Source organism: Bradyrhizobium sp. HKCCYLRH1034 (assembly GCF_051168375.1).
GTDB lineage: Bacteria > Pseudomonadota > Alphaproteobacteria > Rhizobiales > Xanthobacteraceae > Bradyrhizobium.
In genome coordinates this window covers 288,044-341,588 of the sequence record NZ_JBNPUW010000008.1, presented here as the reverse complement: position 1 = coordinate 341,588, position 53,545 = coordinate 288,044, and the positions used below count along the sequence as shown (strand labels likewise).

The 53,545-nt window shown below is 64.4% G+C and carries 60 protein-coding genes (2 of these 60 cut by a window edge); 37 read left to right on the top strand and 23 right to left on the bottom strand.

Going from position 1 to position 53,545, the window contains the following annotated elements:
* On the bottom strand, positions 1–460 hold the 5' portion of the coding sequence (locus tag ACQR0W_RS21395) for a DapH/DapD/GlmU-related protein (protein WP_315713050.1). 203 nt of this gene lie to the left of the window's left edge; the window shows 460 of its 663 coding nt (coding positions 1–460); the start codon lies at positions 458–460; its stop codon lies off the left edge, out of view.
* A 174-nt stretch (positions 461–634) separates the two neighbouring features.
* Here ACQR0W_RS21395 and phnC point away from each other — a divergent pair, with 174 nt between their 5' ends.
* From phnC to ACQR0W_RS21350, 9 genes are all read left to right on the top strand, one after another.
* The gene (gene phnC / locus ACQR0W_RS21390; RefSeq protein WP_315713048.1) at positions 635–1,444 is read left to right on the top strand and encodes a phosphonate ABC transporter ATP-binding protein; all 810 of its coding nucleotides are present in this window, start codon (positions 635–637) and stop codon (positions 1,442–1,444) included.
* A gap of 79 nt (positions 1,445–1,523) precedes the next feature.
* A complete protein-coding gene (gene phnD, locus ACQR0W_RS21385; protein WP_315713046.1) occupies positions 1,524–2,456 on the top strand; it encodes a phosphonate ABC transporter substrate-binding protein in 933 nt (310 codons plus the stop codon).
* 95 nt (positions 2,457–2,551) lie between these two features.
* Positions 2,552–3,436: a phosphonate ABC transporter, permease protein PhnE gene (gene phnE, locus ACQR0W_RS21380; protein WP_316166097.1), complete on the top strand. Its 885-nt coding sequence runs from the start codon at positions 2,552–2,554 to the stop codon at positions 3,434–3,436.
* Entirely contained in the window at positions 3,433–4,281 is an 849-nt protein-coding gene (gene phnE, locus ACQR0W_RS21375) for a phosphonate ABC transporter, permease protein PhnE (protein WP_315713042.1), read from the top strand. The genes phnE (ACQR0W_RS21380) and phnE (ACQR0W_RS21375) overlap by 4 nt, the downstream gene beginning before the upstream one ends.
* Positions 4,282–4,440: 159 nt before the next feature.
* Positions 4,441–5,448 (top strand): ABC transporter substrate-binding protein, encoded by a 1,008-nt coding sequence (locus ACQR0W_RS21370; RefSeq protein ID WP_315752875.1) that lies wholly within the window; start codon positions 4,441–4,443, stop codon positions 5,446–5,448.
* A 52-nt stretch (positions 5,449–5,500) separates the two neighbouring features.
* A complete protein-coding gene (locus ACQR0W_RS21365; protein ID WP_316166098.1) occupies positions 5,501–6,316 on the top strand; it encodes an ABC transporter permease in 816 nt (271 codons plus the stop codon).
* A 4-nt stretch (positions 6,317–6,320) separates the two neighbouring features.
* Positions 6,321–7,106, top strand: a complete 786-nt coding sequence (locus ACQR0W_RS21360) for an ABC transporter permease (RefSeq protein WP_315810534.1) — start codon at positions 6,321–6,323, stop codon at positions 7,104–7,106.
* Between the two features lie 5 nt (positions 7,107–7,111).
* Positions 7,112–8,164 carry an ABC transporter ATP-binding protein gene (locus ACQR0W_RS21355; RefSeq protein WP_316166100.1) on the top strand — a complete coding sequence of 351 codons (1,053 nt, stop codon included), beginning with the start codon at positions 7,112–7,114 and terminating at the stop codon, positions 8,162–8,164.
* Between the two features lie 7 nt (positions 8,165–8,171).
* Positions 8,172–9,014, top strand: a complete 843-nt coding sequence (locus ACQR0W_RS21350) for a phosphodiesterase (RefSeq protein WP_316166101.1) — start codon at positions 8,172–8,174, stop codon at positions 9,012–9,014.
* Between the two features lie 35 nt (positions 9,015–9,049).
* Here ACQR0W_RS21350 and phnF read toward each other — a convergent pair whose 3' ends face one another.
* Positions 9,050–9,775, bottom strand: coding sequence for a phosphonate metabolism transcriptional regulator PhnF (gene phnF, locus ACQR0W_RS21345; RefSeq protein ID WP_315752880.1), 726 nt, complete (start codon positions 9,773–9,775; stop codon positions 9,050–9,052).
* 119 nt (positions 9,776–9,894) lie between these two features.
* On the opposite strand from phnF, the gene phnG reads away from it, so the two are divergent.
* From phnG to ACQR0W_RS21300, 9 genes are read left to right on the top strand one after another with little or no spacing between them, the layout of a single operon-like run.
* Positions 9,895–10,350: a phosphonate C-P lyase system protein PhnG gene (gene phnG, locus ACQR0W_RS21340; protein WP_316166194.1), complete on the top strand. Its 456-nt coding sequence runs from the start codon at positions 9,895–9,897 to the stop codon at positions 10,348–10,350.
* A complete protein-coding gene (gene phnH / locus ACQR0W_RS21335) occupies positions 10,350–10,961 on the top strand; it encodes a phosphonate C-P lyase system protein PhnH (RefSeq protein WP_316166103.1) in 612 nt (203 codons plus the stop codon). The genes phnG and phnH overlap by 1 nt, the downstream gene beginning before the upstream one ends.
* 3 nt (positions 10,962–10,964) lie before the next feature.
* Entirely contained in the window at positions 10,965–12,068 is a 1,104-nt protein-coding gene (locus tag ACQR0W_RS21330; protein ID WP_316166104.1) for a carbon-phosphorus lyase complex subunit PhnI, read from the top strand.
* Entirely contained in the window at positions 12,065–12,949 is an 885-nt protein-coding gene (locus ACQR0W_RS21325; RefSeq protein ID WP_316166105.1) for an alpha-D-ribose 1-methylphosphonate 5-phosphate C-P-lyase PhnJ, read from the top strand. Before ACQR0W_RS21330 ends, ACQR0W_RS21325 begins: the two co-directional genes overlap by 4 nt.
* The gene (gene phnK / locus ACQR0W_RS21320) at positions 12,942–13,736 is read left to right on the top strand and encodes a phosphonate C-P lyase system protein PhnK (protein WP_315810527.1); all 795 of its coding nucleotides are present in this window, start codon (positions 12,942–12,944) and stop codon (positions 13,734–13,736) included. The genes ACQR0W_RS21325 and phnK overlap by 8 nt, the downstream gene beginning before the upstream one ends.
* Positions 13,737–13,755: 19 nt before the next feature.
* Positions 13,756–14,454 (top strand): phosphonate C-P lyase system protein PhnL, encoded by a 699-nt coding sequence (gene phnL / locus ACQR0W_RS21315; RefSeq protein ID WP_316166106.1) that lies wholly within the window; start codon positions 13,756–13,758, stop codon positions 14,452–14,454.
* 15 nt (positions 14,455–14,469) lie between these two features.
* Positions 14,470–15,627: an alpha-D-ribose 1-methylphosphonate 5-triphosphate diphosphatase gene (locus tag ACQR0W_RS21310; protein ID WP_316166107.1), complete on the top strand. Its 1,158-nt coding sequence runs from the start codon at positions 14,470–14,472 to the stop codon at positions 15,625–15,627.
* Positions 15,624–16,265, top strand: a complete 642-nt coding sequence (gene phnN, locus ACQR0W_RS21305) for a phosphonate metabolism protein/1,5-bisphosphokinase (PRPP-forming) PhnN (protein ID WP_315825147.1) — start codon at positions 15,624–15,626, stop codon at positions 16,263–16,265. The genes ACQR0W_RS21310 and phnN overlap by 4 nt, the downstream gene beginning before the upstream one ends.
* Entirely contained in the window at positions 16,243–16,854 is a 612-nt protein-coding gene (locus ACQR0W_RS21300) for a pyridoxamine 5'-phosphate oxidase family protein (RefSeq protein WP_315713014.1), read from the top strand. Before phnN ends, ACQR0W_RS21300 begins: the two co-directional genes overlap by 23 nt.
* A gap of 47 nt (positions 16,855–16,901) precedes the next feature.
* Here ACQR0W_RS21300 and ACQR0W_RS21295 read toward each other — a convergent pair whose 3' ends face one another.
* From ACQR0W_RS21295 to ACQR0W_RS21285, 3 genes are all read right to left on the bottom strand, one after another.
* Positions 16,902–17,123, bottom strand: coding sequence for a hypothetical protein (locus tag ACQR0W_RS21295; protein WP_315713638.1), 222 nt, complete (start codon positions 17,121–17,123; stop codon positions 16,902–16,904).
* Between the two features lie 1,291 nt (positions 17,124–18,414).
* Complete coding sequence (locus ACQR0W_RS21290) at positions 18,415–18,738, bottom strand: DMT family transporter (protein WP_315713012.1); 324 nt, start codon at positions 18,736–18,738, stop codon at positions 18,415–18,417.
* Between the two features lie 177 nt (positions 18,739–18,915).
* The gene (locus tag ACQR0W_RS21285; RefSeq protein WP_315825146.1) at positions 18,916–19,176 is read right to left on the bottom strand and encodes a hypothetical protein; all 261 of its coding nucleotides are present in this window, start codon (positions 19,174–19,176) and stop codon (positions 18,916–18,918) included.
* A gap of 211 nt (positions 19,177–19,387) precedes the next feature.
* Between ACQR0W_RS21285 and ACQR0W_RS21280 the strand changes: the two genes are divergently transcribed.
* The gene (locus tag ACQR0W_RS21280) at positions 19,388–20,362 is read left to right on the top strand and encodes a quinone oxidoreductase family protein (RefSeq protein ID WP_315752890.1); all 975 of its coding nucleotides are present in this window, start codon (positions 19,388–19,390) and stop codon (positions 20,360–20,362) included.
* 50 nt (positions 20,363–20,412) lie between these two features.
* On the opposite strand, the gene ACQR0W_RS21275 is transcribed toward ACQR0W_RS21280, so the two are convergent.
* From ACQR0W_RS21275 to ACQR0W_RS21265, 3 genes are all read right to left on the bottom strand, one after another.
* Positions 20,413–20,688 (bottom strand): hypothetical protein, encoded by a 276-nt coding sequence (locus tag ACQR0W_RS21275; protein WP_315713008.1) that lies wholly within the window; start codon positions 20,686–20,688, stop codon positions 20,413–20,415.
* 218 nt (positions 20,689–20,906) lie between these two features.
* On the bottom strand, positions 20,907–21,896 hold the full coding sequence (locus ACQR0W_RS21270) for a hypothetical protein (protein ID WP_316166108.1): 990 nt from the start codon (positions 21,894–21,896) through the stop codon (positions 20,907–20,909).
* Between the two features lie 945 nt (positions 21,897–22,841).
* Complete coding sequence (locus ACQR0W_RS21265) at positions 22,842–23,459, bottom strand: LexA family transcriptional regulator (RefSeq protein ID WP_315713004.1); 618 nt, start codon at positions 23,457–23,459, stop codon at positions 22,842–22,844.
* Positions 23,460–23,609: 150 nt separating this feature from the next.
* Between ACQR0W_RS21265 and ACQR0W_RS21260 the strand changes: the two genes are divergently transcribed.
* Together ACQR0W_RS21260 and ACQR0W_RS21255 are read left to right on the top strand one after the other, a co-directional pair.
* Positions 23,610–24,140, top strand: coding sequence for a GcrA family cell cycle regulator (locus tag ACQR0W_RS21260; RefSeq protein WP_315825144.1), 531 nt, complete (start codon positions 23,610–23,612; stop codon positions 24,138–24,140).
* 52 nt (positions 24,141–24,192) lie between these two features.
* Positions 24,193–24,792, top strand: a complete 600-nt coding sequence (locus tag ACQR0W_RS21255) for a DUF6456 domain-containing protein (protein ID WP_316166110.1) — start codon at positions 24,193–24,195, stop codon at positions 24,790–24,792.
* Positions 24,793–24,860: 68 nt separating this feature from the next.
* Here the strand turns inward: ACQR0W_RS21255 and ACQR0W_RS21250 are convergent, their stop codons facing one another.
* Positions 24,861–25,217 (bottom strand): hypothetical protein, encoded by a 357-nt coding sequence (locus tag ACQR0W_RS21250; protein WP_316166111.1) that lies wholly within the window; start codon positions 25,215–25,217, stop codon positions 24,861–24,863.
* Between the two features lie 250 nt (positions 25,218–25,467).
* On the opposite strand from ACQR0W_RS21250, the gene ACQR0W_RS21245 reads away from it, so the two are divergent.
* Entirely contained in the window at positions 25,468–25,884 is a 417-nt protein-coding gene (locus ACQR0W_RS21245) for a hypothetical protein (protein ID WP_316166112.1), read from the top strand.
* Positions 25,885–25,920: 36 nt separating this feature from the next.
* Here the strand turns inward: ACQR0W_RS21245 and bamA are convergent, their stop codons facing one another.
* Positions 25,921–28,242, bottom strand: a complete 2,322-nt coding sequence (bamA, locus tag ACQR0W_RS21240; RefSeq protein WP_316166113.1) for an outer membrane protein assembly factor BamA — start codon at positions 28,240–28,242, stop codon at positions 25,921–25,923.
* 231 nt (positions 28,243–28,473) lie between these two features.
* Here bamA and ACQR0W_RS21235 point away from each other — a divergent pair, with 231 nt between their 5' ends.
* Positions 28,474–29,529: a hypothetical protein gene (locus ACQR0W_RS21235; RefSeq protein WP_315825140.1), complete on the top strand. Its 1,056-nt coding sequence runs from the start codon at positions 28,474–28,476 to the stop codon at positions 29,527–29,529.
* 223 nt (positions 29,530–29,752) lie between these two features.
* Here ACQR0W_RS21235 and ACQR0W_RS21230 read toward each other — a convergent pair whose 3' ends face one another.
* Both ACQR0W_RS21230 and ACQR0W_RS21225 read right to left on the bottom strand, forming a co-directional pair.
* Complete coding sequence (locus tag ACQR0W_RS21230; protein ID WP_315712992.1) at positions 29,753–29,986, bottom strand: DUF6894 family protein; 234 nt, start codon at positions 29,984–29,986, stop codon at positions 29,753–29,755.
* A gap of 224 nt (positions 29,987–30,210) precedes the next feature.
* Positions 30,211–30,441 carry a hypothetical protein gene (locus ACQR0W_RS21225; RefSeq protein ID WP_315712990.1) on the bottom strand — a complete coding sequence of 77 codons (231 nt, stop codon included), beginning with the start codon at positions 30,439–30,441 and terminating at the stop codon, positions 30,211–30,213.
* Between ACQR0W_RS21225 and ACQR0W_RS21220 the strand changes: the two genes are divergently transcribed.
* Positions 30,422–30,610, top strand: coding sequence for a hypothetical protein (locus ACQR0W_RS21220; protein ID WP_315753481.1), 189 nt, complete (start codon positions 30,422–30,424; stop codon positions 30,608–30,610). The two genes, ACQR0W_RS21225 and ACQR0W_RS21220, sit on opposite strands and share 20 nt — an antisense overlap.
* Positions 30,611–30,612: 2 nt before the next feature.
* On the opposite strand, the gene ACQR0W_RS21215 is transcribed toward ACQR0W_RS21220, so the two are convergent.
* From ACQR0W_RS21215 to ACQR0W_RS21200, 4 genes are all read right to left on the bottom strand, one after another.
* Positions 30,613–30,939, bottom strand: a complete 327-nt coding sequence (locus tag ACQR0W_RS21215; protein ID WP_315753483.1) for a cupin domain-containing protein — start codon at positions 30,937–30,939, stop codon at positions 30,613–30,615.
* Positions 30,936–31,598 carry a YqcI/YcgG family protein gene (locus ACQR0W_RS21210; protein WP_409977957.1) on the bottom strand — a complete coding sequence of 221 codons (663 nt, stop codon included), beginning with the start codon at positions 31,596–31,598 and terminating at the stop codon, positions 30,936–30,938. The genes ACQR0W_RS21215 and ACQR0W_RS21210 overlap by 4 nt, the downstream gene beginning before the upstream one ends.
* A gap of 116 nt (positions 31,599–31,714) precedes the next feature.
* A complete protein-coding gene (locus tag ACQR0W_RS21205; protein ID WP_316169737.1) occupies positions 31,715–33,007 on the bottom strand; it encodes an MFS transporter in 1,293 nt (430 codons plus the stop codon).
* Positions 33,007–33,594 (bottom strand): hypothetical protein, encoded by a 588-nt coding sequence (locus ACQR0W_RS21200; RefSeq protein WP_316205712.1) that lies wholly within the window; start codon positions 33,592–33,594, stop codon positions 33,007–33,009. Before ACQR0W_RS21200 ends, ACQR0W_RS21205 begins: the two co-directional genes overlap by 1 nt.
* A gap of 188 nt (positions 33,595–33,782) precedes the next feature.
* On the opposite strand from ACQR0W_RS21200, the gene ACQR0W_RS21195 reads away from it, so the two are divergent.
* From ACQR0W_RS21195 to ACQR0W_RS21185, 3 genes are all read left to right on the top strand, one after another.
* Positions 33,783–34,802: a GlxA family transcriptional regulator gene (locus tag ACQR0W_RS21195; RefSeq protein ID WP_315753489.1), complete on the top strand. Its 1,020-nt coding sequence runs from the start codon at positions 33,783–33,785 to the stop codon at positions 34,800–34,802.
* A 197-nt stretch (positions 34,803–34,999) separates the two neighbouring features.
* Positions 35,000–35,290, top strand: coding sequence for a hypothetical protein (locus ACQR0W_RS21190; protein WP_315712976.1), 291 nt, complete (start codon positions 35,000–35,002; stop codon positions 35,288–35,290).
* 100 nt (positions 35,291–35,390) lie between these two features.
* Positions 35,391–35,744 carry a phasin gene (locus tag ACQR0W_RS21185; RefSeq protein ID WP_315713636.1) on the top strand — a complete coding sequence of 118 codons (354 nt, stop codon included), beginning with the start codon at positions 35,391–35,393 and terminating at the stop codon, positions 35,742–35,744.
* Between the two features lie 110 nt (positions 35,745–35,854).
* On the opposite strand, the gene ACQR0W_RS21180 is transcribed toward ACQR0W_RS21185, so the two are convergent.
* Together ACQR0W_RS21180 and ACQR0W_RS21175 are read right to left on the bottom strand one after the other, a co-directional pair.
* Positions 35,855–36,169, bottom strand: a complete 315-nt coding sequence (locus ACQR0W_RS21180; RefSeq protein ID WP_316169735.1) for a c-type cytochrome — start codon at positions 36,167–36,169, stop codon at positions 35,855–35,857.
* Between the two features lie 150 nt (positions 36,170–36,319).
* Positions 36,320–36,472, bottom strand: a complete 153-nt coding sequence (locus ACQR0W_RS21175) for a hypothetical protein (protein ID WP_315712972.1) — start codon at positions 36,470–36,472, stop codon at positions 36,320–36,322.
* Positions 36,473–37,337: 865 nt separating this feature from the next.
* Between ACQR0W_RS21175 and ACQR0W_RS21170 the strand changes: the two genes are divergently transcribed.
* Complete coding sequence (locus ACQR0W_RS21170; RefSeq protein WP_410051240.1) at positions 37,338–38,528, top strand: OpgC domain-containing protein; 1,191 nt, start codon at positions 37,338–37,340, stop codon at positions 38,526–38,528.
* A gap of 10 nt (positions 38,529–38,538) precedes the next feature.
* Here ACQR0W_RS21170 and ACQR0W_RS21165 read toward each other — a convergent pair whose 3' ends face one another.
* Complete coding sequence (locus ACQR0W_RS21165) at positions 38,539–38,799, bottom strand: hypothetical protein (RefSeq protein ID WP_315712969.1); 261 nt, start codon at positions 38,797–38,799, stop codon at positions 38,539–38,541.
* A gap of 194 nt (positions 38,800–38,993) precedes the next feature.
* On the opposite strand from ACQR0W_RS21165, the gene rocF reads away from it, so the two are divergent.
* Entirely contained in the window at positions 38,994–39,968 is a 975-nt protein-coding gene (gene rocF / locus ACQR0W_RS21160) for an arginase (RefSeq protein WP_315825134.1), read from the top strand.
* 55 nt (positions 39,969–40,023) lie between these two features.
* On the opposite strand, the gene ACQR0W_RS21155 is transcribed toward rocF, so the two are convergent.
* Both ACQR0W_RS21155 and ACQR0W_RS21150 read right to left on the bottom strand, forming a co-directional pair.
* Positions 40,024–41,655, bottom strand: a complete 1,632-nt coding sequence (locus ACQR0W_RS21155; RefSeq protein WP_315713635.1) for an NAD-dependent malic enzyme — start codon at positions 41,653–41,655, stop codon at positions 40,024–40,026.
* A 196-nt stretch (positions 41,656–41,851) separates the two neighbouring features.
* On the bottom strand, positions 41,852–43,156 hold the full coding sequence (locus tag ACQR0W_RS21150) for an NRAMP family divalent metal transporter (RefSeq protein ID WP_316174106.1): 1,305 nt from the start codon (positions 43,154–43,156) through the stop codon (positions 41,852–41,854).
* Positions 43,157–43,321: 165 nt separating this feature from the next.
* Between ACQR0W_RS21150 and ACQR0W_RS21145 the strand changes: the two genes are divergently transcribed.
* Both ACQR0W_RS21145 and ACQR0W_RS21140 read left to right on the top strand, forming a co-directional pair.
* Entirely contained in the window at positions 43,322–47,179 is a 3,858-nt protein-coding gene (locus tag ACQR0W_RS21145; protein ID WP_316186993.1) for an ATP-binding protein, read from the top strand.
* A 100-nt stretch (positions 47,180–47,279) separates the two neighbouring features.
* Positions 47,280–48,218, top strand: coding sequence for a hypothetical protein (locus ACQR0W_RS21140; RefSeq protein ID WP_316186992.1), 939 nt, complete (start codon positions 47,280–47,282; stop codon positions 48,216–48,218).
* A gap of 31 nt (positions 48,219–48,249) precedes the next feature.
* Here ACQR0W_RS21140 and ACQR0W_RS21135 read toward each other — a convergent pair whose 3' ends face one another.
* The gene (locus ACQR0W_RS21135) at positions 48,250–48,435 is read right to left on the bottom strand and encodes a hypothetical protein (protein ID WP_315753501.1); all 186 of its coding nucleotides are present in this window, start codon (positions 48,433–48,435) and stop codon (positions 48,250–48,252) included.
* A gap of 71 nt (positions 48,436–48,506) precedes the next feature.
* Between ACQR0W_RS21135 and ACQR0W_RS21130 the strand changes: the two genes are divergently transcribed.
* The 4 genes from ACQR0W_RS21130 to ACQR0W_RS21115 all read left to right on the top strand — a co-directional run bounded on the left by ACQR0W_RS21130 (position 48,507) and on the right by ACQR0W_RS21115 (position 51,205).
* Entirely contained in the window at positions 48,507–49,070 is a 564-nt protein-coding gene (locus ACQR0W_RS21130; protein WP_316186991.1) for a hypothetical protein, read from the top strand.
* 45 nt (positions 49,071–49,115) lie between these two features.
* Positions 49,116–49,283: a hypothetical protein gene (locus ACQR0W_RS21125; protein WP_315753630.1), complete on the top strand. Its 168-nt coding sequence runs from the start codon at positions 49,116–49,118 to the stop codon at positions 49,281–49,283.
* Positions 49,284–49,287: 4 nt separating this feature from the next.
* Positions 49,288–49,749, top strand: a complete 462-nt coding sequence (locus ACQR0W_RS21120; protein WP_315712959.1) for a GNAT family N-acetyltransferase — start codon at positions 49,288–49,290, stop codon at positions 49,747–49,749.
* A 193-nt stretch (positions 49,750–49,942) separates the two neighbouring features.
* Positions 49,943–51,205, top strand: a complete 1,263-nt coding sequence (locus tag ACQR0W_RS21115; protein ID WP_315712958.1) for a CaiB/BaiF CoA transferase family protein — start codon at positions 49,943–49,945, stop codon at positions 51,203–51,205.
* 55 nt (positions 51,206–51,260) lie between these two features.
* On the opposite strand, the gene ACQR0W_RS21110 is transcribed toward ACQR0W_RS21115, so the two are convergent.
* Positions 51,261–51,989: a CBS domain-containing protein gene (locus ACQR0W_RS21110; protein WP_315753506.1), complete on the bottom strand. Its 729-nt coding sequence runs from the start codon at positions 51,987–51,989 to the stop codon at positions 51,261–51,263.
* 162 nt (positions 51,990–52,151) lie between these two features.
* On the opposite strand from ACQR0W_RS21110, the gene ACQR0W_RS21105 reads away from it, so the two are divergent.
* Positions 52,152–52,514 carry a hypothetical protein gene (locus ACQR0W_RS21105; RefSeq protein WP_315712955.1) on the top strand — a complete coding sequence of 121 codons (363 nt, stop codon included), beginning with the start codon at positions 52,152–52,154 and terminating at the stop codon, positions 52,512–52,514.
* Between the two features lie 209 nt (positions 52,515–52,723).
* A protein-coding gene (locus ACQR0W_RS21100; RefSeq protein WP_409998682.1) for a PHA/PHB synthase family protein crosses the window boundary here: on the top strand, positions 52,724–53,545 show its 5' end (the start). 852 nt of this gene lie beyond the right edge of the window; only the first 822 of its 1,674 coding nucleotides appear in the window; its start codon is at positions 52,724–52,726; its stop codon lies beyond the right edge, outside the window.

The window sequence follows — 53,545 nt, the reverse complement described above, 5'->3', positions numbered from 1 at the left end:
CGGCGACGATGGTATAGGCCGCAACGTCCTTGGTGACGATGGCGCCGGCCGCCACGACCGCGCCGGTGCCGATGTTGCGGCCCGGCAGCACGATCGCGCCATGGCCGATCCAGACATCGTGTCCGATCTGGACATGATGCTCTCTCCGCCAGGCGAAGAACTCCGCATCGTCCGGCTCTCCTGGGAAATAGGCGCTGGCGCGATAGGTGAAATGGGCCTGCGTCGCCCGCTGCATCGGGTGGTTGCCCGGATTGATCCGGGTCATCGCCGCGATCGAGCAGAACTTCCCGATCCTCGTGTAGGTGATCTGGGAATCGTTGACCACATAGGAGTAGTCGCCCATCGTCACCTCCTGCAGGATGGTGCGGGCGCCTATCTCGCAATAGGCGCCGAGCGTCACGTCCTGGAGCTTGGCCGAAGGGTCAACGGTAGGTTCAATCGAAAGCGACTTGCCGGCCATCTCGCGTCCTGTCTCTACGCCTGTGAGGGTGTTGGATCTCCCTTATGACAGAGGCGTGACATCTGCATGACTGCGGCCAGCGTGTGGACGGATGTGGCGCCGCAGTGTCGCTGTCACATAACTGTAGAATCCAGACGTTAGCGATAGGCCAAAGCGAGGCGTCTGGAGAATTCAATGCTGGTGGTGGATGGCCTGACGTGCCGTTTTGGCATGAAAGCCGCAGTCGACAATGCATCCTTCTCTGTTGCACCGGGCAGCTTCGTCGGCGTGATCGGGCGTTCCGGCGCCGGCAAGTCGACCCTGCTGCGGTCCATCAATCGCCTGAGCCCGGTGAGCGGCGGCCGCATCCTCTTCAAGGATCTCGACGTGACGGCGCTGCGCGGCCGTGACCTGCGGCAGTGGCGCGCGCGCTCGGCGATGATCTTCCAGCAGTTCAATCTGGTCGGCCGATTGGACGTGCTGACGAACGTGCTGATGGGGCGACTGGCCGAAATCCCGTCGTGGCGCTCGCTGGCGCAGCTCTGGCCAGCGGAGGATGTCGCCATGGCGCTGTCGGCGCTCGAGCAGTTCGACATGGCCTCCCTCGCCGCGCAGCGCGCCGATCAGCTCTCGGGCGGGCAGCAGCAGCGCGTCGCGATCGCGCGCGCGATGGTGCAGAACCCCGAGATCATTCTCGCAGACGAGCCGATCGCCTCGCTCGATCCCCGTAACACCAAGATCGTGATGGACGCGTTGCTGCGCATCAACAAGCATTTCGGCATCACCGTCGTCTGCAATCTGCATTCGCTCGATCTGGCGCGCAGCTATTGCGATCGCCTGATCGGCATGGCGACCGGACGGATCGTGTTCGACGACGTGCCGTCGGCGCTGACGGCGCAGATCGCACGTGAACTCTACGATCTCGAGGCGGACGAGGTGATGGGTTCGATCCATCCGGCACCGGCGGCAACGGTGCCGGTACTCGGCGAAGCGGCCGTGGCCTGAGACGCGGATTTCTGCAAGCTCGAGCTTCCGCATGGCGCGGGGGCGAGACCTGTTACTTACTGCAACAAGAGGGCATGTTATGATCAATCGTCGCATCGTTCTGGCGGGCGTCGCTGCGCTGGCTTTCACGGCCTCGGCGTCAGCCGAGGACTGGAAGGCGAAGTATCCTGAGCTGACCTTCGCCGTGGTCCCGGCAGAGAACGCCTCGGGTGTCACCGAGCGCTGGACGCCTTTCGTGAACTATCTCTCGAAAGAGCTGGGCGTGAAGGTGACGCTGCGCATCGCCAACGATTATGCGGCCGTGATCGAAGGCCAGCGCGCCGGCAACATCCACATCGCGAGCTACGGTTCGGCCTCGTTCGCCCGCGCCCGGCTCACCGGGGTCAAGACCGATGCCTTCGCCAACGACATCAACTCCGACGGCAGCACCGGCTACTATTCGGTGTTCTTCGTCAAGGCGAGCAGCCCGTACCGGAAGGTCGAAGACCTCAAGGGCAAGAATCTCGGCCTCGTCGATCCGAACTCAACGTCGGGCAACAACGTGCCCCGCTTCGAGCTCAACAAGATGGGCGTGACCGACGCCGAGACGTATTTTGGCAAGGTTGTCTTCACCGGCAGCCACGAGAACGCGGTGCTGGCCCTGTCGCAGGGGACTGTCGACATCGCGGCCAACCAATGGACGAGCGACAACGACTCGACGCTGGCGCAGATGCTGACCAAGGGCATGCTGAAGAACGCTGACGGTTCGCCGATGAAGAAGGACGACTTCCGCATCATTCACAAGTCGGCGCCGATCATCAACGGCCCCTACGCCTACAACACCGACCTGCCGGCCGATCTGAAATCGGCGATCGCCAAGGCCTTCTTCGATGCGCCGATCAAGGACAAGGCCGCCTTCGACCGTCTCTCCGACGGCCAGAAGAAGGGCTTCCACCCTGCCACGACGAAGGACTGGGATGGCACGATCGACCTGATCAAATTCGTCGACAGCCTGCGCAAGAAGGCGTCCTGATCGACGATCCATCGATGGTGAGCCGGGTCTCGTGGGGCCCGGCTCGTCCGTTGAAGAATCCCTCGCACGTCCGAACCAAGAGCAGCACGAAGCCGATGGCTGTTGCCGTTTCGATCCTTCCGAGCCAGCAGCTTGCGGCTCTGAACGAGACCTATCGGCGGGCCGTTTCGCGCCGCCGTTTGCGTCTTGCCCTGTCCGCCATGGTATTCCTGGCGGTGCTCTTCGCCGCGGCCATCGGTGCCGAGGTCAATCCGCGGACGTTCTATACCTACTTCGGCAACTTCATCAGCTACTTCGATCGCATCTTCACGCTCGACGACGGGCAGCGGGTCTGGACCAATCTGCCCGAATGGTTCTGGGGCTTCAGGAAGTGGCTCAAGCTGTTGGCAGAGACGCTGCTGATCAGCTACGTCGGCACGATGGCCGGAATGCTCGTCGCATTCGGTCTCAACTTCTTCGCCGCCGAGAACACCTCGCCCGCGCCGTGGATCCGCTTCACGGTGCGCCGGCTCCTTGAATTCGCCCGCACCGTTCCGAGCGTCGTGTTCGCCCTGATCTTCGTCATTGCTTTCGGGCTTGGGCCGATCCCGGGCGTCCTCGCCATCGCCCTTCATTCGAGCGGTGCGCTCGGCAAGCTGTTCTCCGAGGTCGTCGAAAACGCCGACATGAAGCCGGTCGAGGGCGTGCGCGCCACCGGCGCGAGCTGGCTGTCCTGCATGCGCTTTGCCGTGCTGCCTCAGGTCATCGCCGGCTTCTCCAGCTACACGCTGCTGCGGTTCGAGATCAACGTGCGCGAGGCGTCCGTGATGGGCTTCGTCGGTGCCGGCGGCATCGGCCAGGAGCTCGTGGTCGCGATCCGCAAGTTCTACTATTCCGACGTCAGCGCCATTCTTGTCATGATCGTGGTCACCGTGTTCCTGATCGACATCGGTACCGGCTGGCTGCGCGGCCGCCTGTTCGGCTCGGAGGCCCGCACATGAGTATCTCCGGCTCACCCGACCCGAAGCAGCTCGCCGAGCGCTATCCGCAGATCTTCAATCGGCCGTTGTCCGCACGCCTTGCAACGCCGCTCGTGCTGGCGTTGGCCGTGGCGATCTTCGTCTTCGGTCTGGTCGATCTCGACTTCTCGCCGTCGCGGATGCTGTCCGGCCTCGGCCAGCTCGGCTGGATCGCGCGGATGATGCTGCCGCCGGATCCCGGCTCATCGCTTCCGATTTATCTCAAGGCGCTCGGCGAGACGCTCTCGATCGCGGTGCTCGGCACCACCTTGGCGGCCGTGTTCGCTCTTCCGGTCAGCCTGCTTGCAGCCAGGAATATCATCCCGTCGGCGATCTTCCGTTTTCCGGTGCGTCGCCTGTTCGACACCATTCGTGGCGTCGACACACTGATCTGGGCGCTGGTCTGGATCAATGTCGTCGGCCTCGGGCCGTTCGCCGGAGTGCTGGCGATTGCGGTCTCGGATTTCGGAGCGCTCGGCAAGCTGTTCTCGGAGGCGATGGAGAGCGCCGACCGGCGGCAGGTCGAGGGCGTTCGCGCTGCCGGCGGCAGCCCGCTGCATGAGATCCGCTTCGGCCTTCTGCCGCAGGTTCTTCCCGTGATTGCCGGCCAGGTGCTCTACTTCATCGAATCCAACACGCGCTCGGCGACGATCATCGGCATCGTCGGCGCGGGAGGCATCGGGCTGCAGCTGGCGGAGCAGATCCGCGTGCTGGAATGGCAGAAGGTGTCGTTCCTGATCCTGATGATCCTCGTGGCGGTGGCTGTGATCGACTGGATCTCAGGCAAGCTGCGCTTTGCGATCATCGGCCGCCGCGCCATTGCTTGAACAACGCGGCATCCGAAGGTTGCGATCGTTCGCCTACGAACGATCAGGATGCAGTGCCGGCTGTGTGTGCTGCACCGACTGTCGCAAATCCTTCATGTGCCGCCTTTAGGGGAAGCTCCGGAACTGGCTGCCATGCCAGGACATACGGAGTCCGTCTTCATGAAGCTTACTCGCCTCGTTCTCGCGCTGCTCGCGCTATGTGTTGCCGCATCATGGCAGCCGGCCAAAGCCGCGGACGTCATCTGCTACAACTGCCCGCCGGAATGGGCCGACTGGGCCTCGATGCTCAAGGCGATCAAGACCGATCTCGGCTACGACATTCCACACGACAACAAGAACTCCGGCCAGGCGCTGGCGCAGATCCTCGCCGAGAAGAGCAATCCGGTCGGCGACATCGGCTATTTCGGCGTCACCTTCGGCATGAAGGCGAAGACGCAGGACGCGCTGGAGGCCTACAAGCCCGCAAACTGGGATCAGGTCCCCGCCGGCCTGAAGGATGCGGACGGCTACTGGACCACGATCCACTCCGGCACGCTCGGTCTGTTCGTGAACAAGGACGCGCTCGGCGGCAAGCCCGTTCCGGCCTGCTGGAAGGACCTGCTCAAACCCGACTACAAGGGCATGGTGGGCTACCTCGATCCGAGCTCTGCGGCCGTCGGCTATGTCGGCGCGGTTGCCGTCAACCTCGCGCTCGGCGGTTCGCAGGCCAATTTCGAGCCAGCCCTTACGTTCTTCAAGGATCTGCGCAAGAACGATCCGATCGTGCCGAAGCAGACGTCCTATGCGCGTGTCGTCTCGGGCGAGATCCCGATCTTGTTCGACTACGACTTCAACGCCTACCGCGCGAAATATACCGAGAAGGGCAATTTCGAGTTCGTGATTCCCTGCGAAGGCTCGGTGGTCTTTCCCTATGTCGTCGGCCTTGTGAAGAACGCGCCCGACAAGGACAAGGCGAAGAAGGTGATCGACTATCTGCTCTCCGACAAGGGCCAGGCGATCTGGACCAATGCCTATCTGCGTCCGGCGCGCCCGATCGAGCTGCCGGACTCGGTGAAGAACAAGTTCCTGCCGGACAGCGACTACGCCCGCGCCAAGAGCGTGAACTGGGGCGATATGGAAGCTGCGCAGAAGGGCTTCGTCGATCGCTATCTGTCCGAAGTCCGCTGAAGGAGCACCGCGCCTCCGCCGGAGACGATCCGGCGGAGGTGCACTTGATCACATGTCGCACAAATCCTTCGTCCGGCTCTGCCTGCTGCCCCTGGCAGCCGTCACCGCGGCATTCTTCCTGTTGCCGATGGCGAGGCTGCTCGCGACCGGCGCTGAGGGACCGCACGGTCTGACCGAATATCTCGCGATCATTCTCGAACCGCGCTACCGCACGACTCTCCTCAACACGCTGGCGCTGGCGGCGGCCACCACGATCGCGACCCTGATCATCGCGACGATCGCCGGCCTGTTTCTGCAGCGTCACCGGTTTCCGGGCCGCGCGATCCTGGTTGCGATCCTGACGTTTCCGCTCGCTTTTCCGGGCGTTGTGGTCGGCTTCATGATCATCCTTCTGGCTGGCCGTCAGGGGCTGATCGGCGAGGTCTCGTCCCGGCTCACCGGCGACAAGCTCGTATTCGCCTATTCGATCTACGGGCTGTTCCTCGGCTATCTCTATTTCTCGATTCCGCGGGTGATCCTCACGATCATGGCTGCCGCGCAGAAGCTGGACCCGGGGCTGGAGGAGGCCGCGCGCTCGCTCGGTGCCGGCCCCTGGGCCGTGCTGCGCGACGTGATCCTGCCGGCCCTGACGCCGGCGCTGATCGCATCCGGCGCGATCGCGTTCGCGACGGCGATGGGCGCGTTCGGAACGGCATTCACCTTGGCCACGAACATCGACGTGTTGCCCATGCTGATCTACACGGAATTCACGCTGGCCGGAAACCTGGCCACCTCGGCGGCGCTCTCGGTCGGCCTTGGCCTGATGACCTGGCTGATGCTCGCATTGGCGCGCTCCTTCGCCGGCAGCTCGGTGGCAGCGGCAGGGTAGGCACGTGCGCGACAGGGCCATCTTCATCCTTCAACTGCTGTTCACACTGCTGGTCGCCGCCTTCCTGGCCGTGCCGGCCGGCCTTTCGATCGCCGCGGGCGTGACCGTCAACTACTTCCGCGGCATTCAGTCCGGCGTGACGCTGCAGTGGGTGGCCCAGGTCTGGGAGCTCTACGCGGGCACGATCATGGCATCGATCCTGATCGCGCTGGGCACGCTGGCGGTCACGCTCGTGGTCGGTGTTCCCGCTGCCTATGCGCTGTACGTTCGCGGCGGACGGCTGGCGCGGCTGGTCGAGGAAATCATCACCTTGCCGCTCGCGATTCCCGGGCTCGCCATCGCGCTCGCGCTGTTGCTCACCTATGGCGGGGCGGGAAGCTTCCGCCGCTCATGGCTGTTCATCCTCGCCGGCCATGTGATCTTTACGATGCCATTCATGGTGCGGTCCGTCATGGCGGTGTTCTCGACGATCGACGTGAAGTCGCTCGACGAAGGTGCCGCATCGGTCGGAGCCGCGCCATGGCGCCGCTTCATCGATGTCATCGTTCCTAATGCCGCGCCGGGGATCCTGGCGGGCAGCCTCATGGTGGTGACGCTATCCCTCGGAGAATTCAACCTGACCTGGATGTTGCATACGCCGCTGACCAAGACACTGCCGGTCGGCCTTGCCGATAGCTACGCATCGATGCGGCTCGAGGTCGCGTCCGCCTACACGCTGATCTTCTTCGTCATGATCATCCCGCTGCTGGTGGCCATGCAATGGATCGGCGAGAGAGGAAGCCTGAGGTGAGCACGATGACCCGGCATGGAGCCGCCCTCAAGGTGGAGAATTGCGGCAAGACCTTTGCCGATGGGACCTGCGCGCTTGCGCGCGCCACGCTCGACATCGCGCAGAGCGAGACGCTGGTGCTTTTGGGGCCGTCCGGCTGCGGCAAGACCACGCTGCTGCGGATCGTGGCCGGGCTCGAAACACCCGATGCGGGCGGGCGCGTGCTGTTCGGCGGCAAGGATCTGACGAGGCAGCCGATCGAGAAGCGCAATGTCGGCATGGTGTTTCAATCCTACGCGCTGTTCCCCAACATGACCGTCGCGGACAATATCGGCTACGGGCTCAAGATCCGCGGCGTGCCCAAGCCGGAGCGCGCCGCGCGGGTCGCAGAGCTGGTCACGTTGACCAACCTCGCCGGCCTCGAAGATCGGCGAATCGATCAGCTCTCGGGCGGCCAGCGCCAGCGCGTCGCGCTGGCGCGCGCGGTCGCGATACGGCCGAGCGTGCTGCTGCTCGACGAGCCGCTCACCGCGCTCGATGCGGCCTTGCGAGAGCGCCTGCGCGGCGAGCTCAACGGCTTGTTGCGCACGCTCGGCATCACGGCGATCTACGTCACGCATGACCAGGCCGAAGCCATGGAGCTCGGCGACCGCATCGTCGTGATGCGCAAGGGCGCCATCGCGCAGATCGGGACGCCGCGCGAGATCTATTTCTCGCCCGCCGATCGATTCGTCGCGGAGTTCGTCGGCGCGGCCAACATCATCGAGGCGCCGATCGACGGAGCCCAGCTCGTTCTGCCGGGAGGTCGGCAGCCGATCGCCGATCCCGGTCCACGTAACCTGGCGGTGGCGATGGTTCGGCCGGAAACGATCGGGATCGTCGATGCCGCGGCATCGAGTCTGACTGGCGTCGTCGACAGCGTCCGCTTTGTCGGCGACCGGCAGCGGATCATCGTCCGCGACGCCGCCTCAATTGCACTGACCGTGGACGCGCCGAATTCGATCAGGGTCGCTGCGGGAGAGCGGATCGGCCTGCGGATTGCAACGGACTCCATTCGGCTGTTGCCGGAGAAAGGCTGATCTGCTGATGACCAAGAGCCCCGTCGTCATCGCCCAGATATCCGACCTGCACATCAAGGCGCCCGGCCGGCTCGCCTACCGCCGCGTCGATACGGCGCGCGCGTTGACCCGTTGCATCACGGAGCTCAACCGGTTCGAGCCGAAGCTCGATCTGGTGGTGATCTCGGGCGATCTCGTCGATACGCCGTCGCCGGCCGAGTACGATCATCTCAAGGATCTTCTCGCCGAGCTCGAAACTCCATTCGTCGCCGTGCCCGGCAATCACGATTCACGCGAGCTGATGCGCGCGGCGTTTCCGGGCGCTCTGCATGGTCAACCCACCAGTCCGCTGAACCGGTGCGTAGAGTTGGCCGATCTCGATCTGCTTCTGCTCGATTCCAGCGTGCCCGGCCATCCGCATGGCGAGCTCGATGAAGCGAGTCTGCAATGGCTCGACGCCGCGCTGTCCGGATCCAGCGAAAGGCCGGCCCTGCTGTTTCTGCACCACCCGCCGTTCGCCACTGGCATCTGGCACATGGACCGGCAGAACCTGCGCAACGCCGACGATCTCGCGGCCGTCCTCACGCGCCATCCGCGGGTGCAACTGATCGGGTGCGGTCACGTTCATCGCGCGACGCTGACCCGGTTTGCGGGCATCCCCTGCACGATCTGCCCGGCACCGAACCATGCCGTCGCGCTCGACCTGGCCGAGCTTCGTCCGCCATCCTTCCGGATCGAGCCACCGGCCTTTCACCTTCATGCCTGGTTTCCAGGACCGGGATTTGGAACGGTCGTCACGCATCAGGTGCCGATCGGGGATTTCGACGGGCCGCATCCGTTCTTCAATCAGGACGGCACGCTCATCGACTGAGGGCGCAAGAACGAAGCGAGGCGGCGGGGTCTGGTCTAGCTCTCGACCTCGAACGTCACGCGCTCCGCCGCGAAGCGCGAGCGCTTGCTGACCAGCGGCGTCCCATCGGCATCGATGTCGGTGCTGTCGACCACCAGCACCGGACGGCCCAGCGCGAGGTCGAGCCGTGCGGCGTCGCTCGCGTCGGCGATGGCCGCCGTGATCCTGGTCGCGCCGCGGCGATAGTCGCGAATGCCGTAATGCGCAAGCAGCGCCGTCATCGAGCGGAGCGATGCGAAGATGTGGCCGGCCTCGGGAAATCGCTCGGACGACAGCCAGGACGTGCTGACGCAGATGGGGGTCTTGTCGGCAAGACGCAGTGCCTCGATTCGGACCAGCGGCGCCCCCGTCTTCAGTCGGAGCGCGTGCGCGAGTTCGCGCGTCGCCGACTCTTCGGACGCTGCGATCAACTGTCCGCGCGGCTCGCGCCCGCCGGCGCCCACGATCTCGGAGAACCTGGTTCGCGATCTCAGGGGATATGACAGACGAGGCGCTTCGACATAAGTGCCGCTGCCGCGCTCGGCGCGCACGAGGCCGCGCTCGGCCAAGGTCGCGAGCGCGCGACGCACCGTATGACGGTTGACGCGGTAGGTTTCGGCGATCTCGGTCTCGCCGGGCAGGCGGGTGCCGGCCGCGAAGCGGCCGTCGGCGATGTCGCGCTCGATGCCGTCGGCCACCCGGCGCCACAGTGCCACGCCCGAGTCGGCGCCCTGCATGCTCATCTGCGGTTCTCCGCTGCACGACCTGAAAATCACGCCCATGTCATCAAACAGTCATGGCGCTTCGTTACGAAGTTGTCTATTAACATAGACAACTTCGCGATAGCAAGTTCGGGGTGAAGATGGAAGGCGAGACCGCGATGCAGGACCGGCGCAGGACGGCGATGCGGGTATTGGCGCATGCCTCGCATGCGGACATCCGCGCCAGGCTCGACGGACTGGCGCTGCCTGAGTATCGCGACCTGCGTCCGGCGGAGAATGGTCTCGTGATGCTGCGGGGCCGGATCGGCGGTGATGGTGCGCCGTTCAATGTCGGCGAAGCGACGGTGTCGCGCGCCGCGGTACGGCTGGAGAGCGGCGAGGTCGGGTTCGGCTATGTGCTCGGACGAGACGCCGGCAAGGCGCGTCTGATGGCGCTGTGTGACGCGATGATCCAGTCGTCGAGCCATGCGCGATCGATCGAGACTCAGGTGGTCGCGCCGCTGCAGGAGCTGATGCGCGCATCGCGGGAGCATCGAGCGGAGGAGGCTGCGGCCACGCGTGTCGATTTCTATACGATGGTGCGAGGAGAAGGCTGATGGCTGCTGCCGCTTCCGATCTGCAGCCTGGTTTCGCCGACAATGTCCTGTCCGCGCAATCGACCTTCCGTACCGTCATGGAGGCCATGGCGCGTCCGGGCAATGTGCGGCAGGTCGAGGGCGATGTCGGCCGGCCGTCGTCGTTGATGCCTGGTGCTGCCGCGATCGCGTTGACCTTGTTCGATCACGATACGCCGATCTGGCTCGATGCGCCGCTCGCCGGCACGCCCGAGGTCGGCGCCTGGCTCAAGTTTCACACCGGGGCGCCGATCGTCGCCGATGCCGCGCTCGCCTGCTTTGCGGTGGCGGCGGACCCCGAAGCGCTGCCTGATCTGAATTCATTCGCGCTCGGCAGTGCTGAATACCCTGATCGCTCGACGACGCTGATCCTGCAGGTGCCGAGCTTGTCCGAGGGGCCGGCGTTCAAGCTGCGCGGTCCAGGCATCGACGGGGCGACATCGTTCCGTGCAACGGTCGCGCCCGCCGATCTGTTCGAGCGGCTGTCGATCAATGAGAAGCTGTTTCCGCGTGGTGTCGATGTGGTGCTGGTCGATGGCTCGTCCATCGTCGCCATCTCGCGAACGACCCGACTCGTTTCCGCAGGAGAGTGAGGCATGTATGTTGCCGTCAAGGGTGGCGAGCGCGCCATCGAGAACGCGCACCGGCTGCTGGCGCATGAACGCCGGGGTGATCGCGATGTGCCCGAACTTTCGCTGGCGCAGATCTCCGAGCAGTTGGGGCTTGCCGTCGATCGCGTGATGGCCGAGGGCTCGCTGTACGACCGCGAGCTCGCGTCGCTCGCAATCAAGCAGGCACGCGGTGATCTGATCGAGGCGATCTTCCTGGTGCGTGCCTTCCGCGCGACCCTGCCGCGCTTCGGTGCGACCGAGCCGGTCGACACCGGTGCGATGCGGGTGCAGCGGCGCGTCTCGTCGACCTTCAAGGACATTCCGGGCGGCCAGGTGCTCGGGCCGACCTTCGACTATACGCATCGGCTGCTCGATCCGCAGTTGGCGGCCGCCGCCGAGCCGGAGCCGCCGGCCCGTGCCGAGGCGCCGAATGCGCCGACGCCACGTGTCACCGATATTCTCGGCCAGGACGGGCTGATCGAGCCGTCGCCGCAAGCCGATGTTGGCGCGCCGGTCGGCGATCTCACCCGCGATCCCCTAGGCTTTCCCGCCGATCGTGATCTGCGGTTGCAGAATCTCGCACGCGGTGATGAGGGCTTTCTGCTCGCGCTCGGCTACTCGACCCAGCGCGGCTACGGCCGCAACCATCCCTTTGCCGGCGAAATCCGCTTCGGCGAAGTCGAGGTCGAGTTCGTGGCCGAGGAGGTCGGGTTCGCGGTGCCGCTCGGATCGATCGAGCTGACCGAATGCCAGATGGTGAACCAGTTCAAGGGATCGGCAACCGAGCCGCCGTGCTTCACGCGCGGTTACGGTCTCGCCTTCGGGCAGAGCGAGCGCAAGACGATGTCGATGGCGCTGGTCGACCGCGCCTTGCGGGCACGCGAGCTGGGCGAGGATACGGTCGCGCCGGCGCAGGATGAGGAGTTCGTGATGTCGCACTCCGACAACGTGCAGGCGACCGGGTTCGTCGAGCATCTGAAGCTGCCGCACTATGTCGACTTCCAGTCCGAGCTCGGCCTGCTGCGCAAGCTGCGCCAGGAATTCGCCGAGGCCAATGCCGTTCCCGAATTGAAGGAAGCTGCGGAATGAGCGCGCCGACCTACAATTTCGCCTATCTCGACGAGCAGACCAAGCGGATGATCCGTCGCGCCATCCTGAAGGCGATCGCGATTCCCGGCTATCAGGTGCCGTTCGCGAGCCGCGAGATGCCGATGCCCTATGGCTGGGGCACCGGCGGTGTGCAGGTCACCGCCGCCATTCTCGGTCCCGACGACGTGCTCAAGGTCATCGATCAGGGATCGGACGATACGACAAATGCGATCTCGATCCGCAAATTCTTCGCCAAGACCGCGGGCGTCGCGACCACGACGTCGACGGAAGAGGCGAGCGTGATCCAGACCCGGCATCGCATTCCCGAGGCGCCGCTTCACGAGGGGCAGGTGCTGGTCTATCAGGTGCCGATCCCGGAGCCGCTGCGCTTTCTCGAGCCGCGCGAGACCGAGACCCGCCGCATGCATGCGCTGGCCGAATATGGCCTGATGCACGTCAAGCTCTATGAGGACATCGCACGCTTCGGCCACATCGCGACGTCCTACGCCTATCCGGTCAAGGTCAATGCGCGCTACGTGATGGATCCGTCGCCGACGCCGAAGTTCGACAATCCCAAGATGGACAATTGCCCGGCGCTGCAATTGTTCGGTGCGGGACGCGAGAAGCGAATCTATGCCATTCCGCCCTATACGCCGGTCGTCTCGCTGGATTTCGAGGACCATCCGTTCACGCGCTACAAGTTCGATGCCCCCTGCGCGCTGTGCGGCGCGGAGGATTCCTACCTGGACGAGATCGTGACCGACGACAAGGGCAGCCGCATGTTCGTCTGCTCCGACACCGATTACTGCGAGGGCCGCCAGGCGTCCGGACATCGTGGCGAGCAGAGCGCCGCCCCGCACAAGGAGAGCGCCCATGGCTGAGATGATCAGCGCATCCGATCAGCCGCTGCTCGTCGCGGAAGGGCTTGCGAAGAGCTACGGCCGGTTGGCAGCCTGCCGCGACGTCTCCTTCGTGCTCTATCCCGGCGAGGTGCTCGCCATCGTCGGCGAGTCCGGCTCGGGCAAATCGACACTCCTGCAGATGCTGTCGGCGCAACTGGCGCCGACGTTGGGCCGCGTGTCCTATCGGATGCGGGACGGGGTGCTGCGCGATCTTGCCGGCCTTGGCGAGGCGGAGCGCCGTTTTCTGTTCCGCACCGATTGGGGCTATGTCCATCAGGACCCGACGCAAGGCCTGCGCATGGCGGTCTCCGCCGGCGCCAATGTCGGCGAGCGGCTGATGGCGGTCGGCTGGAATCACTACGGTCGGATCAGGCAGACCGCCTCGTCCTGGCTCGCGCGCGTGGAGATCGACGTTGCCCGCATCGACGATGCGCCGCGGACCTATTCCGGCGGCATGCGGCAGAGGCTGCAGATCGCGCGCAATCTCGTGACCGAGCCCAGGCTCGTGTTCATGGATGAGCCGACCGGAGGACTCGACGTGTCCGTGCAGGCGCGCCTGCTCGATCTGATGCGCAGCCTCGTCAACGAGCTCGGCCTCGCCGCCATCGTCGTGACCCACGATCTGGCCGTGGCGCGGTTGCTGTCTCATCGTGTGATGGTCATGAAGGAGGGGCGGGTGATCGAGACCGGCCTCACCGACCAGGTGCTCGACGATCCGCGCGAGCCGTACACACAGCTCCTCGTGTCCTCGATCCTGCCGCCATGATGCAATTGGGCCCAATGCGATGACCGTGATGATCGATGTCGAGAATGCAGAGAAGACCTTCACCATGCATCTGCAGGGCGGCATATCGCTGCCCGTGGTGCGCGGCGTGTCGTTCCAGGTCAAGGCCGGCGAATGCGTCGTGTTGTCGGGACCGTCGGGTGCCGGCAAGTCGTCGATCCTGAAGATGATCTTCGGCAACTACCGTTGCGATGGCGGACGCATCGGCGTCCGGCACCTCGGCGAGATGACCGATCTCGCCGGCGCCGAGCCGCGCCTTGTCCTCCATGCGAGGCGGCAGACCATCGGTTATGTCAGTCAGTTCCTGCGCGCGGTGCCGCGCGTCCCTGCGCTCGATGTCGTTGCCGAGCCGCTGCTCGCGGCCGGCCTGCCGCGCGACGATGCGAGGGTGCGGGCGGGGGGACTGCTGCGGCGGCTGAACATTCCCGAGCGGCTGTGGTCGCTGCCGCCATCGACCTTCTCGGGCGGCGAGCAGCAGCGGGTCAACATCGCTCGCGGCTTCATCTCCGATGTCCCGGTGCTGCTGCTCGATGAGCCGACCGCGTCGCTCGATGCGGCGAACCGTGCGGTCGTGGTCGACCTGATTGCGGCGAAGAAGAAGGACGGGGTGGCGATGCTCGCGATCGTGCATGATGACGATATCCGTGCGCAGATTGCGGATCGCATGGTCGACGTCATGACATTCGCCGCGGCGGCGTAAAGGGACAAATTGCAGATGAGCGCGAACATGTCCGATCTCGTGATAGGCAATGCCAGGCTGGTCCTCGCCGACCGGGTCGTCGAGCAGGGCTGGGTGGCGATCGCCGGAGGCCGGATCGCGGAACTGGGCGAGGGGGCGGCGCCGGCCGGCAGCCTGGATGCCGGCGGCGACCTGCTGATGCCCGGGTTGGTCGAACTGCACACCGATCACCTCGAGGCGCATTTCGTGCCCCGCCCCAAGGTCTATTGGGATCCCGTTGCTGCGGTCATTTCCTATGACGGGCAACTTGCGACCGCGGGCATCACGACGGTGCTGGATTCGCTGCGGGTGTGGAGCGAGGAGGGCGCCGAGGGCGTCGACGGCCAGGCCAATGTGCTCGCGGAAGCGATCGCGACGGCGCGCGACGGCGGGCTGCTGCGGTCCGATCACTTCCTGCATCTGCGCTGCGAGGTGCCGATGCCGACCGTGGTCGAGGAGGCGCGGCAACTGGCGGGGCGTCCGGATGTGCGGCTGATGTCGCTGATGGATCATACGCCCGGGCAGCGCCAGTTTCGCGACGAAGGCAAGCTGCGCGACTACTATCGCGGCAAGAGCGGCGGCAAGACCGATGCGGAGCTCGACGTGATGTTCGCACGCCGCTTCGCCTATCAGCAGGCCTATGCGGCGCCGAACATGCGCGACATCGTTGCACTGGCGAAGACCCATGACGTGCCCCTGGCCAGTCACGATGACACGACGGAGGAGAACGTCGCCGATGCAATCAAGGACGGCATCGCAGTCGCGGAGTTTCCAACCACGATGGAAGCCGCGCGGGGCCTTCACCAGGCGGGCATCAGCATTCTGATGGGCGCTCCGAACGTGGTGCGCGGCGGGTCTCACTCCGGCAATATCGCCGCCGTGGACCTGGCGCACGAGGGCCTGCTCGACATTCTGTCGTCGGACTACGTCCCGTCGAGCCTGCTGATGGGCGCGCTGCAATTGCCGCAGCGGGTGCCGTCCATCGGTCTTGCGGCGGCCGTCCGCACCGTCACCAAGGCCCCTGCGGACGCCGTCGGCCTGCATGATCGCGGCGAGATCGCGGTGGGCAAGCGTGCGGACCTGATCCGCGTCCATGTCGCGGGCCAGTTGTCGGTCGTGCGCAGCGTCTGGCGGGAAGGACAGCGGGTGGCATGAGCGAAACCGAGGTTGCATCGGCGAAGACGCCCGCGAAGCTCGGTCCCGGCCGCCTGATCCTGGTGGTCGGGCCGAGCGGCGCGGGCAAGGACACCTTGCTCAATGTGGCGCGCCGCGAATGCGCTGGCGACGACCGGATCGTTTTTCCGCGGCGGATCGTCACGCGCGAGGCCTCGGCTTTCGAGGATAATCTCGAGATGAGCGCGTCCGCTTTTCGTGAGGCGCTCAGCGCCGGTGAGTTCGCGCTGCATTGGGAGGCCCACGGACACGACTACGGCGTGCCGCGCGCGATCAAGAATGACATCCTGGCCGGCCGCATCGTGGTCGTGAACGTCTCGCGAACGATCATTCCCGCCGCGCGCCGGGACTATGCCGACGTCATCGTCGTCGCCATCACTGCGCCGGCGGATGTTCTCGCCGAACGGCTCGGCAAGCGGCACCGTCCGAGTGACGGCGATATCGGTGAGCGTCTTCACCGGGCGGTGAGCGAAGACACCGCGGCGGACGTCACGATCGTCAATGTCGGCGATCCCGAGCCGCACGGTCACAGGCTGGCGGACATCATCAAGCGACCGATCGACGCAGAACCGATCGGATCCGAGGGAGGAAGCGGCCATGTCGATCATCACCACGATTGAGCAGCTCGAGGCGATCTATGGCGAGACGGGGCTGGCATCGACGGCGAAGGTGGCTGATCGCGTGACGCCGCACTACCGGATCATGATCGAGAAGTCGCCTTTCGTGGCGCTGGCGACGTGTGGTCCCGAAGGTCTCGACTGTTCGCCGCGCGGCGATCTTCCCGGCTTCATCCGCATCCATGACGACAAGACGCTGATGATGCCGGATCGCCGCGGCAACAATCGCGTGGATTCCTTGCGCAACGTCGTGCGCGATCCGCGGATCGCGCTGCTGTTCCTGATTCCGGGATCTGGCAACACGCTGCGTGTGAACGGGCACGGTCACCTGTCGACCGCTCCCGATCTGTTGGAGTCGTTCCGGATGGAAGGCAAGCTGCCGCGCTCCGTCCTGGTCATGACGGTGGAAGAGATCTACTTCCAATGTGCGCGCGCGATCGTTCGTGCCGATCTCTGGAACCCGGACAAGCGGGTCGACCCGCAGCAACTGCCTACGCCGGGACAGATCCTTGCGGCGATGACGGCCAACGACATCGACGGCGCGGCGTACGATCGCGAGTGGCCCGAGCGTGCGCGGAAATCGATGTGGTGAATTCGGAGCGCGGCTCTTCAAAAAAGGGGAGGCCGCGCTCCTAAAGATCAGGCTGCGACATCGAGCAGGCGTGAGGATCCCCTGACGAGCACCTTGCGGCCGGCCATTGTGAGTGTTGCCGCGCCATTGTCGATGGAGGCGAGTCCAAATGCAGTGAGCTCGTCGACAATCATGCCGTTCAGCCTGCGGCGTTCACGCGCGGGAATGCGAAGCGCCTTCAGCGTCTCCCATTGGTCCGGCGTGAGTTCGTGTTCGAATTCCGCGTTCATGCTGCCTCGAATGTTGACGTCCGGCACTCGTCTTAGAAAGTCCGCGTGACGAAGATGCGACCTTCATGCATCCGTACTGATACGGTCCACGTCATTACGCTCGAACCCGCCCGCGATTAATTCAAATTTGAATGATCGCGAATGTGGTGCTGCATTGCAGCTCGCCGTGTTGGTAGCGGTGAACGATCGTCCGTCGTTAACAGATAATTAAGCCATGTGGGCAGCGCACAACGGTAACGCCGCTGTCACATCGGTGTGTCAAACGGCGCCATCGTCCTGCTCGAATCGGCCGGCGCATGTTTGAAGCGAAACACGTTGAATGGCTGACCTGACCGACGTTCCGCCGCTGCGATCGAACCGCAGAATCTGGTTGCGCAGTCTGGGCGGACTGGCCTTGAGCCTCTCGATTGCAGCTGCGGCCGTGTATGTCCTGGCACGCGCCGTCAAGAAGCTCGACCTTGCTCATGTTCTGTCGATCGTCGAGGCCACGGACCTTCATCTGATCGCGATGGCGCTGGCGTTCATCGTCCTCTCCTACGCCAGCCTCACGCTCTACGACCTGTTCGCGTTGCGGACGATCGGCCGCCGGGACATTCCCTATCGCGCCGCCGCGCTCGGCAGCTTCACGAGCTACCCGATCGCGCACGGCATCGGTGCGGTCGCGCTGGTCTCGCCGCTGGTGCGATATCGGATCTACGCGCCGTACCGGCTCGGTGCGATCGACATTGCCAATATCAGCTTCCTGACCGGCCTGACCTTCTGGCTCGGAAATCTCACCGCGCTCGGCCTGAGCTTGATGATCGATCCGGATGCCTTCGGATGGATGGAATATTGGCCGCCGGCGATCAACCGTCTCGTTGCCGCGGCACTGCTTTGCGCCGTTGCCGCCTTCGTCGTGTGGAGCTGGCCCGGGCGGCGAAGTGCGCGCTGGCCCGTTCGACTGCCGTCCGGGCCCGCCGTGCTGCTGCAGATCGTGGTCGGCCTGTTCGAGCTCAGCGCCGCGGCGCTGGCAATGTACGTCCTCATGCCGCCGGAACTCGGCATCGACCTCGCGCGGCTGATGGCGGTCTTCATTGCCGCGACCTTGCTTGGATTTGCCAGCCATGCCCCAGCCGGCATCGGCCTGTTCGACGCAACGATCCTGCTGGGCCTGGGCGGCGTTGACCAGGAGCGCCTGCTGGCGGCGCTGCTGATCTTCCGCGCGCTCTATCACCTGTTGCCGTTTGTGCTCGCCCTGGTCGTGTTCGGCAGCGTCGAGCTGTCGCGCTCCTGCCGGAGGTCGTCGATGGTGTCAGACCGGCGAGTTCAGCTTCAACCCGATCATGCCGGTGATGATCAGCGTGAGGCAGATCAGCCGTGTCGGGTCCGCCGGCTCGCTGTAGAGGATCATGCCGGCGAGGATGCTCCCGGCCGCGCCGATCCCGGTCCATACCGCATAGGCGGTGCCAAACGGCAGTGAGCGCAGCGCGAGCGACATCATCGCGAAGCTGAGCAGAATGGCGATCACGGTGGCGACGCTGGGCCAGAAGCGCGTCAGGCCGTCGGAATGCTTCAGGCCAAGCGCCCAGATGATCTCGAGAGCTCCGGCCGCGAACAGAGCTAGCCAGCCGTTCATGAGGGCCGCGCGCCCAACGGTGTAACATCGCCCACAGATCCGAGGCGGGCCTCGCGAAGCCGCGGATCGCTTGCACCGAGCAGTCCGGCCATTTCGTCATCTCCGCGCCGGTCGAACCTGCCGTCCATCTGCATGGTTTGCGCGACGCGCATATGACAAGCTGGGCGCGCGTCGGGTCTATCTCTCCTCCATCATCGTGAATACGAATCCTGTCAGCGTTGCGCCGACAGCAAAGGACAGCGTCAATACACCGACGAAGATCACGAGCGTCGCGTGCGGATCGACACTGTGGGCGATCAGGGTCGAGATGCCGAACGCATCCAGTTGGGTCAGCCCGAAGGCGAAGCCGAGCCCCATGGCGATGCCCATCAAGGTGTGGCAGGCCAGCTCGATCAGCATGGCCGGATTGACTACTGCGCTGCGTCGTTTGGGCGGCATGGGCTCGGACTCCACGCTATGGCCGATGAACGCTGGAACGGTGAACGTTGTTCCTGTGCCGGCTGGCAAAGCCGATTGCCAAACCGAGCCGACAGCGGCTACGGATGACCGAGGTTCGGTCGCGGAAAAACAAAGCTCGAACGGCCCGCAAGGGGGGCCGGCGCGCGGCCGAGCGGCGCAGCGTCGCGCGATCCGACAGGGAGGATAACCCATGACGAACGCCATTCGTTTCCACAAGACCGGCGGTCCCGAGGTTCTCGCTTGGGAGCAGATCGAGGTCGGCAAGCCCGGCCCCGGCGAGGCGCGTATCCGCCACACGGCGGTCGGGCTCAACTTCATCGACATCTACAATCGTTCCGGGCTCTATCCGGTCCAGCTTCCGAGCGGACTGGGCAGCGAGGGCGCGGGTGTGATCGAGGAACTGGGCGAAGGGGTGACGGACCTGAAGGTGGGCGACCGGGTCGCCTACGGCTCGTCGCCGCTCGGCGCCTATTCAGAGGCGCGGCTGATGCCGGCCGCGCTGCTGTTGAAACTGCCCGACGAGATCGACGACAAGACCGCCGCTGCCATGATGCTCAAGGGCCTGACCGCCCAGTACCTGATCCGGCAGACCTACCGCGTCAAGGCGGGCGAGACCATCCTGCTGCATGCCGCCGCCGGCGGCGTCGGCCTCATCCTCAGCCAGTGGGCCAAGCATCTCGGCGTTCACGTCATCGGCACCGTATCCAGCGATGACAAGGCGCAGCTGGCCAAGGCCCACGGCTGCGAGCACACCATCATCTATACGCGGGAGGACTTCGTCGCGCGCGTCGGCGAGATCACCGGCGGCAAGAAGGTGCCCGTGGTCTATGATTCCGTCGGCAAGGACACGTTCCTGAAATCGCTCGATTGCCTCGCGCCGCTCGGCTACGCGGTGCTGTTCGGCCAGTCCTCCGGCACGGTCGATCCGCTCAATCTCGGGCTGCTCGCCCAGAAGGGATCGCTATTCGTGACCCGGCCGACGCTGTTCACCTACGCCGCCAAGCGCGAGAGTCTGGTCGCGATGGCCAACGAGCTGTTCGACGTGGTCAAATCTGGCGCGGTAAAGATCGAGGTCAACCAGACCTATCCGCTCAAGGAGGCGGCCCGGGCTCACGCCGATCTCGCGGCACGCAAGACGACCGGCTCGACGGTCTTTCTGGTCTGATCTGGCGCGTCCTCCGGTCGCGAGATCCCGATAGGGCCGGCGCAGCCGGGTCAAACCCGCTCGTGCTTGCGCAGGTCGCGGAGGTGATCGGACCGGGCGGCCTGCAGGTCGGCGTCCCGCCCATCGATCTCGGGCAGGGCGGCTTCGGACATGATATCGGCCGTGACGTCCGCAACCGACCGGTCGACGATCTCGTGGATGAAGCTGACGTTCGAATATTCCCCCGACGCGATGCGCGCAACGACGTCGCGCCGGGTCATCTCGGGATCGACCACGGCCTCGCGTCCGCGCCGGCCGTAGTCGATCATCACGACGAAATACTGCATGGAGCGCCGGTTCGCCTTCGGCTGACTGTGATCGCTCCATTATTTCTTTAAATCAGAATTTTGTCAAGGCTGATTCGGTCCATCCTCGCCTCACCGACTCCATCCCCAGCCTGCGCGGCCATGACCACACCGGAATCAGCCGCAGAAATAGTCCAGGCGATGTGACGTGGCGTGCGGAAGCATGTTCCCGCACGCCATGAAGACCGCGTCATCGCCCATCACTGCACGTTGAACGTCGCGCCGGGACATTCGGTGGTCACGCTGATCGGGATCGCCTGCGCCGCCGCCGCGGTCGGCTTCGGCTTCGCAACCACCTTCCAGCGGCCGGGCTTGTTCAGCCAATATCTGTGCCTCGATGTCGCAATGCGGCGCTCGGTATAGGTCGTGCCCTTCCAGATCAAAGGGCCCTTCGGCTTCGGTGCCGCGACCTCATGCCACGGTCCGAACTCGCCGAAGTCCATGAACCACAGATGCCATTCGAGCTTCTGATATTCATGATGGGACGCGACCACCTCGACGATGGGGCGACCGTTCAGCCACGACACCTCGTCCTCGAGTGGCTTGATCTGCTGGCAACGGGTATGCAACGGCTCCTGAACGCGAAGCAGATCGTCTCGCTGGCTTTGCGTGAGCATCGCCGAGGTGACGGGCAGTCCCACGTTCGGATCATCGGCCGGATATGAGCAGATCGGCACCGTCGGCGGCCCCTGGCCCGTCCAGGGATTGTTGCTGCAATAGACTCGCCTCGTCACCGACGAAATGCCGGTGGTTGCCGTTTCCTCCGCCTTTCCGGTTTCCCGGTCCCAGACACCGCTGAACGTCGTCTTTTGATTCGGCGGACAGGCCACGGTCTTGTGGGCCGTCCACCAGTGCGAAACCTCGAATTCATAGTACGAGTAGCGCGGCTCTGGATACAGCACGGCTCTGACGCTGGTCAGCGCGTGGTGCGCTTCGCACGCCGTTCCATAGGTATCCAGCCAGCACACGAGGTGGAAGTTTTCGTTCGGCCAGCATCCCGCACGCGCCGACGACGTGAAGCCGAGTGCGGCGATCACCAAGGTAAAGGCAAGAAGATATCTCCGCATGGCGTTTCCCATGATGGCGTTTCCCCCATGTCCTGCCTGTGCAGCCACAGGTTGAAGATGAGTTTGCTCCGGCGCGGCGCCTGGTCGTTGATCGGGATCAATCCGCTTGCGCGACGTCGTCAACGCCGGCCGGACGTCGGCGATGACGCGATGGCACAGCGGGTCCGCTCGCTGGCGGCCCGTGGATCGTCGGGGCGGGTCACCGCTTGGAGCCGAGATAGCGGAAGACCAGCCTGTCCCACCGCCGCCTCCGAATGCCGACTGCTACGTCCATCGCGATGAGCTGCGGGTCGAGGACTGATCCGGGCGCCGGGCGCGGCTGGTGGCAAGGCGTCACGCCCGTCGGGCGAATCAGGGTCGATGCGCCCGCACGATGGTCCGTTCATGGCCTTCGATCGCCTGCAGACGACGTGTGCGGAAACGCTTGTTTTGGGCGAGGCTTCAACGCATTGCCCCGGTCTGGCCCGCCGGGCCGAAAGATTCTTCTTTCTCTTTTTCAGAATTCATGATTGTCTACGCGCATCCCGCCTCATGGAGAGGGGCGTATCGCGGTCGTCACGACACGTGGAGGCGGGGAGTGATGGGCGAGCCGGTTTGCAGCGTGGTCATTCGCGCCGACGAACAACACCGGCTCGTACGGTCAAGTCGCGTGGTCCTGATACCCCGATGCCGGTATCAAGCCTGCGCCGGCGCTGACAGCGCCGCGTGGGTGACGGTGACCAACAAGCCCGGCGCACCGGGGAGAACGCGAAGCAGCCGTGAAAACCATCGCGCAGGGAGGGCCGGATCGTTCCGGCTGGACCTGTGGTACCTGCCGCCTGCGTTTTTTGAGCAGGCGGGCCACGGGCCTCAGTCGAGGTCCGGCCTTCCCTGCACCCTCTCGTTTGAAGAGGGTGAGACCACTGTATCACTCGGACGCCTGGGCGCCGCGAGGCTAAGGACGCACATCCCCATATGTCGCTCAGAATTGTTGATCACGACGGCGCCACAGGCGCGGGGCCTACCCTCCCTTGGAGGCGGGATGCAGGGAGAACGCCGCGGCGTTCCCCCTGCATCCGGCGTCGAGTCTTACTTGTTCGCCGCGCGGGCGCGCGACTTGGCGGCCGCCTTGGCGCGGATCCGCGAGATCTGGCCGCGTGGCAGGGTGACGAAGATCTCGCCGATCCAGTCCAGCTTGACCCCCACGATCGGCTTGGCGTTGAAGCTCTTCAGATTGACCACGGACGGCGATTTGCCGCGTTCAATCGTCTTCAGGTAGCGCTCGCCGGACTTGAGGCGTACCACCGCCTCCTCGCCGTAGAAGCTCGACAGCGGGTGCCGCTGCTCGCGGTAGACCACGATCACGTCGCCATTCTCGTATTTCGGCAGCATCGAATCGCCCGTGACCTCGAAGGCGATGGTCTCCTCGGAGATCGGGAAGGGCAGGGCGACCTCGCCGAGGCCCTCGACGGGCACCTGCTCGTAATCCGGCTCGATCACCGAGCCGGCGCCGACCCGCCCCATGATGGGGACGGAATTGAGCTCCAGATATTCCGTGATGAGCGGAATCTCGGCCGCCTTGATCAGGCGCTGGCCGCCGAGGATCTCGGAGACCGCGCCCGGCCGCACGCCCATGGCGCGGGCCAACCCTCCTTTCGTCTTTCCCGGCTTCTCGAGTGCACGCTCGATCATGGCAACGTCCAACATGGCTTTGACCTCTTTTGCGAATCTCGGAAGGGATTATATGTTTCGAATAATCAGAACTCAAGCTTGACTTTTTCTTCGGAATATCGGAAGATTTGGCCGTCGGGTGAGCCGGCGGATCCGGCGGCCCCGACCCAGAAGGAAGAGGCGAGAATGCAATCCACAGATTGGCCAGACCAGCATTCCAAGATGCTGTGCGAGCTTCATGCCCAGGGGCGGTCCTATGCCGAGATCGCGCGCGCCCTCAATGCGCAGTTCGGAACCGCCTATACGCGGAACGCGACGCTTGGCCGCGGCAAGCGGATCGGGCTGGCCGCGCCGGGCGGGCCGAAAGCCGCGCGATCCGCGCCCCGGTCGATGTCCGCGGCGCCCCGAACCGGACGGCGAGGCGCCGACGCGGCGGTGCGGCCGATGCCGTCCCCGGCGAAGCCCGCCGCGGCCGTCAAGCTGCGTTGCGTCGGCATCAGCCCGCGCCTGCTGTCCCTGGACCAGCTCGAGCGCAACGATTGCCGCTACCCCTATGGCGGTGACCGGGACGACGATCCCATCACCTTTTGTGGTCATCCGCGCCAGCCCGGCTCCTGCTACTGCACGCCGCACTACCATCTCACGCGGCTTCCGCCCGAGGAGGCCGCCGTGCGCTCCGCCGGCCCTTTGATCCTGCGGCTGGTTGCCGCCGCGTAGAGCGCGGCAAACCCGACCCGAACCGACCCCATCCATTTTCCGGAGACGAGACATGGCGCGCCCCAGACGCAGCAAGCCCCATCGCATGTCCAAGACCCACGACCGGAGAGCTCACGACCTGCCGCGAAATGCAGACGTGATTCCCGTGGAGATCGACGATCCGCTGGCGCTCGAGCCCGGCGATAAGATCGTCGCGTTGCGATCGGTCCGCAGCGACCCGCTCGGCCGGCTGCACGCGCACAAGCAGCTGGATGACGCCCAATACCGGGCCGGACGGGCGTTCCAGAACGATTGGGAGCGGGCCGAGCGAGGCCCGCAGGCGGTCGATCCCTCGCGCGAGCACGTTGACGGCGCCCGCGGGCGTGAGCCGGTCACCGAAGGCCAGAGGCAGGCGGTGCTGCGGCTCAACCGCGCCGAGCGCGAGCTCGGCGCCGACGGCGCGGCGATCACCCATGACGTCCTGGTGCACGGCCTGACCATGGAGCAGGTCGGACACAAGCGGGGGCTCGCCAGCCAGCGCTGGAATGATTATTTTGCCCGGCGCTTCAAGGAGTGCCTGGACCGGCTGGCCGTGGTCTACGGGTTGTCCACCGACAGGGTCTCCAGGAAATGCGATGGGGCCGTGCGATCGGGCCATCGGGGCGAGAGCTAACGGCCGGTACGACCGGCACTCGTTCCGTCGTCGACGGGTACGAGCGCCGGTCGGACAATCGTTTTCCCTCAGGGATGCGGCGTCACGACATAAGTGGTGCTGTAGGGCTCGACGCGCAGCGAGGCATGCGACAGCAGACCGATCTTGGCCGAAGGTGCCATCTGCAGCTCGCCGTTCGGGCCGCGATGAACGTTGTACTGCCAGGCTGAGAGGTCGCCTTTCTGCGCCAATGCGCGCGCAACGGCGCTGGCATCGTTCCCGCCGATCGTTGCCAGCTCTTCGCTATTGAGACCGATGACGATCTCGTCCTTGACGGTCACCACCTTGAACAGCGAGGTCGCGCTGTCCCCGGCGCTCGCCATCGAAGCGGTGAGCGCCAGCGCGGCGACGGCGCTGAAGAATGGGCGTGTCAGTCTGGAAGGCATGAGAACTCCTGTTGCCGACGGCATGATGGACGGCGTCGGTGTGCAGCCATTGGTTCCCGACGGGGGGCCGTCGGTTCGAAGAAATCGATGCGGCGGTGGGCTGAACCAGGGGGCGTGACGTCGCGTCTAAGCACGATTGCGGAATGCGTACGTGCCGCCGGACGGCCGGGGTGGTCCCTGAGTTGACACAGGTCAAGCTGCACGCCCGGGCATGTTGTATTTGGGAACGAGTGAAGTGAAGGGTGATGCCATGTTCAGCGGGAAATATCGATCTCCTTCGGCCGGTGGAAAAATCGCGATTGCGGCCGTCGCGGCCATCGCCGTGGTGGCAAGCGCGCCGGCGTCAGCTCATGAGCGGGCGGCGGGTCCGGCCAACAAGCCGGTGGTCGCGACGGCGACAGCCGGCGATTTGACCGATCTCAGCGCTCGTCGGCGCTATCGCCGCGTCTACAGGGGCAATCCAGCCGCCGGCTTGGCCATCATGGGTGCAATGATCGGCACCATCGGCGCAATCGCCGCGCATCAGCACGACGACTATTATTACTATGGGCCCGGCTATTATCCCGGACCCGGCTATTACGGGCCGCCACGGGTGTACTACGCACCGCGGCCATATTATGTTCGTCCGTACTACGGGCCGCCCGGTTACTACTACAGTCCGTACTGACGTGACGCGGCGCTCCGTCCATGTTGTGGTGTCGGCTCAGAAGCCGCCGGCGCTGAAACGGAGCGGCTGCACGACGTCGTGCGCCGCCTTGCTGATCGGGACCGCGTAGTCGACGGTAAGCGGTCCGAACGGTGATGCCCAGGTCATGCCGACGCCGACCGAGGAGCGCAGCACGTTCCTGTTCGCCACCTGGACATTCTGGGTCGGGCCGCGATAGCCGAACACGGTTCCGGCGTCGACGAAGGCCGATGCACGCAGGCCGTATTCCTGCGGCAATCCGGGAATGTTGCCCTGCAGCTCCGCCGTGGTCGCCCAAAACAGGCTGCCGCCGACATTGTCCATCGTCGATCCTGGCGTCAGATCGCGCGGCCCAAAGCCGCCCGGCGCGAAGCCGCGCACCATGGTGGGACCGCCGAAGAAGCTGTTGAGCAGCGGCGCCTGCTGGCCGCCCCATCCGGTGATATAGCCGCCTTGGGCGCGCACCATGCCGGTCAGGTCGCTGTTGATCGACCGATAATAGCGGACGTCGCCCGTGGTCCGTAAGAAGCGAACGTCGCCGCCGAGACCGGCGAGATCCTGCGTCAACTGCGAACGAATGCCGCTGGTCGGCACCTTGTTGTTGTCGAGCGAGCTGTAGGTGACGGTATTGCCGAGCGAGGACACCGTCTGCCGTCCGGCTGCGACCGCCTGGCGAACCGGCAGGGACACCGCCGCCGGCGAGATCCCCGGCGCGAGCACCACCCTTTGGTCGTAGAGCGAATAGCGCCACAGCATGGCAGTCTGCTCGCTGACCGGCATGCCCAGGGTGAGGGCACCGCCATAGGTGTTGCTGCCGAACGATTGGAGTGTGCTGACCATGCTCTGTCGCGCGAACAGCTCCATGCCGGGTGTCGTTCGGCCGAGGGCGTAGGGCGAGGTGAAGGACAGGCTGGCGCCTCGCGCGAACTGCCCGTAGGTGAAAGTGGCCTGCGCAGTGTTGCCGGTGCCGAGTACGTTGCGGTCACCGATCTTCACCTCGGCGAGCAATCCGTCCGTGGACGAATAGCCGCCGGAGACGTTGAAGTCCCCGGTCGCCTGATCGACTGCCTCGACATCCAGCACCACGCGATCCCTGGCCGAGCCCGGCCGCGTCGAGATCTTGACGGTCTTGAAGTAGTTGAGGTTGCGCAGGCGACGTTCGGCGCGGTCGATCAGCGTCCTGTTGTAGGCGTCGCCCTCGCTGACGTCGAACTCGCGTCGAATCACGTCGTCATGCGTGCGCGTGTTGCCGTGGATCTCGATGCGCTCGACATAGCTGCGCCGTCCCTGCTCGATCTGGAAGGTGACGTCGGCCTGCCGATCCTGCGCATGCCGATCGATCCTGGGCTCGACCTGCGCAAACGGAAAGCCGAGCTTGCCAAGTTCGGCCGTCAGGACGTCCGAGGTCTTGTCGATCTTGCTCTGGTCGAAGGTGTCGCCCTGCTGCGTCAGCAACAATGTGCGCAGGCGGTCGCAGGCCAGCCCCTGCACGTTGCAGGAGACGTCGACTGCGGCGAATTTATAGAGTCCGCCTTCCTCGATCGCAAAGGTGAGGTTGTAGCCGCCATTTGCCGCGTCATAGTCGACGCTCACGTTCGTGACCTCGGCATCGGCGTAGCCGTGGTCACGGTAATATCGCCGCAGCAGCTCGCGGTCCTCGTTGACGCGATCTGCGTCGTAGACGTTGCCGCCGGTCACGAAGCTCAGCACGTTGGTGGCCGAGGTCTTGATCACCGCGTGCAATTGTCGGGCGCCATAGGCGCGGTTGCCCGTGAAGTTGATCGCCCTGACCGGCGTCTTCCTGCCTTCGGTGATGGTGAAGACGAGATCGACGCGGTCGTTGCCGCGATCGATGATCTCCGGGACGACGCGGACGTCGTCGCGTCCCGCACGATGATACGCCTGGATGATGCGGGCGACGTCGCCCTGGACAGTTGCGCGTTGCAGGCCGGCTCGCGGCTTTGATAGCACCGCGCCCGTAAGCTCCGCATCCTTCACCTTCTTGTTACCTTCGAAGGCGACGCGATCGAGCACTTTTGCTTCCGAGACGCGGACCACGGTCCGTCCGTCGGCGCGGCTGATCTTCACGTCGTCGAACAGTCCGCTCGCAACCAGCGCCTTCAAGCCGGCGTCGAGCGCGGCGGCGTCGTAGCGCCCGTTGGCGTCAGCGCGAAAATAGGATCGCACGGTGTCGGCATCGACGCGCCGATTGCCCTGTACTGCAAGGGCTTCGCCCGCCACCGCCGGCGGCGCGGACGTCAGCACCGACAGCGTCGCAACGATCAATGCGACGTGTCGCGATCTGCTGTCTCCGCGGTGACGGCTGTTTTGGGTCAACATGCGCGCATCTGCCTGCTCGTCATGCCGGGATGCAAAAGCCGGTGGGCGGCCAAATCATGTCGAGGCCGTGGAGACTCGGGGGCCTGCGATCACGCCTGCGAAGGGTGGCCAGCAGGGAACTGGGCGCGGCCGCAGAATCGACGCAGAGTCGATTCAAACGACGTGCAGCATCGTCCTCATCCGTACGCGCCAGCAGATGCTGATGCGGCGAACGTTTGTCGGGAGCAGACCATGCGCGCGATCGCCTTGGCCCTCATCGCTTGCACTTTCGTTCAATCAGCCCTTGCTGCTGCGGTCGTCCCAGAGATCGACCCACGCGCGTCGCTCGGTGTCGTCCAGAATTGGATCTACAACTATCGCACCAAACCCGACTACGCCCATGTGCCGGCGGCGGTCCGGGTGCTGTTTCATTCGCAGACGTTCAAGGAGCCGGAGAACGCGGGCATCTATCTCGGCTTCATCGCGGGGGCGATCGGCTCCAATCCCGCCAAGGCCGAACAACTCGTCAACAGCTTCTTTCCCGTGCCTCCCGAGGAGGAGTGGGTGGTCGTGCGTGCCATCGCTTATTCGGGTCTGCCGGATTGGCGCAATCTCATGCGCAGGGTCGCGCCGAAGATGCCGGGCCGCCGCGTGATGATCGACGGCTATCTGAGCGGCGCACAGCCGACCTTGATGGACATCCCCTTGGAGGAAACGAAGCCTGGCGTGATGGACAAGCTGCGTGGCGCATTGACGCAGAATCCGTTCAAGAAGGAGGAGCGCAAGCTCGACACGCGGCTCAGCTACGCGACCCACCAGGATCTGCTCGACATCCTCTGGGGTTATTACTTCGCAACCGGCTCGCGCGTACCGATCCAGCGCATCGTGCAGATGCTGCCGTGGTCGAAGAGCCGCGACACGGTCGACAAGCTGACGATCGGCAGCATGGCGCGCTATACGCTTGCCAGCTATTCGGTGCGCGATGCCAGCCTGCGCGACTATCTCCGGGAGGAGCTGGCGCGGCAGTCGGGACCGGTCAAGGAGCCGCTCAGGGAGGTGGTTGAGGCCGCCGATACGGTGCAGCTCGGCGCCGTCCGCAAGGATGCCGTCGCCGCCGTCGAGGAGCTGAAGACCAGGGGCTCTGACGCCCGGCGCAACATGGATTTCTGGGGACAGCTCGGCGTCGGCGCCCTTGCGCTCGGTTGTGTCTCGGCCGCCGCGCTGGGGCAGGTCGCCGTCGGCATCCCTTGCGTGATCGGCGGCTCGGCCTCCCAGGGCCTGCTCTCGTTCTGGGAGAAGCAGCAATAGGCCCTCGGTGGCGCAGCGGCGGCGTTCGTTGGCGGCCGAGGGAAGGGGAGAGCCGGTGGAGTGGACCGGCGGGGCGTCTAGCCCTCAAGGTGCTCTTGCTGCGGAAGCGGCCCGATCGCGTGCCCGATATGCACACTCAAGAGTTGTTCGGCTTTTCGTTTCCTCTACGAAAAGTAGAAAAAGCAGTCAGCGCGCAGTCACTGCCGGCACGCCTATGAAGAAATCAGGACAGGCTGGCTTTCACTGCAGCCGGATAAACCGGCTCGCGGTGAACCTCCGCGCCAGATTCGTCGACGACGACGATGGACAGCCTGCGGTCGGTGATGCGCGGGTCGTGCCGGAGGCGCCGGGCCAAATCCCGGCTGTGCTCGATCGCCCCTGCACTCGTCGCAAATTCCAGGCCGGTCCGGTCTCTGGTCGGAATGCCATCCTTCATATCGAAATAATAAGTGCGCATGGTCTTCCTGCAGCCGCTGTGTCGCGGGAGTGGGCACGGATCCCGAGCGAGATCCGCAACCCATTCTTCCCCCCAAGCAAACTATAGAAGACCTCTAATGTGGAGGACAAGCTTACCGCTGCCGTAATCCCCCCGCCTCGTTCGGTAAACGACCGTTTCCACTGGTATCGTCAGCCAGAAACTGCCAGAAGGCTCAAATTGCGACGCCGAAATCAACCAACCGGTCAGTTCGGCTTGCTGCAAGAGTTGTTCGCTGGCATACTTTCAACCTCGTCGGGTTCCGCACGGTCGATTTCCAGGCGGGCCATCCTGAGGATCAGGGTCGCAGTCGTCAGACCGAGACTTTCAGCCTCGATTGCTGCAGTATCTACCTTGCGTGCAAGGCCTTCACGTTTGCTAAGGACTGGCATTACTGTTTCCTGCCAAAGGTGCGAGATGAAGAATTCAACATTCATCGCGGAGCTGCACACGAAGCTCGGAGCCCCATCGAGCGAAGCCTTGGAAAGCCTTCGTCTGCTGAAGGCATTCCTGAAGCTGGCTCCGGGCCAGCGCATCGAGGTGATCGAGATGGTCGAGCGGTTGACCGCGGAGTCCCTTTCGGAGACCGATCGCCCTCTGTCCTGAGCTCATCCCTCCCGACTACCCGCAATGGTTGCGGGAGGTCGCGTCGCAATCGCATAGATTGCATCATCCAGCGCTTCCGATTCGTGCAGCGTCCCGGCCGGCAGCAGAATCTTGTCGCCGGCCGTGCAGATGCGCTCGCCGCCTTCCCAACGAAACGTGAGTCGTCCCTGGATCACGACGAGGATTTCGTCGACGGGGTGGGTATGGAAGGCGTGAACCTTGCCGGCCGCATCGTGCTGCAGCTCGATGCAGCCCTGCGTCGGCAACAGCGCCAGGATGTCGGGATCGATCGCGAAGCTGGTCTTCGTTCCAGCGATGATCTGGGTCATGCGGCCTGCTCCTTGTCTGCAATGGACGATGGCTTGGTCTGCGCCAGCTTGTGGAAGGGACAGGCCGGCGGCGGCTGGTTGTCGTCGTAGAGGAAGTACTGTTTGAACTCCCGGCCCTCCGGATTGCCGTAGCGTCCGAGCTGGGGCGAAGGCGCCGTCGTGTCGAACGGGACCAGCCGTTTGCGCACCTCGCCGAAGGCCTTGGCGGCCGCCTCCTCCGTGCCGAGCATCCGTTCGAACACCCAGCGCGGCTGGAAGGTCAGCATGAATGCGCTCGAGCGGCGGCTTTGCCGCATCACATGCGCGGGCGTGCTGCAGACGACGAAGATCGGCTCACCGGCAAACGAAAACTCCCACATCGGATGATCGACGGTCTCGGGAATTTCGGCGGGCCACGGCTGGCTGTCGACGCGCGCCAGCTGATCGAGGATGTGCCAGAACTTCTTGTAGTAAGAGTTGATGGTCTGGACCGGGCGCGGGCGCGTGAACAGCACCAGCGAGGTGTTGGGTCCGTGCGAGCGGCTCTCCGAGACGAACAAGGCGAGCTGCTGGCCGAGCACGTCGATGTCGATGGGGTCGAGAAACAGATAACGAAGCTGATCGTGACGATAGCCCGCGACGCCGAATACGCACGGAAAGGGTCTTGCTTCGCTGCTCATCTGAGCCTCGAATTCCGAAAACAGGACACTTTGCCAGGTGCCGGCCTGATGGCCGGATCGGGCTTCGTCCCTTCTCAAATACAAACGCGACATACTGACCCTCTCTGTTCTTATGCTTAAGTACGAAGTATCAATTTGCGCCTCATCATCAGCGGCCCAAGGAGTCCAGGAAGCGACATCAGAACGAGAATTTCGATCAGGGCTGCGTAGCCGGAATCGCTGGCGGCACTGCGCAGGCTTGATCCGATGTCGGGGTTGAGGCCGCTCGCACTCACCATGGCAAAGGCGATCACCGGCTGAGCCAGTCCGGCAAAAATGCCGGCGGCCGTCGTATTGATCGATGCGCCGACGCCGATGCGCTCCGCCGTGTAGAGATGCTTGGTGCTTTTCAGGATCAGCGGCACGGTGCCCCCGGCCACCAGACCGAGCACGGCGAACACCGCGCCGACATAGAAGAAGCCGAAGCTGTGCGCCAGTGCCGGCAACAGCATCACGACGAGCAGCATGCGCAGCAAGGTGATGGAGATCAGAGCTGCATTGAGCGACTGCATCCGGTCCGCGGCATGGCCGAGAAAGACCGATCCGATGGCGTTGCCGACCATGAAAGCGAGCAGGGGACCGCCGGCCGCCGAAGGCGAGATGCTGAAATAATGCGCGACCATCGGGATGCCCCATACCCCGGCGAGCGTGGTCACGACCGCGAAATGGGCAGCGAAGCTCATGGCGCAGCCCCAGGTCGCGGCCGATCCGAGCGCATGCCAGCTTGTGACCAGGACGCTCTTCAGCGTCCGGCTGGTGTAGTTCGCCGGTGCCGATTTCAAGGTCGCGAACGCGCAGGCAAAGTTCGCGACGCCGACGCAGGCGATGAAGAGAAAGCAGGCGCGCCAGCCGAAGCCGCTGACCGCAGCGGCGAGCGGGGTCGTGGCGAGGACGCCGCCGACATAGCCCGACACCTGGGAGATGCCGGACATCAAGCCGAAACGCTGGTCGGAAAAGCTCTGCGCGACGAGCTTCAGCAGCGCCGTGAACACCAGCGCGTCGCCGCAGGCCACGACCACGCGCGCGACGAAGACGTCGAGCAGGGTGGGCGACAGGGCGAAGGCGGCACTGCCGAGCACCGACGCCGTCATGCTGCACAGCACGACGCGCTTCACACCGTAGCGGTCGACCAGAACGCCCGCGGGGATCTGCATCAAGGTGTAGCCCCAGAAGTAGCTGGAGGCGAGCATCGCGACGCCGGAGGCGTCGGTGCCGAAGTCGCGCATGAAGTCGAGGCCCACGGTCTGCGGCGACATCCGCTGCAGGAAGGCGACGGCGTAGGCGAGCGCGACCGTACCCCACGCAACATAGGCGCGATCGAGGAACCGGAGCGGAGAGGATGCGACCGCTTGTTGTCCGAGCGCCGCCATCACACCCTCGCATAGCCGACGGAGAACAGGGCGTCGGCGGAATCCGGGATGATCCGCGACATCGCGGTCTCAACCAGCGAGGCCCTGCCGTGATAGTCCTGCCTGATGTGCTGGATGTGTCCGTAGGCGCCGCGCATGATCATGCGGGGCACCTCGAGCGGTTTGCCCGGATAGATCGTCGCGCACATCTCGACGCAGGCGGCCTGCAACTCGGCATCCGCCGTCTCATCGAGCAGCGACGGCGCGACTCTCTCGCAGATCTTGGCGTTGGCAGCCCACACGATCGGGTTGCGCGTACGCCATCCGTAAAGAATTTCTTCGCCGGGTGTGGCCGAGCCGGGATGCTTGAGGATCTGCGACGTAAAGAACCCATACAGGCCACGACCCTGATGTGCGGGTAATACTTCGGTCCCACTGCGATAAATGGCCGGCCGCTGCGCGATGGTCATCACGCGATAGACCGAGAACGCGACCAGTCCGACGTGATCGTAGACCAGAACGAGGCCGTATTTGCCGGTGAATGGCGACGAGGCCGCGGTCCAATGCGGTTCGATTGCTTTCCAGTTAATTGCAATGATCGAATTCATTGCATCCATGATCGGCTGCCGATCAGGCAGCTCGATCTCCGACGCGTCGGAAAAGCTGTAGACGGTGTAGTCGTCCCAGGGCGAGGCGATGGTCCTGTATCGACCGTCCAAATTGCGCGACATCGCGTGAACTCCACCACTGCAAGGTCGAGCTATACAGGCGGTCCTCCGATGGCTTAAAGGACAATATGCCCTCGAATTCTGCCAACTCTCCCCGGCGTGCTGCGGTGCGTCGAGATAGTGCCGAAAGGCGGCTCGCCATCTTTGCCTTTCCCGGAGTGACGTTGCTCGACGTTTCCGGCCCGGCGCAGGTGTTCGCCGAACTCAGCGAGATCGAGCTGCCAGGGCCGGGCTATGCGCTGAGCTACGTGTCCAAGGAGGGCGGACTGGTGCCGACCGATGTCGGCCTGATGATCGACACTGCGCCACTCTCGTCCCTGAAGCCTGAGGAGGTCGATACGCTGCTGATCCCGGGGGGGCCCGGCATCTGGAAGCTGCGGCAGGACGAGATGGTGATGCAGTGGATCGGCCAGGTGCTCCCCGGTGCCCGGCGCATCGCATCCGTCTGCCTGGGCGCCTTTGCGCTGGCCTGGGTCGGCGCGCTGGAGGGCAGGCGGGCCGCGACACATTGGCGCTACTGCCCCCGTCTGCAGGACAGTTTTCCGAACGTGAAGGTCGAGCCCGACGCGATCTTTGTGCAGGATGGCCGGGTCTGGTCATCCGCAGGCGTGAGCGCCGGCATCGATCTCGCGCTGGCGATGATCGAGGAGGATTTCGGCCATACGATCGCGCTCGACGTGGCGCGCCGGCTCGTCGTCTTTCTGAAACGTCCTGGCGGCCAGAGTCAGTTTTCGACCGTCCTGGCGGCGCAGGCGTCCGACGTCGAGGGTCGGTTCAGTGCGCTGCATGCCTGGATCATCGAGAACATCGCCAGCGACTTGCGGGTCGAGGCGCTGGCCGCGCGAGCCGGCATGACGCCGCGCACCTTTGCGCGCACCTATGTCAGCCGCACCGGCATGACCCCGGCACAGGGAGTCGAGGCGCTCAGGGTCGAGACGGCGCGCCTCCTACTCGAAAGCCGCCAGATCGAAAACGTGGTCGAAATCGCCAAACGGGCGGGCTTTGGCGACGACGAGCGCATGCGGCGGGCGTTCCTGCGGCATCTCGGTGTGTCGCCGTCGGAGTATCGGCGCCGCTTCTCGGGCTGAGCGGCGCTTGCCGCAACCGGGGCTGACAAGACTCGCCGGACTCGGCGCCCTTTCCTTTGCTTTCGGGTCAATCCCGCCGCTCGCTTTGAGGCCGGTGCGGCCATGCCTTATGCGAGCGCTCAAAGCCTTCCGTAAAAGGCCATGTGTATAATGCTGAAAATTTGATGCAGATCCGCCTCCGCCGAGGGGAAAGGCCAATGACCAACATCGTTCCCTTTCGCACGAGGACACTCTCTCCTGAGGCCGCCTTTGCGAGCGCTGAGCAGAAGGCGGTGGTTGTGGTGGCCGGTGCTGGCCTCATGGACACCGTGCGAGTCGGTGCATTCAGCGTCAGGGAGGATGCGAGAAAAACTGTCCTCCTCCTCGATCTTGCCCTGCAGCATGCGCGAGAGCTCTCGGGCCTGTTGCGGACGAGCGCGCGCGACGGATCTATGATCGTCACCTCGCTTCGATCGAATACGCTTTGCAGATTGCGCGTCAACGTATAGCCGCATTCTGACAGCCGCTGGCGGCTTTCCTCCGCATCCATTTGTACGGCGACGCAGGGAGTCGGATGTGGTAGTTGGATCTGTCGTGGAGGAAGCAACGATGACCCAAACCAAACTGGAAGTGCCCGCTGAACTGCGGGACCTGGCCGAAAAGACCATCTCGCAGGCTGAAAAAGCATTCGAGATGTTCTTCGACGCAGCCGGCAAGTCGATCGGCACAGTTCCCGGGCCTGCCGCCGACATGTCCAAGCAGGCGCTCACTCTTACCGAGCAGAACATCAAGACGGCCTTCGAGCACGCTCGAAAGCTGGTTCACGCCACCGAGCTCGAGGAGGCGATGCGGATCCAGTCCGAGTTCCTGCGCAGCCAGTTCACCAACGCCGGTGAACACATGAAGACGATCACGGCGAGCATCATGTCCGCCGCGAGCAAGGCGACCGAGCCCAAGAGCTGAAGCGCGAGCCTCGCCGTCGCAGGAGCGACGGTCTGCATGGACGGAGCTCGGCGGCAGCGCTGCCGCCGAATGGATGCGAGCGGACGAGACGGGCGAAAAAGAGCCCAGCCCTATCTTCGCAGGCTGCCGATATAGGCGGCGATGTCGGCTGCCTCCAGCCGGTTGAGCGGGAAGCTTGGCATCTTCGGATGCGGGTCGAGCAGGAAAAACGCGACCTTCTCCGGCGTGAAATCCGTTCTCTGAGCAATCTGGGCGAAGGAGGGAACGTCCGCGCTGGCCTGCTTCTGCGTCCCCTCGATGAGGTGGCACGAGGCGCACCAGCGACGGGCCAGATCTCCGCCGTGATCCGGATCGGCGGCCCAGGCCGGTGTCGACGCCGCAGCTGCGATCGCGATCGCCATAACTCTCATCACCGAGGCGTGCATCAAGGAACTCCTGATCTTTGTCTGTCGAGTGGTGGCATACCTCGCCGGAGTGACGGCGGGTGGCTCACGAAGGAATGTTTCGCCCCCGGAGAGGAGCGTCTTGGCGGCTCCGTCTCGCAGGCACGCGCGGCACGTCGATGAATCTCGACGTCAATTACAGCATGATTTGGGAAAGTGGGACAGGTCGATCCGGCTGACGATTGCCTTCAGGAGCGCGGTCGCGCGGCGCAGCCAAGACATATCGGCCGGGCGAGACACGTCGGTCGAGGCGGTGATCGTCAACTCTTCCGCAACGTAGGACATGTCGAGCCCTCCCTGTCGCTCAGCATCTTTCCGCTCAGCCTGTTGACGAGATGCGTACCGCCACATGCTGGGCATGCGGCCGCCTCATAGGCATCGAACTGGTCGGCAAGAACCGGTGCGGCCAAGTCGATCTGAACGTTCGATCCCGTCTGGGAGCAGCGAAAAACGAGAGTTTCCATCATCTGAACATGACAAATGCCGGCATCGATGCCTTGATCTGTCTCAACAGACGATGAGGCGACCGGCGCGTGCCGGACTGCCGGAGGACAGAATGTCAGGTCAGGCTATGCGATGCGGCCTTCGCCCTGCCGATCCGTTCGGCAACGTTTACCGTGGACACGGAACCCGTCTGGGCCGCACGGAGGGCCGCATCGATCTTCGACTTCACGCGCCGCGCTGCGAGCGCAGCGAGTCTGGTCTGGGTGCGTCCGGTCTTGATCTGATCGCCAAACTCGTACCGCCATTCCCAAATGTCCGGTTCAGCAGTCGCCACGACGGTATATTGAACACCTCGGTGGATCACGGAACCCCCCCTGTCAACACTTCCACTCAAAGTCAATGTCTAACCAATCTACAATCAATCCGGGCAAATACGGGACTGGAACAATTGCCAGCTCCGCGGTGGTTAGAGGGTTAACACCACCATGCCGACAATGTTCCGCAGGTGCCCGGCTTCCGTGCACACTTTTCCGGTGCGGATATCGGCCGTGCACAATCGGCGGAAATCGCGGGGCAGCCTGAAGACGCAGACGGGGGCTGCGTTCAAGGGCCCGAAATCTGCCAGAAGGGCGGACGACGCGTGTGGCGGATTCGAGTTCCGATCGATGGCCGGCAGGAGATATCAAGGCACGACATGCCGGAGTCGATGTTAGTCCGCCATCCCGAGACGAGGTCCATCTTGCTTGCCGATGATCAAGAGCTGGCGAAGACAGATAGCGTGGCAGCCGGCAACGGCAACCGAGGTCGTGACCTCCGGGTCGACGCGTTCCGGGGGCTCGCCCTTTGGTTCATCTTCATCGATCATGTTCCGGACAATTCGCTGGCGTGGCTGACGCTGCGCAACTACGGCTTCAGCGACACCTCCGAGGTGTTCGTCTTCGTCTCCGGCTACACCTGCATGCTCGCCTATGGCGGAGCGCTGCCGAAGCAGGGCTGGGCGACCACGGTGGTGCGGGCGCTGCGGCGCGCCTGGGAGATCTATGCGGCGTTCCTGGTGCTGCTGCTCGCCTATGCGGCGCTGGTCTGGGTGATCGGCGGCGGCACGCGCTTCGTCGACGAGACCAACACCGGCTTCTTCTTTCGCGAGCCCGGGCCCACGCTGGTGCATGTGGCGCTGCTGCAATTCGCGCCCGTCAACACCGACATCCTGCTGACGTTCGCCATCCTGCACATCTGCTTTCCCGTCATCCTGTGGCTGATGATCACCAGCGCGACGTTGACGCTGGTGCTTTCATTCCTGCTCTACATGATGGTTCAGCTGTTCAGCTGGCAGGTGCCGGCGTGGCCGAGCGGCGAACTGTATTTCAATCCGTTCGCCTGGCAGTTCCTGTTCGTGATCGGCGCCTGGTACGGCTGTGCCGGCACCACGCGCCTGCGTCCGCTCCTCGACTCGCGAGCGCTGTTGATCGTGGCGATCACCTATCTCGCGTTCAGCCTGTTGATGGCGCTCAGCTGGGAGTTCAAGAGTCTCGAGAACCTGATCCCGTCGGCCATCAACGGCCTGATCTATCCGATCTACAAGAGCCACCTGGCGCCGGTGCGGCTCTTGCACTTCCTGGCGCTTGCCTTCGTGGTGTCGCGGCTGGCGCCGCGGGACTGGAAGGGGCCGATTCGTCCGCTGATGACGGCCATGATCAGGTGCGGCGAGAACTCGCTCCCGATCTATTGCCAGGGTGTGCTGCTGGCCTTCCTCGGCCAGGTCATTCTGACCGACGTGGCGAGCGGGTTGGCGATGCAGCTGCTGATCAGTGTCGCCGGGATCGCGATCATGACCATCGCGGCCACGCTGCTGACATGGGAATCACAGCTCGACCGGCGCGGGCCGCGGCTGTTCTGACCACCGCTCCTCAACGCCGGCGTGCGACGGTGACCCCGAGCAGGAAGGCGACGAACAGGCTCGCGAGCGGCGCCTCGCGGGTGATCGCGCTGATGGTCGACAGGGCGGTCCCCGGCCGCCGCGCGGCCCTTGCCGCTTCGCTCAGTCGGTCGACGGCCGCTCCCAGCGTGCCCACCACCTCGCCGAGTGTGTGTGACATGTCCGTCGCGGTGTCGAGCGCGCGTTCGGCAACGCCCGGCTGTGGAGGTGTTTCGAACGTTTCGCTGTTCACTGTCGTTGCCTTCTTGCCGCGGCTCGTCGGATTGGCACCCCCGTGCCGACGCGATTCGGCCGAGGGCGAATGTAATGCTCCTGAAAATGCCGGCTGATGCGATTGGTTCCCATGGACCGAGACGTCGCTGGCGAAGCATGCGGTGCAAAATCGCGCTACGCTGGGCGACCGGCCGTCGATGAAAGGATTCCGTCTTGGCTTCTCCAGACCTTACAGCGCCACATCGCATCGCCGTCCTTGGTGCGCCGATCGATCTCGGCGCGTCGGTCCGCGGTACGCTGATGGGGCCTGCTGCGCTGCGCACCGCAGGTCTCGTCACCGTGCTGGAAAGCCTCGGGCTCGACGTCACCGACTACGGCGACGTCGGCATCGCCGACATCACGGAGCAGGTTGACGAGCCGCCGATGAAGGCCAAGCACTATCGCCAGATCCAGCGCTGGTCGCGGGTGCTGGCGCGTCGCAGTCAAGAGCTGGCGCAGACCGGCGCCATCCCGGTGTTCCTCGGCGGCGACCATTCGCTGTCGATGGGGTCTGTGAACGGGATCGCGCGCCATTGCCGCGAGATCGGGCGGGAGCTGTTCGTGCTCTGGCTCGACGCACATGCCGACTACAACACGCCTGAAACCACCATCACGGCGAACATGCACGGCATGTCCGCCGCGTTCTTGTGCGGCGAGCCGGGTCTCGATGGTCTGCTCGGCGACGAGGCACGCACGTCCATCACCCCAGATCAGTTGGAGCTGTTCGGCATCCGCTCGATCGACAGAGCGGAAAAGGAACTGCTGCGTCTCCGGCGTATCAGCATCGCCGACATGCGCGCCATCGACGAATTCGGCGTCGGCGTGCTGATGCGCCGGATCCTCGACAAGGTTCGTGCGCGGAACGGCGTCCTGCATGTGAGCTTCGATGTCGACTTCCTCGATCCCGAGGTCGCCCCCGGCGTCGGCACGACCGTACCGGGCGGCGCGACCTATCGCGAGGCGCATCTCATCATGGAGATGCTGCACGATTCCGGCCTGGTCCGTTCGGTCGACATCGTCGAGCTCAACCCGTTCCTCGACGAGCGCGGCAAGACCGCGCGCGTCGCCGTCGAACTGGTCGCCAGCCTGTTCGGTCAGCAGATCACGGACCGGCCGACGCCGAGCAATGCGATCGTTCCGGATCAATAGAGCGGATGCCTCCTCACTCGACCTCGGTGAGCCCGAGGCATCCGCGATCTCGGGCTCAGTAGCGGGCGTCGTACATCTTCGACTCGACGAAGCCGAGCAGATCGTTCGGCGCAGGCCCTGTGGCGAGCCCGTTCTGATAGGCAACGCCGGCCACCGCGGCGCCGATATAGGCAGACACCTCGCGGATGCGCGGCAGCGCCGGGTAAAGGCTGCCCTGCTCGAGATCGGCGCCGGTGACGCAGTTCGCCAGGGTATGCGCGGCGGCCATGAACATCTCGTCGGTCACCAGCCGCGCGCCGCTGGCGATGGCACCCAGGCCGACGCCGGGAAAGATGTAGGAGTTGTTGCCCTGGCGCGGCACGAAGGTCTTGCCGTCGAGCTTGACCGGATCGTAGGGGCTGCCGCAGGCGAACAGCGCGCGGCCCTGGGTATAGCGATAGGCCGACTCCGCGGAGCATTCCGCCTTCGAGGTCGGGTTGGAGAGCGCGAAGATGATGGGTCGCTCGTTCAGCTCGGCCATGGCCTGCAGCACTTCCGGCGTGAAGGCGCCGCCGACGGCCGCCACGCCGATGATCGCGGTCGGCTTCAGCGTCCTGATCGCGGTCAGGAAGTCTGCGATCGGCGCCTGGTCGTGCGCATAGCGCAGCTTGTGGCCGTGCAGGTTCTCTCGCCCCTTGATGACGAGGCCGCGCGAGTCCGTCAGCCAGTTGCGCCGCAGCGCCTCTGCTTCGGACAGGCCCTCGGCCATCATGGCGGAGACGACGAGATCCGCGATGCCGGTGGCCGCCTCGCCGGCCCCGAGGAACAGCACCGTCTGGTCGCGGAGCTTGCCGCCGGTGATGCGCAGCGCCGAAAACAAGCCGGCAAGCGCCACCGCCGCCGTGCCCTGGATGTCGTCGTTGAAGACGCAGGCGTCGTCGCGATATTTGTGCAACAGCTTGAATGCGGCGTGATTGGCGAAGTCCTCGAACTGAATCAGCACGCCCGGGAAGGCGGCGCGGGCCGCGGTCATGAACTCGTCGACGAACGTGTCGTAGGCTTCGCCCGTAAGGCGCTTCTGGCGCAGCCCAATGTAGTAGGGGTCGGCCAGAAGCTCTTCGTTGTTGGTGCCGACATCGAGCATGACGGGCAGGCACTCTTCCGGATGGATGCCGGCGCAGGCCGAGTACAGCGACAGCTTGCCGACCGGAATGCCCATGCCGTTGGCGCCGAGATCGCCGAGCCCGAGAATGCGCTCACCGTCGGTGACGACGATCAGCTTGGCGCGATACGGCCAGTTGGCGAGGATCTCCGCGATCCGGCCGCGGTCATTGGCCGAGATGAACAGGCCGCGCGGACGCTGGAAGATCAGGCCGAATTTCTGGCAGGCGAGGCCGACGGTCGGCGTGTAGATCAGCGGCTGGATCTCGTCGATGTTGTCGCAGACCACCCGGAAGAACAGCGCTTCGTTGCGGTCATGCAGTGCGTTCAGTGCCACGTACTTCTCGAGGTCGCTGGACAGGCTGCGAAGATTGACCAGGATCCGCTCGGCCTGGGCCTGCATCGACATGACCCCGGCGGGCAGGAAGCCGCGCAGGCCGAGCGCATCGCGCTCCTGCTCGGTAAAGCCGGTGCCCTTGTTGAGCAGCGGATCGCGCAGCAGCGCGAGTCCGCGCGGAGAATAGGGGGGTAGCGTCGATGCGCTCATGCGTTGCGGCTGGGTCAAGGCAGTCTCCGAGGTCCTTTGTTCGAGCACCGCCATACCGGAGCGCGCCCGGCGTTGATCGGCATCAATCGCGGCGGGATGGCGGGAACGGGACTGTTAACACAGTTTACGTTCCGCATTGCACCAATGACGTTGTGCAACTGCGTTGCAGCCCACGCAAAGGAAAATGCGATGGCCGCTAGGCGCGGCCCGTGACGAATGACCAAAGCAGCGCCAGCACGGCGATGGCCATGATACCTGTCCCCATCCACCCCAGGGCGATCAGCCAGGTCCGTCCGCGGAAGCGGCCCATCAGCCTGGGATTGGACACGATCACCATCATCATCGCCATGATCGGCACAGCGGCGATGCCGTTGAGCACGGCGCTCCACACCAGCATATGGATCGGGTCGATGCCGGTGAAGCCGAGCCCGAAGCCGATGATCGTGGCGGCAGCGATGATGCTGTAGAAGCCGACCGCCTCGTCCGGCTTGGCCTCCAGGGTCGCGTGCCAGCCGAAGATCTCGGCGACGGCGTATGCCGCCGAGCCCGCCAGCACCGGGATCGCCAGCATGCCGGTCCCGATGATGCCGAGCGCGAACAACAGGAAGGTGAAGTCGCCCGCGAGCGGGCGTAGGGCTTCGGCCGCCTGCGTCGCCGAGTCGATCCTGGTGATGCCATGCGCGTGCAGCACCGTGGCGGTCGTCACGATGATGAAGAACGCGATCGCGTTCGAGAAGATCATGCCGATCGTGGTGTCGATCCTGATCCGTCGGAGGTCGGGGTGGTCCTTCTTCGACAGCTCGCGCAAGGGACGGTCGACCTTGCCCTGGTTCATCTCCTCGACCTCCTGCGAGGCCTGCCAGAAGAACAGGTAGGGGCTGATGGTGGTGCCGAGCACAGCCACCACCGTCAGCAGATAGTTGGCCTCCGTCGAGAAGCTGGGCCAAACCGCCGCGAGCAGCGCCGTGCTCCAGGGCACTTTGACCATCAAGGCGGTCGCGACGTAGGCGAACAGGCTGAGGGTCAGCACCTTGATGAAGGGTGCGTAGCGGCGGTAGGGCAGGAATACTTGGAGCAGCGTCGAGCCGGCGGCGAAGATCAGCGCGTGCTCATGATTGAGACCGCCGATCACCAGCGACAGCGACTCCGCCATCGCCGCAATGTCGGCTGCGATGTTGAAGGTGTTGGCGCCGACCAGGAGCGCGACGAGGCCGAAGACGATGCCGCGTGGCGCAAGCGCGGTGATGTTGGCCGCCAGCCCTTTGCCGGTGACACGGCCAATGCGCGCGCTCACCAGCTGGATCGCGATCATGAAAGGCGCTGTCAGAAAGACCGTCCACAACAGCCCGTAGCCGAACTGCGCGCCGGCCTGGGAGTACGTCGCTATTCCCGACGGATCGTCGTCGGCGGCACCGGTCACGAGACCTGGACCCAACAGCCGGAATACGCTCCAGAGCGACCGTTTCGGCTTGTTCGGTTCAGATGCAATGGTCGTGGCCATGGCAGCGCTCCCCCGGCGGTGTATGTCTCTCGAAGTCGCACGACCCCTTTTTGTTCCCGGCTCCGGAACCGGAGGAGATTACCAGCGTTCCAGATCACGTCGGATTTCGACCAGGGGGAGCGCGTGCCGGACCAGCGGCAAACAGGGCATGATCAGGAGCTCGGCATGGCCGAGCGCGAGAGGCTTTTTTCCGGAGGCAGTGAGCTGGCCGGACTGATGTTGCGGTTCGATTGGGAGAGCACCTCGATCGGACCGCCGGCGCGTTGGCCGCAGAGCCTGAAGACGGCCGTCAGGATCATGTTAACATCCCAACAGCCGATCTGGATCGGTTGGGGCAGGGAGCTGATCTATCTCTACAACGATGCTTACAAGACCATCATCGGCGGCAAACATCCGTGGGCTCTCGGCCGACCGATCTCTGCAGTCTGGCACGAGATCTGGGAGGACATCGGTCCGTTGCTGGCCAAGGCCGGCGGCGGTGATCAGGGCACCTATGTCGAGGCGCAACTCCTGATCATGGAGCGCAACGGCTTTCCCGAGGAGACGTACTACACATTTTCCTACAGTCCCATTCCGGACGACGATGGATCACCCGGAGGAATCTTCTGCGCGAACACCGATGACACTCAGCGCGTGATCAGCGAGCGCCAGCTCTCGTTGCTACGCGAACTGGCAAATGCCGGGGCCGGGGCCCGCAGCATCGATCAGGCCTGCGCAAGCTGCGCGGACGCCTTGGCGCGGGAGTCGCGCGACCTGCCGTTCGCAATGATCTACATGACCGACCCGGACGGCGAGGCGGCGCGACTGGAGGCCCTGACCGGCATCGACCGCGATCATCCTGCCGTTCAGCCGAGGCTGAGAATTCAGCCGGAAGAAACGTGGCCTCTGGCTGAAGCGCTGAAGCTGCAGGATGCGGTGCTGGTTCGTGACCTTCCGCGGCGGTTCGGCCTCAGCTTTCCGACCGGCGGATGGCGTCAGCCGCCACAGCACGCCGTTGTGCTTCCGCTGCCCGCGTCGGGGGAAGCCGGACGGGGCGGATTCCTCATCGCAGGTCTCAATCCGTTCCGTCTCTACGACGAGAGCTATGCCCGCTTCCTGAACCTCGTCGCGGGGCAGATTGCAGCGGCCGTCAGCAATGGCGGGGCCTATCAGGCAGAGCGGCGTCGGGCGGAAGCGCTGGCCGAAATCGACCGCGCCAAGACGACGTTCTTTTCCAACATCAGCCACGAGTTTCGCACGCCGCTGACGCTGATGTTGAGCCCGCTGGAAGACCTGCTCGGCCGCGACGAGGCCCAACTCACCTCCGACGCGCGATCCGTCCTCAGCCTGATCCACCGCAACGGCATTCGCCTGTTGAAGCTCGTGAACACTCTGCTCGACTTTTCGCGCATCGAGGCCGGCCGCATGACCGCGCACTTCGAGCCGATCGATCTTGCGGTTTTCACGGCCGAGCTCGTGTCCAACTTCCGCTCGGCGACGGATCCTGCCGGCCTGCGTCTCACCATCGACCCAACGCCCCTGTCCGAGCCGGTGTATGTCGACCGCGACATGTGGGAGAAGATCGTTCTCAATTTGGTGTCGAATGCGTTCAAGTTCACCTTCGAAGGTGAAATCGCGGTGTCGATCGGCTTGTCCACTGACGGCAATCATGCCGAGCTCAGGGTTCGCGACACCGGCACCGGCATCCCGCCCAGTGAACTGCCGCACCTGTTCGAACGGTTCCGTCGCATCGAAGGCGCGCGCGGCCGATCCTTCGAGGGCAGCGGCATCGGTCTCGCTCTCGTGCAGGAGCTGGTGAGGCTTCATGGAGGGGAGATCGCTGTAGACAGCGAGCTCGGCCGCGGCTCGGTTTTCACCGTGCGAATTCCGCTAGGCTCGGCGCATCTGCCAGCGGGCCAGATCGGACCTTCCCGTGTCCTGGCCGTTACCAACGTCCGTGCCGAAGCCTACATCGAGGAGGCGCTCGGGTGGTTGAACGGCGGTGTGCCGTTCGAGCTTCCTCACCCGTCATCATCCGACGACCTGGGAGTTCGCTCCGCGACGGCATCGGCCCGTGATCGCGTGGTGCTCGCGGACGACAATCCTGATATGCGCGACTACGTCCGCCGTCTGCTCGGCGAGGATTATGACGTGGAGGCGGTCAGCGATGGCATGGCGGCCCTGGAGGCCGTCCGACAGCGCCGCCCCGATCTCGTGCTGACCGACGTCATGATGCCGGGGCTCGACGGCTTCGGCCTGCTGAAAGCGCTGCGTAGCGATGCGCAGCTTCGCGACATTCCTGTGGTCATGCTGTCGGCGCGCGCCGGAGAGGAGGCCAAGGTCGAGGGGCTTGATGCCGGGGCGAGCGACTATCTCACCAAGCCGTTCAGCGCGCGCGAGCTGCTGGCGCGGGTGCGCGCCAATATCGATCTGTCGCGGGTGCGGCACGAGGCCGAGATCACGCTGCGTGAGCTGAACGAGCGTCTGGAGACGCAGGTCTCCGAGCGTACCGCGGAGCTGCAGGCCAAGGAGGCGCGGCTGCGGACGATCTTCGAGGCGAGCTACACGTTCCAAGCGCTGCTCTCGTCCGATGGGACGCTTCTGGACGCCAATGCGACCTCGCTCGAAGCGATCGCTGCGCCGCTGCACGAGGTCGCAGGACTGCCATTCTGGGAGACGCCGTGGTTTGCGGGTACGCCCGGCATGCCCGAGGTGATCAGATCCCTGGTCGACGCCGTCGCTCGCGGCGACGGGGCGCGCCAGGAGCTGCAGCTCGAACTGCCGGTCGGCGGCCCGCGCTGGTTCGACTTCCAGATGCGGCCGGTGCGGGACGAGACCGGACAGGTGGCCGCCATCGTGCCCGAGGCGGTCGAGCTGACCGAACGGCGCAAGGCGGAGGAGGCATTCCGCCAGGCCCAGAAGATGGAGGCGATCGGCCAGCTCACCGGCGGCGTCGCGCACGACTTTAACAATCTGCTGACCGTGATCCGGTCGTCGGCCGACCTGTTGCGCCGGCGCCAGCTGTCCCCGGAGCGCATGCGGCGCTACGTGGATGCGATCTCGGACACGGCGGATCGCGCCGCCAAGCTCACCGGACAGTTGCTCGCCTTCGCGCGGCGGACGCCGATGGAGCGCCGCGTCTTCGATGCCGCGGGGCATATCGAGCGGATCGAAGAGATGCTGCAGACCGTCCTCGGAGCGCCGGCCGTGATCGAACTCGACCTCGCATTGCGGCCGCTTCCGGTCGACGTCGACATCAATCAGTTCGAGACGGCGCTCGTGAACCTCGTCGCCAATGCGCGTGATGCGATGGAGGGGCAGGGCGTCCTGACCATTCGCGGCGAGATCGTCCGAGAGGACGGTCGGTCCGGGCAGTCGTCGTTCGTCTCCATCGCCGTCAGCGACACCGGATCCGGCATTCCTCCGGATCAGATCGACCGGATCTTCGAGCCGTTTTTCACCACCAAGGGCGTTGGGCGCGGCACCGGCCTCGGCCTGTCTCAGGTCTACGGCTTCGTTCATCAGTCCGGCGGACGGGTGCTGGTCGACAGTGAGCTCGGCAAGGGCACGAAGCTGACATTGTTGCTCCCGCTGACGCACAAGCCGCTGGGACCGCGCGAGCGGAGCGAGCAGGGTCCCGAACAGCTCGCCGCGCGCTGGAATGTGCTGGTCGTCGAGGACAATCCGGAAATCGGCGAGTTCTCCACGCAGTTGCTCGAGGATCTCGGCTACCGAACGGTGCTCGCGCGCAGCGGAACGGATGCGCTGCGGATGATCGACGAGGATCCCGAGAGCTTCGATCTCGTGCTCAGCGACGTCGTGATGCCCGGCATGGACGGGGTGACGCTCGGCCAGGAAATCCGCCGGCGGCTGCCGATGATCCCGATCGTGCTCAACAGCGGCTACAGCCATGTCCTCGCCGACGGCGACCGCCACGGTTTCAGCCTGATCCAGAAGCCTTACTCGGTCGACGAGCTGTCGCGCGTGCTGCGGCAGGTCATGGCCGCGCGAGCCGCAGGCGCGAAGCCGGCGTCGTCGGCATGAGAACCGCGGCAGCTTTCCCCTGCCCATGGTGGGCCTCGCGCGATCCGCACTTGAAGGATCGCGCCGGACCGGCGTATTTTCGGTCTCCGGGGGAAGTCTCATGGCAGACGAGAAATGGCGGCTGCGCAGCGGTCGGGCGCAGCGGCGGATATTCGCTCTTGTCTCGGGCGCGGCGCTGGTGACGAGCGGCGGCGCGCTTGCCAAGGACGATGAGGCGGACGCGGCGGCGCCGGGCCTTGCCAACGTCTACATCGATTTCCGCACGAACTACGCCTATGTGCCCGGCGGAGCATTGTCGACGGGCCTTGGCGACACCTCCCTGTTCGGAACTCTGTCGCAGCTCGCGACCTTGCGCAAGCTGCTCGACCGTCCAGCCTTGCCAGGACGGCCGCAACTGTCGGCTCCGACCAACCAGGGCCTTGGCGTCGACGTTCCGCTCACGGTCGATCTCGGCGACGCGTTGTCGCTCTACGCGGGCTTCACCGGCAGCACGTCGTACAACGGCCTGTCCGGCTGGTCCGACGTGGCGGTCACGAGCTGGTTCCTCGGCTTCCAGGCCGATGTCTATCAGCAGAACGGCGGCGCGCTTCCGACGCTCACCTTGCAGTCGACGCTGACCCGGTCGGTGCCGGACGCGCCGTTGGCGACGACCTCGTTCAACACCGTCATCGAAGCCAAATACGCGCTCGATCCGGATGAGATGAAAGGCTGGCTCGCCGGCGTTCAATATACCCATGTCGAGGTCGACTCAGTGCTAGCGCATGTCGGCAGCACGACGGCGGGCTATGTCGGCAGCTTCTATCAGTGGGAGAACAACTGGAAGGTCTCCGCGCGCGTCGGCCTCCAGTCGTTCGGCGGTGCGCAGCTGCTTGCTGTCACGCCGATCGCGCCCTACACGCAGCCGCTGGTCAGGCTGGATCTCGACCGCATGGACGATGACGACAACCGGCTGTTCGGCATCACCGCGCAGATCGCCTGGGCGCCGAAGCCGGTCTACCAGCTGACGGTGAGAACGCCGCTCTACGCGATCAAGAACTGACGGGTTGATCGAAGCTTCGCGCCGGCTCGTGTCAGCGCATGCTCACGAACTTGCCCCAGAGGGCGGCCAGCAACGCGCCCGTCATCATGTAGTGCGGCTTGTCGCAGAACAGGCTGCCATATTGACAGACATCGGCGCCGACCGCTCCGAGCTGGTGCTGGCTCGCCACATAGAACAGGGCGGACAAGCCGGCGAGCACGACCGCAACGACATACATCGGAAGATCTCCTCCGCCGGCCGCGCCCGACGGGCTGAAGTTGCGTTGCCGGCCGGCGCAACTATCTGCGCTTGACACGTCGGGCAAATCAGGCGCATTTTGCCATCGTCGAAGAAATCATAGAGCCCGCGCCGCGAACTCGGCAGCGGGCTTTTTGTTCGCTCGGACCGGATTTGGAGCGGCGGTTATCGAAATCGCAAGGCCTGACTGCTGCATTTCGATCAAATTTGACACGTCGGGCAAATCACCGGCATAGTGTTATTATCGAATTTTCCGAAAATTTGATGCCGGGTTGTCCGCGGGCATTTGACGTGAGCAGCGCAGGCCGGCATCGGCTGTCGACCATGATCGCCGGCAATTCATCGCCGCGCCGGCGCGAAGACAACTTCGAACATCCGGTTACTCGCTGGCCCGCGCGAACGGGCCGGCGCGTGGGCGTGGCGACCGTCGCTCCGCCCGCAGCGGTCCCTTGCTTGAGCCGAGGGATAGGGTTCGCGCCTGAAACGATCGCGCGTTCGGCTGCGATCTGCCGCACTTTTCCTTCGCCCAGGAGAGAGAGGAAGATGACCGCCTATCTCATCGCGCTCGCCCTGATCGGCCTGGTGATGATCGCAGCCGCCGATGCGATCTCGTGACGATCACCAACCTCGCATTCACCATCCATGATACCGGACTTGACCATGTCGAAGACGATCACCGAGCTGAGAGCCGATTTCCAGCACCTGCGGCGCTGGCGCAAGAGCGTGGAGCAGGCTCAGAGCTATACGTTCAAGGCCGTCATCACGGTCATCGCGACCGGTCTGATCGGTGCGATCTGGCTCGGCATCAAAGTCGTGCTCGGAAGGTGATGCCGTGCCAGCCAGGATCTCACGGCGAGGCCGCCGCTTCCGCATCAGGGAGGTCGACGCTTGCGAGCCTGACGTCCTCGACACCTTGAAGGAGCTCCATGCGCGCACATTCCTCGATTGCGCGCCTCTGCCCGATTTCGAGAGCGGACAATGGTGGATATCGACCGAGCTCGGACGGCCCGTCGCCTTTGCCGGAATGGTGCCGTCATCCCTCGGCAAAGGCATAGCCTATCTTTCGAGGGTTGGTGTTCTCCAAGAGCGCTGTGGTTACGGCCTGCAGCGGCGGCTGATGCGTGCGATCGAACTGCGCGCGCGTCGCTCGGGCCTGGATTGCATCGTTTCGGACACGACCTGCAACATCGTCTCCGCGAACAATTTCATTCGGTGCGGATATGTGTTGTTCCAACCGGGCCGGCCCTGGGCCTGGGGGAACTCGCTCTATTGGCGCAAGATGATCGGCCGGTGAGCTGTCGACCGACGCCTTATGCGGAGTGCATTGCGCTGCAGCAGAATTAAGCCGGTCCGACAGCTCCGACCCGGGCCTTTTTTTGCGGCTGTCGTTGAGCTAACCATGCGTTGTCGGACGTTGGAGACAAGCCGCGCCCGGCAGTTAACGGAAGATCGCTTCAGACGATCAAAGCAGCGGGAAGGACTCTGGGATGCCGGCCGAGGTCACCCTGCCAGAGCGTGCGCCACGGCCGCCTGACGCGCCAACCGCGCTGGCGGGTCTGCTGGTGATCGACTTCACGCGCGTTGTCGCAGGGCCGGCGTGCACACAGACGCTGGCCGATTTCGGCGCCGAGGTGATCAAGATCGAGCAGCCGCTCACGGGAGACGATACCCGCGCATACGAGCACGCCGAGCTCGGCGGAGAGAGCGCGGCGTTCCTCAGCCTCAATCGGAACAAGCGCGGCATGGTGTTGGATCTCACGATACCGCAGGCCAGAGACGTCGCTCGTGCGCTGATCGCCAAGGCCGACATCGTCGTGGAGAATTTCTCGTCGTCCGTCATGGAGAGGTTCGGGCTGGACTATCAAACGCTGTCCAGCACCAATCCCGGGCTGATCTATTGCTCGATCTCGGCCTACGGACGCTCAGGTCCATTCGCGTGGCGATCAGGGTTCGATCCAATCACCCAGGCGGAAAGCGGGTTCATGTCCCTCAACGGTTTCGCCGACGGTCCGCCGGTGCGGACCGGTCCTCCGATCGTTGATCTGGCCACCGGCATGTCCGCCTGCAATGCCATCCTGCTGGCACTTGCCGCCCGGCAGCGGCTCGGTCGCGGGCAGCACGTCGAAGTGGCGCTGTTCGACATCGCCTTGGCGATGACGGGCTTCTCCGGAATGGCGTATTTGATGAGCGGCGTGAACCCCACGCGAACGGGCAATTCGCCGAACGACTCTCCGACGGTCGGCGTCTTTGAAGCGTCAGATGGCCCGCTCTACATCGCATGTGCCAACGATCGACTCTACCGCCGGTTGGCAACGGAGGTACTTGGTCGTCCGGATCTCCTGAGCGATCCTCGCTTTGCCACGCGAAGAGCGAGATGGGTCAACCGTGCGCAACTGCGCGGCCTCATCGCCGACATCCTTGCCGCGGAACGGATGGATGTCTGGATATCTCGGATGAACCAGGCTGGAGTTCCGGTTGGACACGTTCGAACGGTCGAGCAGGCGTTCAACGCGGCCGAGGTCCGGATGCGCGACCGCACCTGTCGTATTCCGCACCCGACGGCAGGCTCGATACCCAACGTCGAGCCGGCAATCACCATGAAGCTCACACCGACCGTCGAGCCCACGGCGGCGCCGCGGCTGGGAGAGCATACGGCCGCAATTCTGCGCGACAGGCTTCGGTACACCGAGCAGGAGATCGAAGCCCTGCGTCAGGTAGGGGCGTTCGGACGCAACGATCCGGGAGCCTAAGGCATCGTCACTGGTGCCGGACACGGAAGAAGAGCGGCAGCGTCCTCAGCAGCCATCAGCCGGCTTTGGCCATCTCATCGTCTTCCGGTGAGTTCAGATACATGCCCGACATGGTGTCGACCCAGCACAGATGATCATGCACCTTCTTGACGCCAGAGATGTTCTCGGTGGCAACGATCGCCGCCTGCCGCGACCGCTCTTCGGTAATGACGCCGCTCAGATGAACGATACCGTCCTTGACGATGACGGACAATCCGAACGGGCACCAGTCGTTCTTCTCGAGGGCGTCGATCACGCGGTTGCGGATGTGATCGTCGTCGGCCGTTGGATCTGGAACCTGCCGCCCGAGCGCGGCAACCGCTTGCAGCAGGTTCGCCCGTGACACGATGCCGATCACCCGGTCTCCCTTGACCACGGGCAACCGCTTCACGTGGTTCTTTTCCATCAGTTCCACGATCTCAGCCAGCGCGGCGTCTTCGGTGATCGTCAAGGGAGACTTGGTCATCACCTCTGACACTTTGCGACCATGCTCGTGGACGAAGTCGGCGGCCGACTTTCCGGGCCCGAGAATGAATCGCAGCCAGCGGCCGCGCTTTCGCCCAGTGCCGATCTCCGTTCGGCGAATGAAATCGCCTTCCGAGACGACGCCCACCAGCTTCCCGCCGGGGTCGACCACTGGAAGGCCGCTGACGTGCCGTTGAAGCATGATATTTGCCGCATCCACGATGGAAGTGTCAGGGGTGACAGTGATGACGGGACGGGTCATGATCTGATGGGCGCGCATGGCGAACTCCAATGTCAAAAGCTAAGAAAAAGTAACCCGCTGCGACGGTCTTGAATTGACGCAGGTCAAAGGAGATGCCGCCGCCGTCATTGACGCAGCTCAAGGTCTTGGCATTGAATTGCAGCTATAAGGCAATCTGATCCAGCGCGAGGAGAGGTGCCTATGTCCGAGTTCTCCGGGACCAAGATCCTGGCCGACGAAACGGCCGAACTGTCCGAACGTGTCGCTCTCTCCAACAAGCACGCACTTGAGCTGCTAGTTGGTTCGCAGCAGATCGTCATGGAGGAGGTTCTGTTTGCCAGCAACGAAGTGCTGGATCGCGCGCGCACGGAGACGCATCTGCTGGCCGAGTTCGTGTCGAAGCTGGCTGGCGTGCATTCCGTGACGGGAATCCAGGCGATGGTTCAGGAATGTGGACGGCATCAGATTGATTTCGTCAGGCGGGATTGCGATCGACTCTTCAAGCACGGGCAACGCCTGATTGATGCCAGCGTGAATCTTATGGGGCAACGGTGGCGAAACTGAAGAGTGCGGGTGTGTCGCGTCTCGAGGCGCGGGAGCGTGAGAGAACAACCGACAACGACCGGAGCAAGGCCGTTGTCTCCGTAGAGACCTCTTTGAAGCCGGCGGGGGGGCTCGCTGCATCGAACGCAAGGTCGCTCTGTCAGGAAGCCGACGCGGGCTCCGGGGCATTTCGGCGCGAGGACCACGAGCTGGACAAGGCGTTCAGCGCGATGCTGGCTCGACTCACCGCGGGGATATCGCCGGCTGCTCTGTCGATGGCGTATCTGGATTGGGTTTGCCATCTGGCGGCTGCGCCTCAGCGTCAAATCGAGATCGTCCGAGACGCCTGGAACGGCGCGAAGCTGGTTGCCGAACGGTCATTGCATTTTGCGGATCCCAATCGCGGTCCTTGGGATCTGATCAGGCCGCAGGCCAACGATCATCGCTTTTCCAAGCCGCAATGGACGGCCCAACCGTTCAACTTGTTCGCCCAGGCGTTCCTGCTCGGAGAAGATTGGTGGCACAAGGCGACCACCGGCATTCGTGGTGTCGACCCCGCCAACGAAGCCGTCGTTGACTTTTCAATTCGTCAACTGCTCGACATTTTAGCGCCATCGAACTTTGCAGCGACCAACCCGGAAGTTCTGGAAAGGACGTTTCAAAGCGGTGGCGAGAACCTGATCTTCGGCTGGCAGAACTGGCTCGCCGATATCATGCAGGTGATGCAGCCGGGAAAGATATCGAGCAATGGTGAGTTCGTCGTCGGCAAGACTGTCGCGACCGCACCGGGCAAGGTTGTGCTTCGCAATCAGTTGATTGAGCTGATTCAATACATGCCGACGACCGAGAAGGTGCGACCAGAGCCGGTCCTGATCGTACCGGCTTGGATCATGAAGTATTACATCCTGGATCTGTCGCCGCACAATTCGCTGGTCCGATACCTGACCGACCAGGGCTTTACGGTTTTCATGATCTCCTGGCGAAACCCCGGAGCGGAAGACCGGGATCTTGCGTTTGACGACTACCGCTCGCTGGGCGTCATGGCTGCCCTG

Coding starts and splice junctions, on each gene's coding strand:
- phnC (WP_315713048.1), top strand. CDS start 635: ATGCTGGTGGTGGATGGCCTGACGTGCCGTTTTGGCATGAAAGCCGCA.
- phnD (WP_315713046.1), top strand. CDS start 1,524: ATGATCAATCGTCGCATCGTTCTGGCGGGCGTCGCTGCGCTGGCTTTC.
- phnE (WP_316166097.1), top strand. CDS start 2,552: ATGGCTGTTGCCGTTTCGATCCTTCCGAGCCAGCAGCTTGCGGCTCTG.
- phnE (WP_315713042.1), top strand. CDS start 3,433: ATGAGTATCTCCGGCTCACCCGACCCGAAGCAGCTCGCCGAGCGCTAT.
- ACQR0W_RS21370 (WP_315752875.1), top strand. CDS start 4,441: ATGAAGCTTACTCGCCTCGTTCTCGCGCTGCTCGCGCTATGTGTTGCC.
- ACQR0W_RS21365 (WP_316166098.1), top strand. CDS start 5,501: ATGTCGCACAAATCCTTCGTCCGGCTCTGCCTGCTGCCCCTGGCAGCC.
- ACQR0W_RS21355 (WP_316166100.1), top strand. CDS start 7,112: ATGACCCGGCATGGAGCCGCCCTCAAGGTGGAGAATTGCGGCAAGACC.
- ACQR0W_RS21350 (WP_316166101.1), top strand. CDS start 8,172: ATGACCAAGAGCCCCGTCGTCATCGCCCAGATATCCGACCTGCACATC.
- phnF (WP_315752880.1), bottom strand. CDS start 9,775: ATGAGCATGCAGGGCGCCGACTCGGGCGTGGCACTGTGGCGCCGGGTG.
- phnG (WP_316166194.1), top strand. CDS start 9,895: ATGGAAGGCGAGACCGCGATGCAGGACCGGCGCAGGACGGCGATGCGG.
- phnH (WP_316166103.1), top strand. CDS start 10,350: ATGGCTGCTGCCGCTTCCGATCTGCAGCCTGGTTTCGCCGACAATGTC.
- ACQR0W_RS21330 (WP_316166104.1), top strand. CDS start 10,965: ATGTATGTTGCCGTCAAGGGTGGCGAGCGCGCCATCGAGAACGCGCAC.
- ACQR0W_RS21325 (WP_316166105.1), top strand. CDS start 12,065: ATGAGCGCGCCGACCTACAATTTCGCCTATCTCGACGAGCAGACCAAG.
- phnK (WP_315810527.1), top strand. CDS start 12,942: ATGGCTGAGATGATCAGCGCATCCGATCAGCCGCTGCTCGTCGCGGAA.
- phnL (WP_316166106.1), top strand. CDS start 13,756: ATGACCGTGATGATCGATGTCGAGAATGCAGAGAAGACCTTCACCATG.
- ACQR0W_RS21310 (WP_316166107.1), top strand. CDS start 14,470: ATGAGCGCGAACATGTCCGATCTCGTGATAGGCAATGCCAGGCTGGTC.
- phnN (WP_315825147.1), top strand. CDS start 15,624: ATGAGCGAAACCGAGGTTGCATCGGCGAAGACGCCCGCGAAGCTCGGT.
- ACQR0W_RS21300 (WP_315713014.1), top strand. CDS start 16,243: ATGTCGATCATCACCACGATTGAGCAGCTCGAGGCGATCTATGGCGAG.
- ACQR0W_RS21295 (WP_315713638.1), bottom strand. CDS start 17,123: ATGAACGCGGAATTCGAACACGAACTCACGCCGGACCAATGGGAGACG.
- ACQR0W_RS21290 (WP_315713012.1), bottom strand. CDS start 18,738: ATGAACGGCTGGCTAGCTCTGTTCGCGGCCGGAGCTCTCGAGATCATC.
- ACQR0W_RS21285 (WP_315825146.1), bottom strand. CDS start 19,176: ATGCCGCCCAAACGACGCAGCGCAGTAGTCAATCCGGCCATGCTGATC.
- ACQR0W_RS21280 (WP_315752890.1), top strand. CDS start 19,388: ATGACGAACGCCATTCGTTTCCACAAGACCGGCGGTCCCGAGGTTCTC.
- ACQR0W_RS21275 (WP_315713008.1), bottom strand. CDS start 20,688: ATGCAGTATTTCGTCGTGATGATCGACTACGGCCGGCGCGGACGCGAG.
- ACQR0W_RS21265 (WP_315713004.1), bottom strand. CDS start 23,459: ATGTTGGACGTTGCCATGATCGAGCGTGCACTCGAGAAGCCGGGAAAG.
- ACQR0W_RS21260 (WP_315825144.1), top strand. CDS start 23,610: ATGCAATCCACAGATTGGCCAGACCAGCATTCCAAGATGCTGTGCGAG.
- ACQR0W_RS21255 (WP_316166110.1), top strand. CDS start 24,193: ATGGCGCGCCCCAGACGCAGCAAGCCCCATCGCATGTCCAAGACCCAC.
- ACQR0W_RS21250 (WP_316166111.1), bottom strand. CDS start 25,217: ATGCCTTCCAGACTGACACGCCCATTCTTCAGCGCCGTCGCCGCGCTG.
- ACQR0W_RS21245 (WP_316166112.1), top strand. CDS start 25,468: ATGTTCAGCGGGAAATATCGATCTCCTTCGGCCGGTGGAAAAATCGCG.
- bamA (WP_316166113.1), bottom strand. CDS start 28,242: ATGTTGACCCAAAACAGCCGTCACCGCGGAGACAGCAGATCGCGACAC.
- ACQR0W_RS21235 (WP_315825140.1), top strand. CDS start 28,474: ATGCGCGCGATCGCCTTGGCCCTCATCGCTTGCACTTTCGTTCAATCA.
- ACQR0W_RS21230 (WP_315712992.1), bottom strand. CDS start 29,986: ATGCGCACTTATTATTTCGATATGAAGGATGGCATTCCGACCAGAGAC.
- ACQR0W_RS21220 (WP_315753481.1), top strand. CDS start 30,422: ATGAAGAATTCAACATTCATCGCGGAGCTGCACACGAAGCTCGGAGCC.
- ACQR0W_RS21225 (WP_315712990.1), bottom strand. CDS start 30,441: ATGAATGTTGAATTCTTCATCTCGCACCTTTGGCAGGAAACAGTAATG.
- ACQR0W_RS21215 (WP_315753483.1), bottom strand. CDS start 30,939: ATGACCCAGATCATCGCTGGAACGAAGACCAGCTTCGCGATCGATCCC.
- ACQR0W_RS21210 (WP_409977957.1), bottom strand. CDS start 31,598: ATGAGCAGCGAAGCAAGACCCTTTCCGTGCGTATTCGGCGTCGCGGGC.
- ACQR0W_RS21205 (WP_316169737.1), bottom strand. CDS start 33,007: ATGGCGGCGCTCGGACAACAAGCGGTCGCATCCTCTCCGCTCCGGTTC.
- ACQR0W_RS21200 (WP_316205712.1), bottom strand. CDS start 33,594: ATGAATTCGATCATTGCAATTAACTGGAAAGCAATCGAACCGCATTGG.
- ACQR0W_RS21195 (WP_315753489.1), top strand. CDS start 33,783: ATGCCCTCGAATTCTGCCAACTCTCCCCGGCGTGCTGCGGTGCGTCGA.
- ACQR0W_RS21190 (WP_315712976.1), top strand. CDS start 35,000: ATGACCAACATCGTTCCCTTTCGCACGAGGACACTCTCTCCTGAGGCC.
- ACQR0W_RS21185 (WP_315713636.1), top strand. CDS start 35,391: ATGACCCAAACCAAACTGGAAGTGCCCGCTGAACTGCGGGACCTGGCC.
- ACQR0W_RS21180 (WP_316169735.1), bottom strand. CDS start 36,169: ATGCACGCCTCGGTGATGAGAGTTATGGCGATCGCGATCGCAGCTGCG.
- ACQR0W_RS21175 (WP_315712972.1), bottom strand. CDS start 36,472: ATGTCCTACGTTGCGGAAGAGTTGACGATCACCGCCTCGACCGACGTG.
- ACQR0W_RS21170 (WP_410051240.1), top strand. CDS start 37,338: ATGTTAGTCCGCCATCCCGAGACGAGGTCCATCTTGCTTGCCGATGAT.
- ACQR0W_RS21155 (WP_315713635.1), bottom strand. CDS start 41,655: ATGAGCGCATCGACGCTACCCCCCTATTCTCCGCGCGGACTCGCGCTG.
- ACQR0W_RS21150 (WP_316174106.1), bottom strand. CDS start 43,156: ATGGCCACGACCATTGCATCTGAACCGAACAAGCCGAAACGGTCGCTC.
- ACQR0W_RS21145 (WP_316186993.1), top strand. CDS start 43,322: ATGGCCGAGCGCGAGAGGCTTTTTTCCGGAGGCAGTGAGCTGGCCGGA.
- ACQR0W_RS21140 (WP_316186992.1), top strand. CDS start 47,280: ATGGCAGACGAGAAATGGCGGCTGCGCAGCGGTCGGGCGCAGCGGCGG.
- ACQR0W_RS21135 (WP_315753501.1), bottom strand. CDS start 48,435: ATGTATGTCGTTGCGGTCGTGCTCGCCGGCTTGTCCGCCCTGTTCTAT.
- ACQR0W_RS21125 (WP_315753630.1), top strand. CDS start 49,116: ATGTCGAAGACGATCACCGAGCTGAGAGCCGATTTCCAGCACCTGCGG.
- ACQR0W_RS21115 (WP_315712958.1), top strand. CDS start 49,943: ATGCCGGCCGAGGTCACCCTGCCAGAGCGTGCGCCACGGCCGCCTGAC.
- ACQR0W_RS21110 (WP_315753506.1), bottom strand. CDS start 51,989: ATGCGCGCCCATCAGATCATGACCCGTCCCGTCATCACTGTCACCCCT.
- ACQR0W_RS21105 (WP_315712955.1), top strand. CDS start 52,152: ATGTCCGAGTTCTCCGGGACCAAGATCCTGGCCGACGAAACGGCCGAA.